The sequence below is a fragment of the Emcibacteraceae bacterium genome, from assembly GCA_041396985.1.
Taxonomy (GTDB): domain Bacteria; phylum Pseudomonadota; class Alphaproteobacteria; order Sphingomonadales; family Emcibacteraceae; genus Pseudemcibacter.
Genome location: JAWKXO010000002.1, coordinates 255172 through 312842 on the forward strand (window position 1 = coordinate 255172; position 57671 = coordinate 312842).

49 protein-coding genes (2 of these 49 only partly in view) are annotated in these 57671 nt (G+C 43.5%); 30 read left to right on the forward strand and 19 right to left on the reverse strand.

Going from position 1 to position 57671, the window contains the following annotated elements; genetic code table 11:
• A protein-coding gene (locus R3D86_05820; protein MEZ5757717.1) for a cysteine desulfurase crosses the window boundary here: on the forward strand, positions 1 to 136 show its final stretch. It extends 1100 nt beyond the left edge of the window; 136 of the gene's 1236 nt are visible here — the last part of the coding sequence; its start codon lies off the left edge, out of view; it ends in the stop codon at positions 134 to 136.
• A gap of 14 nt (positions 137 to 150) precedes the next feature.
• On the forward strand, positions 151 to 564 hold the full coding sequence (locus R3D86_05825) for an SUF system Fe-S cluster assembly protein (protein ID MEZ5757718.1): 414 nt from the start codon (positions 151 to 153) through the stop codon (positions 562 to 564).
• Here R3D86_05825 and R3D86_05830 read toward each other — a convergent pair whose 3' ends face one another.
• The 3 genes from R3D86_05830 to R3D86_05840 form a co-directional block, all read right to left on the reverse strand.
• Entirely contained in the window at positions 565 to 3066 is a 2502-nt protein-coding gene (locus R3D86_05830) for a patatin-like protein (GenBank protein ID MEZ5757719.1), read from the reverse strand.
• 103 nt (positions 3067 to 3169) lie between these two features.
• Positions 3170 to 3889, reverse strand: a complete 720-nt coding sequence (locus tag R3D86_05835) for a sterol desaturase family protein (protein ID MEZ5757720.1) — start codon at positions 3887 to 3889, stop codon at positions 3170 to 3172.
• Positions 3890 to 3904: 15 nt separating this feature from the next.
• A complete protein-coding gene (locus R3D86_05840; GenBank protein ID MEZ5757721.1) occupies positions 3905 to 4063 on the reverse strand; it encodes a DUF1674 domain-containing protein in 159 nt (52 codons plus the stop codon).
• A gap of 173 nt (positions 4064 to 4236) precedes the next feature.
• Between R3D86_05840 and rsmB the strand changes: the two genes are divergently transcribed.
• From rsmB to purH, 4 genes are all read left to right on the forward strand, one after another.
• Positions 4237 to 5529 (forward strand): 16S rRNA (cytosine(967)-C(5))-methyltransferase RsmB, encoded by a 1293-nt coding sequence (gene rsmB, locus R3D86_05845; protein MEZ5757722.1) that lies wholly within the window; start codon positions 4237 to 4239, stop codon positions 5527 to 5529.
• Positions 5530 to 5553: 24 nt separating this feature from the next.
• Positions 5554 to 6216 (forward strand): ribulose-phosphate 3-epimerase, encoded by a 663-nt coding sequence (gene rpe / locus R3D86_05850; GenBank protein MEZ5757723.1) that lies wholly within the window; start codon positions 5554 to 5556, stop codon positions 6214 to 6216.
• Positions 6217 to 6358: 142 nt separating this feature from the next.
• Complete coding sequence (locus R3D86_05855) at positions 6359 to 8032, forward strand: heparinase II/III family protein (GenBank protein MEZ5757724.1); 1674 nt, start codon at positions 6359 to 6361, stop codon at positions 8030 to 8032.
• A gap of 88 nt (positions 8033 to 8120) precedes the next feature.
• Positions 8121 to 9722, forward strand: a complete 1602-nt coding sequence (purH, locus tag R3D86_05860) for a bifunctional phosphoribosylaminoimidazolecarboxamide formyltransferase/IMP cyclohydrolase (protein ID MEZ5757725.1) — start codon at positions 8121 to 8123, stop codon at positions 9720 to 9722.
• 47 nt (positions 9723 to 9769) lie between these two features.
• Here the strand turns inward: purH and R3D86_05865 are convergent, their stop codons facing one another.
• The 3 genes from R3D86_05865 to R3D86_05875 all read right to left on the reverse strand — a co-directional run bounded on the left by R3D86_05865 (position 9770) and on the right by R3D86_05875 (position 19992).
• Entirely contained in the window at positions 9770 to 11212 is a 1443-nt protein-coding gene (locus R3D86_05865) for a YdiU family protein (protein MEZ5757726.1), read from the reverse strand.
• Between the two features lie 63 nt (positions 11213 to 11275).
• Positions 11276 to 16078: an NAD-glutamate dehydrogenase gene (locus tag R3D86_05870; GenBank protein MEZ5757727.1), complete on the reverse strand. Its 4803-nt coding sequence runs from the start codon at positions 16076 to 16078 to the stop codon at positions 11276 to 11278.
• Positions 16079 to 16152: 74 nt separating this feature from the next.
• Positions 16153 to 19992 (reverse strand): hypothetical protein, encoded by a 3840-nt coding sequence (locus tag R3D86_05875; GenBank protein ID MEZ5757728.1) that lies wholly within the window; start codon positions 19990 to 19992, stop codon positions 16153 to 16155.
• A 252-nt stretch (positions 19993 to 20244) separates the two neighbouring features.
• Between R3D86_05875 and R3D86_05880 the strand changes: the two genes are divergently transcribed.
• A complete protein-coding gene (locus R3D86_05880) occupies positions 20245 to 21237 on the forward strand; it encodes an asparaginase (GenBank protein ID MEZ5757729.1) in 993 nt (330 codons plus the stop codon).
• Here R3D86_05880 and R3D86_05885 read toward each other — a convergent pair.
• A complete protein-coding gene (locus R3D86_05885) occupies positions 21234 to 22610 on the reverse strand; it encodes a Na+/H+ antiporter NhaC family protein (protein ID MEZ5757730.1) in 1377 nt (458 codons plus the stop codon). The genes R3D86_05880 and R3D86_05885 overlap by 4 nt on opposite strands.
• Positions 22611 to 22704: 94 nt before the next feature.
• Between R3D86_05885 and R3D86_05890 the strand changes: the two genes are divergently transcribed.
• Both R3D86_05890 and R3D86_05895 read left to right on the forward strand, forming a co-directional pair.
• On the forward strand, positions 22705 to 23985 hold the full coding sequence (locus tag R3D86_05890; GenBank protein MEZ5757731.1) for an amidohydrolase family protein: 1281 nt from the start codon (positions 22705 to 22707) through the stop codon (positions 23983 to 23985).
• A 110-nt stretch (positions 23986 to 24095) separates the two neighbouring features.
• Complete coding sequence (locus R3D86_05895; GenBank protein ID MEZ5757732.1) at positions 24096 to 25412, forward strand: FAD-binding oxidoreductase; 1317 nt, start codon at positions 24096 to 24098, stop codon at positions 25410 to 25412.
• A 22-nt stretch (positions 25413 to 25434) separates the two neighbouring features.
• On the opposite strand, the gene R3D86_05900 is transcribed toward R3D86_05895, so the two are convergent.
• The gene (locus tag R3D86_05900; protein MEZ5757733.1) at positions 25435 to 26595 is read right to left on the reverse strand and encodes a serine hydrolase domain-containing protein; all 1161 of its coding nucleotides are present in this window, start codon (positions 26593 to 26595) and stop codon (positions 25435 to 25437) included.
• A 4-nt stretch (positions 26596 to 26599) separates the two neighbouring features.
• Positions 26600 to 28183, reverse strand: coding sequence for an amidohydrolase family protein (locus tag R3D86_05905; GenBank protein ID MEZ5757734.1), 1584 nt, complete (start codon positions 28181 to 28183; stop codon positions 26600 to 26602).
• Positions 28184 to 28288: 105 nt separating this feature from the next.
• Here R3D86_05905 and R3D86_05910 point away from each other — a divergent pair, with 105 nt between their 5' ends.
• Complete coding sequence (locus tag R3D86_05910) at positions 28289 to 29803, forward strand: Na+/H+ antiporter NhaC family protein (GenBank protein ID MEZ5757735.1); 1515 nt, start codon at positions 28289 to 28291, stop codon at positions 29801 to 29803.
• Between the two features lie 11 nt (positions 29804 to 29814).
• On the opposite strand, the gene R3D86_05915 is transcribed toward R3D86_05910, so the two are convergent.
• On the reverse strand, positions 29815 to 30867 hold the full coding sequence (locus R3D86_05915; GenBank protein MEZ5757736.1) for a fatty acid desaturase: 1053 nt from the start codon (positions 30865 to 30867) through the stop codon (positions 29815 to 29817).
• A gap of 132 nt (positions 30868 to 30999) precedes the next feature.
• Here R3D86_05915 and R3D86_05920 point away from each other — a divergent pair, with 132 nt between their 5' ends.
• Together R3D86_05920 and R3D86_05925 are read left to right on the forward strand one after the other, a co-directional pair.
• Positions 31000 to 31650 (forward strand): carbonic anhydrase, encoded by a 651-nt coding sequence (locus tag R3D86_05920; protein ID MEZ5757737.1) that lies wholly within the window; start codon positions 31000 to 31002, stop codon positions 31648 to 31650.
• A 37-nt stretch (positions 31651 to 31687) separates the two neighbouring features.
• The gene (locus tag R3D86_05925; GenBank protein MEZ5757738.1) at positions 31688 to 33247 is read left to right on the forward strand and encodes a cyclic nucleotide-binding domain-containing protein; all 1560 of its coding nucleotides are present in this window, start codon (positions 31688 to 31690) and stop codon (positions 33245 to 33247) included.
• 36 nt (positions 33248 to 33283) lie between these two features.
• On the opposite strand, the gene R3D86_05930 is transcribed toward R3D86_05925, so the two are convergent.
• Genes R3D86_05930 through hemC form a run of 4 tightly spaced genes read right to left on the reverse strand, consistent with a single transcriptional unit; the run spans position 33284 to position 37496 of the window.
• Positions 33284 to 34567, reverse strand: a complete 1284-nt coding sequence (locus tag R3D86_05930) for a heme biosynthesis HemY N-terminal domain-containing protein (GenBank protein ID MEZ5757739.1) — start codon at positions 34565 to 34567, stop codon at positions 33284 to 33286.
• On the reverse strand, positions 34564 to 35871 hold the full coding sequence (locus tag R3D86_05935; GenBank protein ID MEZ5757740.1) for a hypothetical protein: 1308 nt from the start codon (positions 35869 to 35871) through the stop codon (positions 34564 to 34566). The genes R3D86_05930 and R3D86_05935 overlap by 4 nt, the downstream gene beginning before the upstream one ends.
• Positions 35872 to 35883: 12 nt before the next feature.
• Positions 35884 to 36594, reverse strand: a complete 711-nt coding sequence (locus R3D86_05940) for a uroporphyrinogen-III synthase (GenBank protein ID MEZ5757741.1) — start codon at positions 36592 to 36594, stop codon at positions 35884 to 35886.
• The gene (gene hemC, locus R3D86_05945) at positions 36591 to 37496 is read right to left on the reverse strand and encodes a hydroxymethylbilane synthase (protein ID MEZ5757742.1); all 906 of its coding nucleotides are present in this window, start codon (positions 37494 to 37496) and stop codon (positions 36591 to 36593) included. The genes R3D86_05940 and hemC overlap by 4 nt, the downstream gene beginning before the upstream one ends.
• A gap of 105 nt (positions 37497 to 37601) precedes the next feature.
• Between hemC and tsaD the strand changes: the two genes are divergently transcribed.
• The 17 genes from tsaD to R3D86_06030 all read left to right on the forward strand — a co-directional run bounded on the left by tsaD (position 37602) and on the right by R3D86_06030 (position 54482).
• A complete protein-coding gene (gene tsaD, locus R3D86_05950) occupies positions 37602 to 38699 on the forward strand; it encodes a tRNA (adenosine(37)-N6)-threonylcarbamoyltransferase complex transferase subunit TsaD (protein MEZ5757743.1) in 1098 nt (365 codons plus the stop codon).
• A 33-nt stretch (positions 38700 to 38732) separates the two neighbouring features.
• Positions 38733 to 39746, forward strand: coding sequence for an NAD(P)H-dependent glycerol-3-phosphate dehydrogenase (locus R3D86_05955; GenBank protein MEZ5757744.1), 1014 nt, complete (start codon positions 38733 to 38735; stop codon positions 39744 to 39746).
• A 15-nt stretch (positions 39747 to 39761) separates the two neighbouring features.
• Positions 39762 to 40061: a YciI family protein gene (locus R3D86_05960; GenBank protein ID MEZ5757745.1), complete on the forward strand. Its 300-nt coding sequence runs from the start codon at positions 39762 to 39764 to the stop codon at positions 40059 to 40061.
• Positions 40054 to 40428 (forward strand): Rieske 2Fe-2S domain-containing protein, encoded by a 375-nt coding sequence (locus R3D86_05965; protein MEZ5757746.1) that lies wholly within the window; start codon positions 40054 to 40056, stop codon positions 40426 to 40428. The genes R3D86_05960 and R3D86_05965 overlap by 8 nt, the downstream gene beginning before the upstream one ends.
• Positions 40421 to 41062 carry an alpha/beta family hydrolase gene (locus tag R3D86_05970; GenBank protein MEZ5757747.1) on the forward strand — a complete coding sequence of 214 codons (642 nt, stop codon included), beginning with the start codon at positions 40421 to 40423 and terminating at the stop codon, positions 41060 to 41062. The genes R3D86_05965 and R3D86_05970 overlap by 8 nt, the downstream gene beginning before the upstream one ends.
• 112 nt (positions 41063 to 41174) lie before the next feature.
• Positions 41175 to 42341: a methionine adenosyltransferase gene (gene metK, locus R3D86_05975; GenBank protein ID MEZ5757748.1), complete on the forward strand. Its 1167-nt coding sequence runs from the start codon at positions 41175 to 41177 to the stop codon at positions 42339 to 42341.
• A gap of 35 nt (positions 42342 to 42376) precedes the next feature.
• On the forward strand, positions 42377 to 43075 hold the full coding sequence (gene trmB, locus R3D86_05980) for a tRNA (guanosine(46)-N7)-methyltransferase TrmB (GenBank protein ID MEZ5757749.1): 699 nt from the start codon (positions 42377 to 42379) through the stop codon (positions 43073 to 43075).
• Positions 43076 to 43235: 160 nt separating this feature from the next.
• Positions 43236 to 43736, forward strand: coding sequence for a ribosome maturation factor RimP (gene rimP / locus R3D86_05985; protein MEZ5757750.1), 501 nt, complete (start codon positions 43236 to 43238; stop codon positions 43734 to 43736).
• Positions 43737 to 43775: 39 nt separating this feature from the next.
• On the forward strand, positions 43776 to 45338 hold the full coding sequence (gene nusA / locus R3D86_05990; protein ID MEZ5757751.1) for a transcription termination factor NusA: 1563 nt from the start codon (positions 43776 to 43778) through the stop codon (positions 45336 to 45338).
• An 11-nt stretch (positions 45339 to 45349) separates the two neighbouring features.
• Positions 45350 to 45994, forward strand: a complete 645-nt coding sequence (locus R3D86_05995; GenBank protein MEZ5757752.1) for a DUF448 domain-containing protein — start codon at positions 45350 to 45352, stop codon at positions 45992 to 45994.
• Positions 45995 to 46056: 62 nt separating this feature from the next.
• Positions 46057 to 48600 carry a translation initiation factor IF-2 gene (infB, locus tag R3D86_06000; GenBank protein ID MEZ5757753.1) on the forward strand — a complete coding sequence of 848 codons (2544 nt, stop codon included), beginning with the start codon at positions 46057 to 46059 and terminating at the stop codon, positions 48598 to 48600.
• 51 nt (positions 48601 to 48651) lie between these two features.
• Complete coding sequence (gene rbfA / locus R3D86_06005; GenBank protein ID MEZ5757754.1) at positions 48652 to 49056, forward strand: 30S ribosome-binding factor RbfA; 405 nt, start codon at positions 48652 to 48654, stop codon at positions 49054 to 49056.
• A gap of 6 nt (positions 49057 to 49062) precedes the next feature.
• Positions 49063 to 49971 (forward strand): tRNA pseudouridine(55) synthase TruB, encoded by a 909-nt coding sequence (gene truB, locus R3D86_06010; protein ID MEZ5757755.1) that lies wholly within the window; start codon positions 49063 to 49065, stop codon positions 49969 to 49971.
• 21 nt (positions 49972 to 49992) lie between these two features.
• Entirely contained in the window at positions 49993 to 50262 is a 270-nt protein-coding gene (gene rpsO / locus R3D86_06015) for a 30S ribosomal protein S15 (protein ID MEZ5757756.1), read from the forward strand.
• A gap of 115 nt (positions 50263 to 50377) precedes the next feature.
• A complete protein-coding gene (pnp, locus tag R3D86_06020; protein ID MEZ5757757.1) occupies positions 50378 to 52498 on the forward strand; it encodes a polyribonucleotide nucleotidyltransferase in 2121 nt (706 codons plus the stop codon).
• 89 nt (positions 52499 to 52587) lie between these two features.
• Positions 52588 to 53991: a nitronate monooxygenase gene (locus tag R3D86_06025; GenBank protein ID MEZ5757758.1), complete on the forward strand. Its 1404-nt coding sequence runs from the start codon at positions 52588 to 52590 to the stop codon at positions 53989 to 53991.
• Between the two features lie 74 nt (positions 53992 to 54065).
• Complete coding sequence (locus tag R3D86_06030; protein MEZ5757759.1) at positions 54066 to 54482, forward strand: Fur family transcriptional regulator; 417 nt, start codon at positions 54066 to 54068, stop codon at positions 54480 to 54482.
• On the opposite strand, the gene R3D86_06035 is transcribed toward R3D86_06030, so the two are convergent.
• On the reverse strand, positions 54479 to 54988 hold the full coding sequence (locus R3D86_06035; GenBank protein ID MEZ5757760.1) for an SH3 domain-containing protein: 510 nt from the start codon (positions 54986 to 54988) through the stop codon (positions 54479 to 54481). The genes R3D86_06030 and R3D86_06035 overlap by 4 nt on opposite strands.
• A gap of 135 nt (positions 54989 to 55123) precedes the next feature.
• On the opposite strand from R3D86_06035, the gene R3D86_06040 reads away from it, so the two are divergent.
• Positions 55124 to 56101, forward strand: coding sequence for a D-glycerate dehydrogenase (locus tag R3D86_06040; GenBank protein ID MEZ5757761.1), 978 nt, complete (start codon positions 55124 to 55126; stop codon positions 56099 to 56101).
• Here R3D86_06040 and moeB read toward each other — a convergent pair.
• The 4 genes in view from moeB to coaBC are tightly spaced (each overlapping or abutting the next) and all read right to left on the reverse strand, a layout consistent with a single transcriptional unit that may run on beyond the window.
• Positions 56098 to 56847: a molybdopterin-synthase adenylyltransferase MoeB gene (moeB, locus tag R3D86_06045; GenBank protein ID MEZ5757762.1), complete on the reverse strand. Its 750-nt coding sequence runs from the start codon at positions 56845 to 56847 to the stop codon at positions 56098 to 56100. The genes R3D86_06040 and moeB overlap by 4 nt on opposite strands.
• Positions 56834 to 57097, reverse strand: a complete 264-nt coding sequence (locus R3D86_06050) for a hypothetical protein (protein ID MEZ5757763.1) — start codon at positions 57095 to 57097, stop codon at positions 56834 to 56836. The genes moeB and R3D86_06050 overlap by 14 nt, the downstream gene beginning before the upstream one ends.
• Entirely contained in the window at positions 57094 to 57549 is a 456-nt protein-coding gene (gene dut / locus R3D86_06055; GenBank protein MEZ5757764.1) for a dUTP diphosphatase, read from the reverse strand. Before dut ends, R3D86_06050 begins: the two co-directional genes overlap by 4 nt.
• A protein-coding gene (coaBC, locus tag R3D86_06060) for a bifunctional phosphopantothenoylcysteine decarboxylase/phosphopantothenate--cysteine ligase CoaBC (GenBank protein MEZ5757765.1) crosses the window boundary here: on the reverse strand, positions 57546 to 57671 show its end. It continues 1089 nt past the right edge of the window; only the last 126 of its 1215 coding nucleotides appear in the window; its start codon lies off the right edge, out of view; its stop codon occupies positions 57546 to 57548. Before coaBC ends, dut begins: the two co-directional genes overlap by 4 nt.

A 57671-nucleotide genomic window follows, 5' to 3' on the forward strand; every position in this document is an offset into this window, starting at 1 on the left:
TCACTGTGCGCAGCCGGTGATGGATTTTATGGATATTCCGGCAACGGCAAGGGCATCATTTGGACTTTATAATACTATTGAAGATGTTGACCGGTTTATTGACGGCCTTCATAAAGTAAACAGAATTTTTGCATAATCGAGGAAGACAACATGAGCTTTTTAGATGGATTTTTAAATCAGCAGCCCAAAGAAGAAGACGGGAAAAAGTCGTCTGAAACAAATTCCGGCAACCGGGGTGAGCCCATAAGTGCTGAGCAAAAAAGGAATTTACAGAATCTGGCGGCCGAAAAACTTCGTGAAATTTATGATCCTGAAATCCCGGTGAATATTTATGAATTGGGTCTAATTTACGATATCGATGTTGATGATTATGCCGATATCGTCATCACCATGACATTGACGTCTCCTCATTGTCCAGTTGCGGAATCCATGCCGGGGGAAGTGGAATATCGTGTTCGTGAAATTGAAGGTGTTGGTGATGTTAAAGTTGCTCTTGTCTGGGAGCCACCATGGGATATGTCAATGATGTCGGAAGCGGCCCGCCTTGAAATGGGCTTTATGTAATTATAGGGCAGAAATCCGCGCTTCAAGTCTTTCAAAAAGCTCCGGTACCGTATTCAGATGCTCTTTTTCGGCTTCTAGGATAGTTTTAAAGGCGCGCTTTTTAAGTTCAGTTAAATTAAACTTATTCGCAACGCCTTCAGCGGTTGCCTGCCTGTAAAGCAGATCAATCAGCCGCTCGGCACCATTCAGTCGGCCCCATAAATAATCATTTTCCCTGTCTTCTCTGCTGAAAAATGCACCAAAGCTTCTCATGGCAGTTCCTTTCAGGGGCATTTCAAGTGGATCAGATTTTAAAACAAGATCATCATTGGGACTGATACGGTTAACCAGAATCTCATCAAATTCCCCGATCGACTTTGATCCCATGATTGAAAAAGTAATAACGTCCCAGAACGCGAAACCAAGATAGCTGGTAATGAGATTATTTTTAAAATCATCGTCCCAGGCTTTATTCAGCTGACCGACAACAAGTTTATCTGTTTTCTTTCGTATATTATCAAGATTAATAGCCTGACATACGGTTTGAAGAATATTATCAACATCCTGATCATGTTTATCCAGATGCTCAAGATTCCGGCTACAGGTCATATCATCAGTGAATGGAAAATCCGTTATTCTCAAAATTGAGTTTCTTATCGTGGAAATTTGTTTTTCATTAAGTTTTTCCAGAGACCCCAAAAGTTTAAGTTCCTCAAGAATTTGATATAATGACATTTTAAAATCATCAAGCTCATTGACTTGGTCCCGATATTCAGAATACTGGCTGTTAAGGTCCTGAATAAGGAACTGGAGTCTTCGTCTTTGATAGTTTACATCGAAATTAATTATAAAGCTGACCCAGGTTGGTAATGTTTCCAGCCCTTTTGGTCTTTTTATAAATGAAGTCGTCCATTGAAACAGTCCGGTTTTCTGAACACTTCCATGTTCTCCAAAAAGTAGACTTTCACCCAAGTTGTCTTTTAATATCCAGCACTGAAACATTGAAAAAATTCGCCGTCTTTCTTTGCTACCTGGTGCAAAGTCACAAATATCACCCAGTCGTTCGGTAATATCGGCAACCGTGCTGCGGATTTTCAGCCTTGCATAAGCCTCATATGAATAACCTGCCTCGGTAACAGCACGGGCACTTGCAAGGTTTCTCCATTCAGCCAACTGTTTTGCAGTAGTTGTTTTTTTTAATTTCTTTGGCGAAACGTCATATACTAATTTCTGGATGCTTGGTTTTACGGACTCAACCACGGATTTAATGGTAATAACTTTCTGGTTATGATTATAGATTTCCTGCAAATCGTCATGCATTGGCTCGTTCATCGGAATATCCGACATGGCTCCTTTAAGGGTATTGAGCATTGCTGGTGGAGCACCGGTTGCCTTCGCTTTAAGTTTCTCGGGATTAGGATCAATATAGATAATCCGGCGACTGACTTCACGAAAGGCGGGCCGGTCATGTATGGCTGAGATTGCCTTATCGAAAGGTTTATTATTAAGAATGCTTCCATCAATAAAGGATGTCAGTTCAGGATTAACGCCAGCACGTGCATATTCTTTGAAATTATTTTTTATAAAGTCGTCCTTATTTTCCCAGGGTAGATCAAGTTTTTTAAAAAATCTTTCAGTTTCCCTCAATTGAGCTGGTGGAAAAGCCCCCGGAAAACAGGACGTTGCCCGTGCGGCAAAACTAAGGGACGGCAAATCATGATCATCAAAATCACTTTCAATGAAGGCATCCTGATCAGCCGTGGCTTTCTTGAAATAACTGAATTTCAACGTATGCCGATGTTCAAGTTCGGTAATAACAGGTGGATCATTTAGAAGGATTGGTCTTTTATAACCGTAAAAATCCGTCAGTGTGACAAAAAGCTCCAGTTTATGGCCGCGGGGAAGCAAGGAATGATAATTTACTCTACCCATTGCCTTAAGACCGTTATAAACAAGCTTTAGCAAATGTTCCCCGTCAAAAGGTGGTTTTAGATCCCAGATATTAAGGAGTGCGGGTAATTTTTCTTTTACTTTCGAACTTAAATTCCCTTTCCCCAGAAATTTACCGCTTAATATATTAATAAGCGGAATGGTGATGAGTTTATCTAGTTTGCTCGCCCGTTTCTTTTCACCTTTTAAGTTGTCAACATCTGCCTCAATAAGCCAGTGATACCGCAAATGATCAAAATTTAAATCATGGGCAATTGCTCGGCTAAGAAAAACACTGTTCATTCCTCCGGCGGAGGCGCCGGCAATAGTGTCGATAATAACCCTGAGATCAAGCTCAGGCGCAAAACTCTTCAATATATCAAAATAGACAAGTTCGGTATCAGGGATATCGGTTACATTCTTATTGGGGTAAATATATTTATTTCTTGTAATATCGTTCGGATCGGCACTGACATGTATTGCTTTTGAGGCGCGAGCGAGTTTTAGAATTTCCTTACTGACACCATGAATATAAATTGCCAGCGATACGCCGCCAAAACAAACCAGTGCCAGTCTAAGTTCCTTTTCTTTCATCTGATTTTCTTATCCACCTTAGGCGGATACTCTTTAAAGGGAGAAATTAATAATTCCATCACATTGAGTGGTTCATTAAAGCCAAATTCACGGAGCCCCTGCCTTAATTCTTTATAGTCCTGCGTTGGTTTATCAATATAAGTGGAAAGATCCTGTCCCAAAGGGATAAATTAAACCCATAATTGCTGTTGGTTTCAAATGACAGTTCGGAATGATGAATCCAGTGAACTTCCGGTGTGATGATAATTCGGCGAAGAGGTCTTTCAATAATTTCCGGAAGCTTGATATTGCTGTGGTTAAAGATGGCAAGGCCATTCAAAAGAATTTCAAATAGGATCACCGCCGCAACGGGTATTCCCATGATCAGAATGAATCCCATTTTAATCAGCATTGAAATGACAATCTCGATTGGGTGAAACCTTAAAGCGGAAGTGGCATCAAGCCCCAGTTCTGTATGATGCATGCGATGGAACCGCCATAACAGGGGAACCTTATGCATCATGACATGTTGAGTATAAATAAGCAGATCAAGAAATATTAAGGATATAATAAAGCTGATCCAGTAAGGAGCATATATTATATTAAAAAGCCCATAACCGTTTTCATCAGCAAATTTGGCAACACCGGCGGCAAGAAGAGGGAATAATATTTTGAGTGTCAGATTATCGAGCAGGACGATTGCAAGATTGGTAAACCATTGATTTGGGCGGCTTAATCGTCGCTTGGCCAGGGGGATTAATAATTCCAGACCACTTAATAAAACCAGGATGCCTAAAAATACACTGACTCTTATGACCTGTTCATGTTCAACCAGAAAATTCATAAATAATATATATCCTTAAAAATCCGAGGCGATGCCCTTATTTTCCCAGTCCCCATATCGGACAGGGTCCGGACCCTCACGTCCGCCCAGTTCTTTTGCAGGCGGGTCTGACTTTTCTTTGTTATGACTTTTATTTTCAGTTGTCTTTTTAGGCACAACTTTATTTTCCGTCATTCTAAACTCCAAAATAAATTACATTTAAATAGGCAAAAATAATTTGCTAAACATACACCAATGTTTGTTAAAATGAAATCAACTCCTTTATCAAAATGCATCACAATTAAAATCTATTTCTTGGCAAATGCTAAACACTATGATACTGCCCGGTTGAAAAGCGGAAAATATAAATGACCAGTGATATTAAAAGCAGGGTTGCGGCCTTAAATATAATCAAGAAAGTCCTTGATGAGGGGGCGACGCTTGAAGGTGCAATTGATAAATTCTCCAACACATTTTCTGCTCGCGACAGGGGATTTGTCCGCCATATTACCGCAATGACAATAAGACGTCTTGGACAACTTGATAAAATAATAAACCATTGTACTAAAAAGAAATTAGGCAATACACAAATGCAGGTACGCCATGTTCTCAGATTGGGAATAGCTCAACTTTTATATTCAGACGTTCCGGCATATGCGGCGGTCAACAGCTCTGTGCAGCTGGTTGAAAAATGCGTGTCCAGAAAACTTCATTATTTGAAAAACACAGTAAATGCAATTCTGCGCCGGGTAGAACAGGACCGTGAAGTGCTTTTGAAAAAATTTGGCAATACGCGACTTAATTTTCCAGCCTGGCTATTAAAAAGCTGGGATGAGCAATATGGATCGGCAGTAGTTAAAAATATCCTTAGCGCTGTGCTTTCTGAAGCTCCGCTTGATATTAGCCTGAAACCGAATTGCGACCAGAATTTCTGGGCTGCCCAACTTGGCGGCAAAGTTGTCCCGGGAGGCAGTATCAGAATATATAAAGCGGGTAAAATAACCGAACTGCCGGGTTATAATGAGGGACATTGGTGGGTACAGGATATGGCGGCCCGTATTCCGGCAACCCTGCTGGGGGCACATGCGGGCGATAAGGTGCTTGATCTTTGTGCCGCCCCTGGCGGCAAAACGGCCCAGTCGGCAGCAATGGGAGCAATTGTAACCGCGGTTGATTTTTCAGAAAGTCGTCTTGAGCGCTTAAAAGAAAATTTTGACCGGTTAACCCTTCAGGTTGACGTTGTGACGTCAGATGTGCTTACCTATAACCCATTGAAAAAATTTGACTTTATTTTGCTGGATGCTCCATGCTCCTCTACAGGAACCATTCGCCGCCATCCTGAAATACTGCATACTAGAAAACAGGATGATGTTTCAGAACTGGCAAATTTGCAGACAAAGATGCTTGATCATGCGGCTTCCTTACTCAATAAAGGTGGAATATTGATTTATTCAGTCTGTTCCATGGAAAAACAGGAAGGGCCAGATCAGATTAAAGCTTTACTGCAGCGGGACAGCTCGTTAAAACGAAAAGAGATTGTAGCAGACGAATTGCCAGGGCTTGAACAGGCAGTTCTTGAAAGCGGAGATGTCCAGACGCTTCCACATTATTATGAAGGTGGCATGGATGGCTTTTTTGTTTCCAGACTGATTAAGACGTGACTTTTAACAATATAAGGACCAAGTATGGCATCAAATATTAAAATAGCACCGTCCATATTATCGGCTGACTTTGCCAGACTTGGACAGGAAGTCGAGGTAATTACCGAAGCGGGAGCAGATTATATCCATGTTGATGTAATGGACGGGCATTTCGTGCCGAACATCACCATTGGCCCGGATGTGGTCAAGGCGATCCGTCCTCATAGCAATAAAATTTTTGATGTTCACCTGATGATTGAGCCAGTTGATCCCTATATTAATGCATTTTCGGATGCCGGGGCTGATATCATAACCATCCATGCCGAGGCAACGCCACATTTTCACCGTACTTTACAATTAATCAGGTCATTAGGAAAAAAAGCGGGGATATCCTTAAATCCGGGCACCCCTGTGGACATGATAGAAAATGTAATGGATTTGGTGGATCTTATATTGATAATGAGCGTTAATCCCGGATTTGGGGGACAGAAATTTATACCATCTTCCCTTCAGAAAATAAGTAAAGTTCGGGCAATGATCGAAAAAGAAGGTAGGCATATTGATCTTCAGGTTGATGGAGGAATTAATATCGAGACGGCACAGAAAGTAATAGATGCCGGCGCGGATGTTCTGGTGGCGGGAACTGCCACATTTACCGGCGGTCCTGAAAAATATGCTGAAAATATAAGAGCATTAAGAGGAAATTAGAACTATTAGGGACGAACAGGCTTATCACTAAACCTGAGTATGAATTTATGGTAAGGTTGGTCAACAGGCGCATATCCAGACGGAGATAAAAACTTAAATGGCCCAGCTTCGCCGAAAACCAGTCTCTTCTTCGGGTTCGAAGATGCAAAACCCTATTGCCAAAGCGCTTAGCAAGGCAAGACACAGCAGTTTTTATCATGATTTAAGTTTAAGAGGTGAAAATCCGCTTCGTCTTCTTGGTACGCCAAAAGATATCTGGTCTGGTTCCGTTACCGCTGGAACCCAGATTGTCAGCGGTAAAATTATTGCAGGCGGACATGTCCTTAAAAACCCTGATAATGCACAAAATTTGTGGTCCGGGGGAGAAATATGGAAAGCGTCAAACTTAAGTGAAAGTTGGCTTGAATATCTTCACTCTTTTTGCTGGCTAAAGGATTTAAATCAGGCGGTTGACCGTGATGGTGCCAAAAGAAGAGCGGAAAAGCTGATAGAAAGCTGGATAGATCAGAATACGCAGTGGGGGGAAATTTCATGGCGTGTTGATATTGTGGGGGAGCGAATTTCAAACTGGCTCATTTATACACCCCTAATTCTGGATACAGATGATGTTATCTACAGGGGCAGGGTATTGGATATTATGGCCCGAAGCGCCCGCCATCTTATGAAATTATCATCTGATCTTCCGGAAGGGCCGGATGCACTTAAAGCCCTGATCGGATTAATTCTAGCGGGATTATTTATACCAGGGGGTGATGAATGGTACCGGGAAGGGGTTACCCTATTAAAATTTACATTGGGTAAGGAAATTCTGGCTGATGGCGGAATTCGCAGCAGAAATCCCCAGGAACACCTTCATCTTTATATGAATCTGGTACTTCTTATACAATCGTTTCAGCAGGTTGGCAGATCTGTTCCCGAAGAATTAAAATCAGCCGTTTCAAGAATGGCCGCAAACCTGAAAGCAATTAGTCACGGTGATGGCAAATTACCATTATTTAACGGGACAACTATTCATAACCATGAAGATATTTATTCATGTCTCCTTAAATCCGGTCAGAATGATATAAATTTAAGCTCACTTGAGCAAAGTGGATTTGCCAGAATAGCGAAGGGAAAAACGATTATCCTGTTTGATGTTGGCCCTCCTGCCGAAATTGAAATGAGCCGCACCTGCCATAGTGGAACCCACTCATTTGAAATGAGCCGTGGTTCCCATCGGCTTATTGTCAATTGCGGGGACGCTTCCTTTATTGATGACACAGCGGGCTATGATCTAAGGAGCAGTTCAAGAGGATCTTCAGCACATTCAACACTGATACTCAATGATCAGGATAGCAGCACTATTCGTGAAGACGGCCTAATCGGCCGTGGTGTCTCCAGAATGGAAAGCAAAACCATTCAGGAAGATGGTCATATTCTGGTCGAGTCAGAACATGATGGCTATGTTGATCCATATGGATTTCTACATAAGCGGCTTATCTATATGAGTGAAACAGGGGAAGATATTCGCGGCGAGGATATTATTGAACAGGATACATCAAGTAAATCTATAGAAAATATACCCTATTCCGTAAGATTTCATCTTCATCCGGATATTTCTGTCACCTTAAGCAAAGCAGGCGAAATGGTTTACCTTGGCATGACGAATGGTGAAACTTGGCAGTTCAGACACCGTGGCGGGTTGCTTAAAGTAGAAGACAGCGTTTATTTTGGTGATGCCGGGAAAATTTCAGCCTGTAAACAGCTTGTTCTCTCTGGAGGAACGCAAGGGTCCGTGACGACTATTTTATGGTCCCTGAAATTAGAGGGAAATTAAGGTATTAAGCCTTGCGTGATCTTTAAAAATATACTACCACCCGCAGGGAAGAGTTTTTTTGCTGGCCTCATTCTTAAAGAGTAATTCTATGACAGATTTAACATCAAAACCAATTAAACGCGCCCTGCTTTCCGTTTCCGATAAAACGGGTCTTGTGAAACTGGGGCAATTTCTCAGTGATCAGGGAATAGAAATATTATCCACCGGCGGGTCTGCTAAAACACTTGCCGAAGCGGGGATTACCGTTAAGGAAGTGGCTTCGCACACCGGGTTTCCGGAAATGATGGATGGGCGTGTTAAAACACTTCACCCAAAAATACATGGCGGACTGTTGGCGCTTCGCACGAATGATGAACACCAGAAGTCAATGAAAGAGCATGATATCGGTGCCATAGATCTACTGGTTGTTAATCTTTATCCGTTTGAAGACACAGTAGAAAGGGGCGCGGACTTTGCAACATGCATCGAAAATATTGATATTGGCGGTCCGGCTATGATCAGAAGTGCCGCCAAAAACCATGCCTTTGTGACGGTGGTTGTTGAAATTGAAGATTTTGATGACGTCATGGCGTCCATTAAGGAAAATAATGGTGCGACATCCGCGTCACTGCGTAAAAAACTGGCAGCAAAAGCTTTTGCCAGAACCGGTTCTTATGACGCGGCTATTTCAACCTGGTTTGCCGAGCAGCTCGGTGAGACTTACCCGGAACGACTAAATATTACGGCCAAAAGAAAACAGACCCTTCGATATGGGGAAAATCCGCATCAGGACGCGGCTTTTTATGTGACCCGCAGTGCACATCCACGCAATGGAATTGCCACTGCAAGACAACTTCAGGGAAAAGAGCTTAGTTATAATAACCTGAATGATACCGATGCAGCATTTGAACTGGTTAGCGAGTTTGACCCGAAAGAAGGGCCGGCGGTCGCCATTATTAAACACGCAAATCCATGTGGTGTTGCCCGTGGCGATAATTATATTGATGCCTATAACAAAGCTCTCATTTGCGATCAAACCAGTGCCTTTGGCGGCATCATAGCACTGAACGGTAAACTGGATGCAGAAACGGCGCGTGAAATTTCAAAAATCTTCACGGAAGTGGTGATCGCCACGGATGCCGATGAAGATGCTGTTAAAATAATGGCGGAAAAGAAAAACCTGCGCCTTCTTTTAACGGGGGGTATTGCGGACCCGCGAAGCGCAGGACAAACGATCAAATCTGTTGCTGGCGGCTATCTGGTTCAAAGCCGGGATAGTGGGAAAGTTACATTAGACGACTTGAAGGTAGTCACAAAAAGAGCACCGAGCGAGCAGGAATTAAAAGACCTGCTGTTTGCCTTCACTGTCTGTAAGCATGTGAAATCAAACGCGATTATTTATGTTAAAAACGGGGCAACTGTTGGTATTGGTGCTGGTCAGATGAGCCGGGTTGACAGTGCGAAAACCGCAGTCAGAAAATCTATTGATGCCAGTGAAGCGGCCGGGCTACCATATACGATGTCCGAAGGGTCGGTTGTTGCTTCTGACGCATTCTTCCCATTTGCTGATGGCTTGCTGAGTGCGGCGGAAGCCGGGGTTACAGCGGTCATCCAGCCTGGTGGTTCAATCAGAGACGACGAAATAATCGCCGCGGCTGATGAAAAGGGACTTGCCATGGTCTTTACCGGAATGCGACATTTCCGCCATTAAGCTTGAACAATTGATCATTTTAAAAGGGCCCGTTTTACGGGCCTTTTTTATGACGAGCAGCTGATTTGCAGATGTTGGCCCCAAGGCGGCGTTTCGGCGGCATAGGAGTCAAACTCGGGCTGTTCAGAATAAGGGTTTTTGAGCACATTATAAAGCCGCGCAAGTTCGCTGTGATCACCATTTTCTGAATTTTGTATGGCTACCTGGGCAAGATAATTTCTCAATATATATTTGGGATTTATTTTTTTCATCAATTCATGACGGGCCTTGTCATTAAGGCTTTCAAGCGTTAGACGTTCGTTATAGCGTTTAAACCATGGCGCAAAATCATTGGCACAACTTTTTATTATGCATATTGTGCCGATATCTTCATGTAGGTGATACTGGCTTAACGATCTGAAAAATATAGTGTAATCAATGCCATATCCTTCCATTAGATCAAGAAGGTCTTCATAAAGTTCTTTATCGCCATTAATGTTTTCCATCAGGCCAAGCTTACGGCACATAAGAGTATGATAGGTTTTTATAAAGTTGTCCTGATAGGCCTTAAGCATATTTTTTGCAGCATCGGATGTTATTAGGGAGGAAAGGGCCTGCGCCAGAGCCTGACAGTTCCAGTGGCCGATAAGCGGTTGTCGGTTAAAGGCATATCGTCCCCGATCATCGGAATGATTACAAATATAATAGGGGTCAAATTTTTCCATAAAACCATATGGACCATAATCAAATGTCTGGCCGATGATAGACATATTGTCCGTATTCATGACGCCATGGGCAAAGCCGAAGGCCTGCCACTGCGCGATTAATGATCCTGTTTTTTCTGCAACAGTAATTACTAAATCATCATATTTGGTTTCATTCTGTGCGATCAGTGGAAAATGATTTTCAAGGGTATAATCGCAAAGTTGTCTTAGTTCATCAATTTGTTCGGTATAGGCAAAATATTCAAAGGAACCAAAGCGTATATGACTTTCACTAAAGCGCATCAGCATGGACGCATTTTCAATGGTTTCACGCTGAACAGGTTCATTACTGGTGGTCACAGCTAGAGCCCGGGTAGATGGGATGCCCAAATGATGCAGCGCTTCGCTGGCCAGAAATTCACGAATACAGGATCTGAGCACCGCACGACCATCACCCATTCTTGAAAAAGGGGTTTTTCCGGCTCCCTTTAAATGCAGATCAATAAGTGTGCCTTCTTTATTTCTGATTTGACCGATAAGGATACCCCGTCCGTCACCAAGCTGTGGGCTATAGCCGCCGAACTGATGTCCGGCATAAACCATCGCCAGAGGGGCCGCGCCTTCAGGCAAGGCATTTCCACTGAAGAATGACAATAGATCATCCAGACTATATTGGCTCAATCCCAGCGATTCTAGGGCATCGTCATTGAAAATAACAGCTTTTGGATCTGGAAGCGGATCAGGATAAAGTGACGCATAGAATCTTTCACCAAGAGCGTCATAACGATTATCGAAAATGAGGGTCATTAAGGCTCCTTATTACAGGGTGGAAATTTCCACCCTGTAATAAGAGTATAGTAAAGACATAAACTAATCCACTACAACATTACGGATTTGACGGGCAGCAAAGCCCATTTTTGTAACATTCAGTAGGCCGGAATTTTGGAAATCCTGAAGCAGTTTCTTAACCCGGATTGTAGATGATTGATTATCGCTCAGCCATTTTTTGGCAGCATTCATACAATCAACGTCACGGCAACCCTGCAGGGCATTTCGGGTTAGAATTTTCTGCTGATCCTGTAGATCACCAAGAATACTGTTAACAGCTAACCTATCCCAATGGTCCGAAGTCTCAACCATTTCCGCTTGGCTTCTGAGCCATTCAAAGCCAAGTTCTTCACCAAACATAAAGTAAACAGAAGCAATTTGTGTGACATCAACATCCAGCTCTTTTGCGACCTGAACCAGATCACAGGCAGCTGTTTTAATATCAAGGCTTGCAATATGTTGTGCAAGGGCAATATCAACATTCTGTTCCGTATACATATTACGCTTGCTGGCAAAGCTTTCATCAGAAACGGTTTCAGAAACAGTGTCCATCATAAAGAGTTCAGTAATACCAGGTTTATAATTATCAATAATTTTCTGGATTGGTTGTTTACTGTCCGTATTATTCAGGAACCAGATTGTTTGTCTGCGGGCGAATTCCTCCACATCCATCAGCATCAGGATCTGAATTGTCGCGGGCACAACATAGTCCAGCTTTTCTATCTGATCCCATAGGGTATCTAGCTCAAACACCTCACTGGTAATTATCGCGGCTCTGGCAATTTCCGCTCCGCTGGCACCGGTTTCTTCCTTAATCGCCTGAATGCCGCCACGGTTGACAATTTCATTGCAGATCACTTTAGCAATAATTTGCCGTCTGAGCTGATGATTGCCCATTTCTGATTTATATTTTTTGCTCAGCCTTTTCGGGAATGATTTGCACAGGAATTTTTCAAGATACGGATCATCAAGAAATTTACTTTCCATTAAGCTGTCATATAAGGACATTTTGGCATAAGCAATAAGGACTGAATTTTCAGGACGTGTAAGACCCAATGATTTTTCATTTCTTTCTGCCAGTTCTTCATCATTCGGAAGAAATTCCAGTTCACGGTCAAGATTTGCTGATTTTTCAAGCTCATCCAGATAACGTTCGAAACTATCGAGCTGGCGCACACTGCTATATTTGGCAAGACTGATGGCCTGTGTTTGAAGGTAATTGTCACGAAGCACCAATTCAGCGACATCGTCGGTCATTTCCTCAAGCAGCTCATCACGTTGCTTTTTGGTCATTTTCCCTTCAGCAACAATGCTGTTCAGCAGGATTTTTATATTGACCTCGTTGTCTGAGCAGTCAACACCTGCGGAATTGTCAACCGCATCGGTATTCATCATACCGCCGTTAAGACAGAACTCTATCCTGCCAAGCTGCGTACAACCAAGATTTCCGCCTTCACCAATTACTTTACAGTTCAGATCCTTGCCATTAATGCGAATAGCATCATTGGCACGGTCGCCCACGGCAGCGTTACTTTCATTGGTGGATTTTACATATGTACCGATGCCGCCGAACCATAATAAATCGACATGGGACTTTAATATTGCCCGGATCAGTTCATTCGGGGCAGCGGAATTGACATCTTCGGCAAATCCGAGCAATGATTTAATTTGCGGTGTAAGATCAATAGATTTCAGTTTACGGCTGAAGACACCACCGCCGGCAGAGATTAGTTTTTTATTATAATCTTCCCAGCTTGAACGAGGCAGATTGAACATCCGCTTTCTTTCAGCATATGATTTTGCAGGATCTGGATCTGGATCAATGAATATGTCTCTGTGATCAAATGCAGCAACCAGCTTTACCGCTTCTGAACAGAGAAGGCCATTACCGAACACATCTCCTGACATGTCGCCAATGCCGGCAACAGTAATATTGTCTTTTTGAACGTCAATGCCCTGTTCGCGGAAATGGCGCTGAACACTGACCCAGGCACCGCGCGCGGTAATACCCATTTTTTTGTGGTCGTAACCGACAGAACCGCCGGAAGCAAAAGCATCATCGAGCCAGAAACCGTAATCCTGGGCAATACCGTTGGCTATATCTGAAAATGTTGCAGTTCCCTTATCGGCCGCAACAACCAGATATGGATCATCCCCATCAGCGCGGACAACATCCCGTGGAGGAATGACATTTCCTTCTTTGAGGTTATCGGTAATATCAAGAAGGCCGGATATAAATGATTTATAGCAGGCGATGCCTTCTTCCAGAGTTTCTTCCCGAGTTGGGTTTATCGGCATCTGCTTTGGTACAAACCCGCCTTTAGCGCCAACAGGAACGATAACGGTATTTTTAACCTGCTGCGCTTTCACGAGGCCCAGAATTTCAGTACGGTAATCTTCCCGACGATCAGACCAGCGTAATCCACCCCTTGCGACAGGCCCGGATCTTAAATGAACACCTTCAAAGCGTGGGGAATATACAAAGATTTCTGCAAAAGGTCTCGGTTTAGGGGCTTCCTCTACATCACGGCTTTTAATTTTGATGGAAATATAGGGCTTCCCTTTTCCTTCATCATCGGCCTGGTAGAAGTTTGTTCTTAAAGAACAGGAAATAACATTCATATAATTTCTGAGCATCCGGTCCTGATCAAGGCTTTCCACATTCGTAAGCAGAGACTTGATTTTGGTAATTTGCTCTTTGGCTTCATTAAGCCTGTCATAATCGTCTGCAACATCAAGGCGGAATTTAATTTCGAAAAGCTCAGTTAATAATTTTGAAATATCCACATGCTGGGTCAAAGTATCCTGCATATAGGTTTCACTATAGGAACTGCCAAGCTGGCGCAGATATTTACTGTAAATTCTTAATATCAGCGCCTGCTTATATGTCATTCCGGCCCTGAAAACCAGTTTGTTAAAGCCATCATTATCGACTTTTCCTGTCCAGATGGCTATCAGAGCATCTTCCATTCGCGCTTTAAGCTCACCAAGATCAAAAGCTTTTCCGGCGGGGTCTTCCAGATAGAAATCATGAATGCTATGGACAATTTTATCTTCACCTTTACTGGTGACCACTTCGAAAGCATATTCTTCAATAACGCGAAGGCCTAAATTTTCAAGCATTGGAAGACAGTCGCTCAGGGCGATGGTATTCTGACTAGTATAAATTTTTAGCCGGATAACATTCTCGGCATCTTGAGGATCACGATAAAAGTTAAAAGCAATGTTGTTGCACAGCGGCAATTGCTCAAGCTTATCAACATCAATGACAGCGAAGCGTGGATCAAAATTTTCCTGATAGGCAGAATTAAATGACTTATTATACTTTCTGAAAAGCTGGGTGGCTTTTTCCTCGCCCCAGCGGTCAACCAAAACCTCATGAAAATAATCAGACCAGCTCTGCGCGACCTTAGAAATTCGTCTGTTTATATTATCAGTATCTGGATTTGGAACCTGTCCGGGTTTGGTTCTGATAATAAAATGCCAGCGGGCAATGCGGTCATTGCTGAGCTGGGCATAACGGGATGATAATTCACCGTTGAATGAATCACAGAGAATTTTTTCAATTTTTGTTCTTAAGATAGAATTGTAAAGATCACGTGGCACAAAAACGAGTGCTGATACAAAGCGTTCAAATTTATCTTTACGCAAAAAAGCACGACATTGCGGGCGTAAATTTAAATGAAGAATACCGATAGATGTCTGGAACAGTGTTTCTACATCAATCTGGAACAGTTCATCACGTGGTAGCGTTTCCAGAATATGAAAAAGGGCTTTTCCGTCATGGCTGTTGTAATCAAAGCCGGACCGCTCGACAACAGAACGGACTTTGCGCTCAAGATAGGGAATATATTGTGCCTGTTGATTATAACTGTCGGAAGTGAATAGCCCTACAAAGCGCGTTTCACGGATCACTTTGCCTTTCTTATCAAATTTCTTAAAGCCGATATAATCAAGATGGACAACCCTATGGACCATAGATTTTACATTGGCCTTGGTAATATACATAATTTGATCGCTGTCCATAAAATCAGTAATTTCAGGAGAAATTGCAACAAGTCCTTCAGGTCCGCGTAAAACATTTACTTTCGGATCTCTTAAGATTCCGAAGCCTTCTCCGGAAGTTGGGGTTTTTTTGTTATTATGATCATATTCCCTATAGCCGAGTAAGGTAAAATTATTTTCGGTCAGCCATTTTAGGAATGCTTGTGATTCCTTTATTTCTTCTTTTGAAACCGACTTTGGGGCTAGATTTAAATTTTCAGAAGTTTCTTCTACCTTTTTAAGGATCGGCTTCCAGTCTTCAACGGCGGCATGGATGAAATCGGTAACCTGTTTTAATTTTTCTTCAAGCTGTTTAAGCTCCTGTTGATTGCTCATGGCTGTAATTTCAATATGCATGACTGATTCAGCGCGCTTCTTGCCGCCTTTTTCAACCAGTTTACCATCTTTATCCCGACTGATTTCAAGCACGGGATGGATAAGCATATGCAATGTATTGCCGTCTTCAAGTAAGTTGGATGTAATACTGTCAATCAGGAATGGCATATCACGCGTCAGTATCTGGATAATTGTATGGGACGAAGTCCAGCCATGCTCTTCAAGGGTGGGATTGAAAATTCTGATTTTTGAGCCAACCTCGTTAAAGTCTGAAATAAATTTCCAGTTGCTTAGCGCAATTGCGTACAGTTCATTTAGTCTCAGGCTTAAATCTTCAGGGGAGGCGTTTTTGTAAAATTCGCTTACAAAATCAAGAAATTCTTTGCCCAGTGGCGATTTCATTGTTTCTTTTGTATAGTCAATGATGGTGTCGAGACGAACTTCTTTTTGGGACCAACTGCTCACAGCTTTTTCCTTTAAATAGAGAAATTATTTTTATATTGGATTTTATATTAAATGTAATTGACTTAAGAAATGGTTTATTTACGGTCATTTAGGTTGCCTTTAATAAAAGCGGCCCGCTTCAATATAGGTTCCAATTTCGTATATTTATCATCAAGTACCTTAAGAACATTAATATCGTGCCCATCTCGTTTGGCGAGAAGCAAACAAAATTCATCCACATTATTGCCAACAATAACCTTTTTCAGACGAAAACTGGCAATTGGTGCCATATCGCGAAGTATTTCACGGGCTTCTTCAACAGTTCGGGTTTTTCGCGCGGTAATATTTCCGGAAGCGCCGTGTTTGCGGATATTTCGCATTTCTTTGACGCAACCCTTTATACCACCAGGGAAATTCTTAATAAATGCATGAAATTCGCTGACATCCACATTCATATAATGTCCGATTCCCAGTGCAGCCGCATATTCGGTCAGGCGTGTTTTATCATAATCTTTGCCAAGGCAGATTTTTAACACAGGTGTGTATGGTGCGCGGTCTTGTATTTTTAAATCATTTTCTTTAACAATTGTTTCAAATGCATCGCTGGATTTTTCACAGATATCGTAAAACTCATAAATTGCCGTAAGAATGTTATATAGAGAATCACGGCTTCGATTGTGATTGGCATCTTCTTTCTTGATATACCCAACAACCTGTTTAAGGGTATCTCTTAATTGCGGCAAAGTCTGCCCCTGAGTTTCTTCCGTCTCGGACGACTCGATTTCAGGCTTTGCTGTCTCCATGCTGTCTATTTGATCTTCAATTACTGGCTTCGTCTCTAATTCGTCAGATTGCTCTGAAACGAAATCTTCTTTCTCCTGTTCCTGGGTTGGTTCGAATTCAGCTGACAGGGTTTCATATTCATCTGATGGAGGTTCAATAAAGTCCACCACAGGCTCATCAATTTGGTCTACCAAAGCGGAAAATTCATCGACTGTCTCGGTTTTGCCAATGTCATCTTCAGTTTCAGGGTATTCTTCGAATGCAATTTCATGAGAGCTTACAACAAAGTCGTCGAGTTTCGGCTCTGCTTCATGTTCTTGTGAAGCGTCTATTGGATCTTTAATTTCGATTGATGCAGGTTCAATATTTTCAAGTGCTTCAATTCTCCCCAGCACCTGTTCCGCGACATCGTTGTCACTTTTGTCTCTAATCGTTCTGGGTGACATCCTTTCCATCGCGCGCTCAATAACGCTTCCTCGCCTTTTAGGCTTTTCAGCTTTGGTATCGGCAATTTCCTCGGATGCAGTGGTGGAAGCCAAATTGGCGGAGCCTGTTTTGTACGGTTGGACTGTCGCGATTTCATTGACTTCAAACGAATTCAGATCAGAATCTGACGGCATACTATGTTTTAAAGCATCATCAAACTCGACATATATCTCCTGTTCGCCCGCATCAAGAATTTCGAGTGACTGGTCTGGGGTCACTTCTGCACTGAAAGTAATGTCCGTTTCTTCAATAGGCGCCGGAGTATCAATCTCATCATAGGAAGGTACTTCTTCAAGCATAGTTTCATTTGCAGTGGCAATATCAATATCTGCCACTTCTTCACATAAAACTTCATCTTCAGGATCAGTTGTGCTGATCAGTACATCTTCGTGACTATCGGCATCAAAGCTATCCTCGCTCACAATTTCCTCTGAAAGGCTCCCGGCTGAAGCGATGTTCTCTTCATTCTGAACGACATTTGCCAGATCTTCATTTTGCTTCTGCTCTTCGTGCAAAGCCTGTTCACGGATATAGGCCTGATCAAATTTGCGCTCGGCAATTATACTTTGCATTAATTCTTCAATGGAAAGATCATCATCGTCAGCACTTTCATAGTCAGCACGACTATCCGATTGTTCGACATCGACTGTCGTCTGGTGCTCTTCTTCGCTTGAAGGGACCAAATCTTCTACCGCTTGATCAGTTACGTCCTCGGTGATATTTTCTTCATTGATAAGTTCTTCAGGTTCAGAAACTTCGAAATCTGATCCAATATCAACAGCGGCCTCAATTTCATGATCTTCTGTATCTTCAATTTTATTAAGATCATTTGTGTTTTCTATTTTGAATTCTTCGACAGCAATGTCCTCAGCCAACAAACTCTCTAAAGTTTTTGGTTTTTCATCAATTTGTGGTTCTGATGTTAATTCATTTATAAAGTCGTCTTCAAATGAAGCAGAATCTTCTACATCAAGGAAATCCTTGATTTCCTTATTTTCATCGAAATCAGTTATAAATGAAGGTTCTCCGGAATCGTCTGATAGAACGTCTTCCTCTGCCATTTCGGTCAGTTCCAGAATATCATCTATTTCATCGTCAAAGTCGTCTTGCTGAAGATCACTTTCCTCAGTTGCCATTATCTCTTCATCACTTACAGTGGTTAGCACGTTTTCTTCTTCTGAAATCGCACTATCATTTGGCGAATGGTGTTCTTCGGACGCTGAATTGTCAGCATCCAAGGTTTCCGATTGATCCGGATTTTGCTGGTCTTCTATATCGCCAGCCCACCGTTCTATATCATTTTCACTAAATTCAGCTTCTATTAAATCGTTCTCTGCAGTCTCGGTGTCATCTTCTCTGTTTTGGATTGCATCAACCAATGCGCTGAATGAGGAAAGATTATCTTCATGATGGCCACTTTCCGTTACTTCTTCCAGTTCTTCCAAATTATCTGTCTCGGACAACATTATCTCATCTTCTTCATCCAAATCAGATTTACTTATTTCTGTTTGCTCTTCCATAGGAAGGAACACTTTACGGCGAAGGCCACCCGTTGATGCGGACTGATAGGCACTTTCCGTGTTGCCGGAAAGACCTTCGGTTTCGTCATAAGTTGGCTCAGCTTCCAATATATGGGAATTGTCTATTTCTGCTTCGGCGTCTGCTTCGGAGCTCAGGAAAGCTTCTTCATTTTCTTCGCGAATAAGAAGATCTTCATTTTCCGTTATGTGCTCATATTCTGGTGTCAGAAGAGCTGCCTTTTCAGGGCCTTCTTCATCAGCTATTTCAGAACTAAAATCATCATCACCCAGATCAAGTTCATCAGTGACAATCTCAGACTCAGTAGATGCAAAATTTTCGTCTTCATCCTCAGCTTCAATATCTAGGGCAAGGATATCATCATCATTTTCTGCTGTTTCTGTTTCGGCATTAATATCCACATCGAAATCAGATAATGCAACTTCGTCAGTGATTTCTTCTACTGTAAACATTTCATCTTCAGCAGTGATTTCCTGTTCTGAAACCTCATCAGTCACATCAGTTTCAAGGAATTCATCATTAAATTCTGCTTCTGCAAATTCAGCCGTTTCTTCATCAGCGGTGGCCGCAGTTTCATAATCCTGTTCGGATTCGGGTTCATAATCTTCCCGGCCTTGCGCAATCTGACGCATCAATTCTTCAATAGTTGGCTTGGTGTCATCAAGAGTAACGTCCTTTTCCAGAATCCAGCGAACACCACCAAGAATAAAATTAATATTTTTATTATCATCACTGAAGGGAAGAAGAATACCTCGATAAAGGGCTTTTTCGCCTTCCTTATTTACAAACTCAGCCTCAAAAGCGATCGGTACACGGTTCGCCAGAACTTCCATATAATGATCAGTTACGCGGCTGAGCATAGTACGGCGGGGAACGCTTTTGACCGGTTTGTTTGTAAGGTCCTCATCCAGGTCTTCCATCAGGTCCTGTCCGATTACCTGGAAAGTTGGATTATCCTGACCATTACGCAGATCAAGAAGAACCAGGTTTTTCTTAAAAGGCGCAATTTCATTTCGGTTCATATTCTTTAAGGCAGGCAGACCGGATTCACCAGCGAGTTTTTCCCAATATTCATACAAACAGAATGTAATGCGGCGTTCTTGACTTAAATCTTCTACTGCGCTCATTTTTTAACGTACCACTTAAACCTTATTCATTAACCGATTGAATTTGATCAAAAAGTAGCGATCAATATTCTCAGACAACTTTAACATTAACTATATTAATATAATATTTAAAAAAACAACATTTATTCTAAGTCATTGTTATAAAGGAAAATTATTTTTTCTGATTTCAGAAGTTAATAGACAACTTTAAAAAGACTCGAATAAGGTATAAATATATTCATATTAATTGGGCAAAAATTAGGAGAATTTATAATGGATGAAATGTTGTCTATTTCAGTCGTTTTGCTTGGGGGCACAATCTCCATGGCCCCTGCAAAAAATAAAAAGGGCAATTCTGATGAAGGTGTGGTTCCTACCATCTCGGCAGATGAGCTTTGTAGTGCCGTTCCGGGAATTGAGAATATTGCCACCATTAATCCCAAAAGCGTCAAACTGGTTGCGAGTGCCAATCTGGAGATGATGGATGTCCTTTTATTAAAAGATATAATTGAAGAGTTGGCTGAAAAAGACAACTCGGATGGGGTCGTCATCATTCAGGGAACGGATACATTGGAAGAAATGGCTTTCGCACTTGATCTTATTCTTGATGTTAACATTCCCGTGATTTTTACGGGAGCGATGAGAAGTGCGAATATGGTCAGCGCTGATGGTCCTGCAAATATTCTCGGGGCGGTGATTGCGGCAACCTGTAAACCGCTCGCCAAGTCAGGAGTGGTTGTTGTCATGAATGATGACATTCATGCAGCAAGGTTTGTTCAGAAATGCCACACCCGTGATGTGGGTGCTTTTAAATCTTTAAATGGTGGTAAAGTGGGTCAGATTTGCGAAGGAAATGTATTGTTATCGTCTCCTGTAGAGAAAAGACGGTCATTTCAGATTCTGGATAATCAATCTGTTCCTAAAGTTGGTCTGATAAAGGCAACTTTGGGAGATCCGGGAGATATACTTGAATATTATATGTCCGAGAACTATCAGGGCCTGGTCATAGAAGCGTTCGGTGCCGGACATCTTCCTGAGAAGTGGCTTCTCCTTCTTGACAGGATGATCGCCAAGATGCCAGTTATCCTCTGCAGCAGAACAGCGGAAGGACCAGTTTTTGAAAAAAGCTATGGCTATCCGGGGGCGGAAATTGATCTTATCGCCAGAGGACTTGTCCCGGCAGGTATTCTTGATGGCGCCAAAGCCCGCCTTTATATGATGATCAACATCATGGCAGGTCAGGAACTTAGAAAACCTGATTATTAAATGACAAAAACACCCACAATGATATAGACAAAAAAGGTCAGAACCCCGCCGAGCATGGCATAAGGCAACTGGGTCCTCACATGATCAAGCAATGTGCACCCGGCCGCTACAGACGAAATCATAGTCGTATCAGAAATTGGGGAACAATGATCGCCAAATACACCGCCGCCAAGGATTGCTGAAATCACAAAAGCGGGTGGCAGGCCCAGTGTATGGATCAGGGGAACCCCAAGCGGAATCATAAGGGCAAATGTACCCCAGGAAGTTCCGGTGGTAAAAGCCATAATCGAAGACGCCAGAAACAGCATCGGCACAATCATTATCAGAGGCAGATTTTCACCGGCAATTCCGGCAACAAAAGCCCCGGTGCCAAGCACTTTAAGGCTGGAGCCAAGTGCAAGTGATAACAATACGATCGTGACCAGCTGTAAAAGCTCATTCATTCCCTTAAAACCGATTTCAACAAGCCTTATATGGGTAAAACGGCCGCTGCTTAGCATCATCACATAGGCGACGAGGCAGGAGAGGATAGTGGCATAGAGGATAGATTGGGATCCGTCACCGTTACGGATAACGCCATCACCGCTCCAATACATAAAAGCAAAAATAAGTCCGATTAGGGTCAGGAGCGGGACAACCATAAAGCTGGCACGACTTGCCGGGAATTCAGGGGTTGGATCCTCTTCGATAGCATGCTGGGTTCTTTCTTCCGCTTCCTTCATTGGCCCGACAAGCTTATCACTAAGGATTGTATAAAGGACAATCAGTAACGCAATCCAGGCATAAAAATTATAAAATATTGTCCCGACCAAAGTTGTTTCCGGATTTTCAAGGCCGTTTGCATTAAGATTGGCCAGGACAACCGCCCCCCAGCCATTCATCAGGATCAGCATACAGACCGGAGCGCTGGTACTGTCAATAATATAGGCCAGCCTTTCCCGGCTCATACCAAATTTGTCAAACAGGCCGCGCGAGACGATTCCGGCCGTAATCACACTCAGGTTGCTTTCAACAAAAAGCACGATACCGATAATAAATGACATCATACCGGCCTGGCGTTTTGTTTTGGTTATGCCTTTATTGATTAACAAATCTACCATAGCGGTCACCCCACCCGAATGACGCAAATAGGCAATCAGGCAACCGATAATCAGCGAAAACATCAGGACACGGGTGCTGTCAGGGCTGGAAAACACATTAACAATACGCTCAATTGTGGCAATTGGTGCCATTGCTATATTGACATCGGAAGCATCAATAATCAGCAGAAGTTCGGACGTAAAAATGGCGGCAAGCAAGGCTATGATTACCTCTTTTCGCCATAATACTATACTGATCGCCACGACTTGAGGTAAAATTGTCAACCAACCCATATTCCGCCCTTCACATTTACTTTGTAGTTTTGAGTTTTTTTGAAGTATGGTGATGATTGATTATAAAAGCAAGAATTCTTATGGGAGAGAATGAGTGAAAACCCTGATTATGATATTTCTGAGCCTGCTAATGGCTCAGACAACTTTTGCGCAAAATTATATTTTACTGAAAAATGCGAAAATTCTTGATGTTGCAGCAGGCAGGCTGATTGAGGGAAAAGCTGTACTTATAGAAAATAATAAAATTGCGGCAATTGATACGGAAGAAAAAATTCAGAGTTCGTACCAAATTCCTATGGAAAAGCTTAAAACCCTGGATCTTGCCGGACTTACCTTAATGCCGGGACTGATCGATGCCCACAGCCATATCCTGCTGCATCCTTATAATGAAACCAGCTGGAATGATCAGGTTCTTTGGGAAAGTCGTGCCGAAAGGGTGGCGCGCGCGGTTGGTCATATGAAAGCAACACTTGATGCCGGATTCACGTCCCTTAGGGATCTTGGGACCGAAGGGGCGGGATATGCTGACGTCGGAATTAAAAAAGCACTGGAAAAAGGGGTGATCATAGGCCCGCGTCTTATTGTTGCCGGTCGGGCCATTGTCGCAACGGGAAGCTATGGGCCGAAGGGTCTGGATCTTGAGCACACAATAACGCTCGGTGCGGAAGCCGCTGACGGACAGGATTTGATCCGCGTTGTAAGGGATCAGATTGGAAAGGGCGCAGATGTTGTCAAAATCTATGCCGACTATCGATGGGGGCCAAATGGGGTAGCCCGGCCAACTTTCAGTCTCGATGAATTTAAAATGGTTGTTGAAACGGCCGCAAGCAGCGGTCGTCGGGTTGTTGCCCATTCCGCAACGGATGAGGGGATGAGAAGAGCCATTCTGGCCGGGGTTCAATCCATTGAACATGGTGACGCGGGGACCCTTGATACATTTAAACTTATGAAAAAAAATAATGTTATTTTTTGCCCGACACTTGCCGTTACCGAAGCCAATGCCCAATATTCCGGCTGGAAAAAAGGCATTGATGAAATGCCCGTTGGCGTAAAACGCAAACATGCCGCCATGACGTCAGCCATGGAAGCGGGTGTTACCATTTGTAACGGCAGTGATGTCGGCCCCTATACGCACGGAGACAACTTACGCGAACTTAAACTGATGCATGAATATGGGTTGAGTATTTTAAAAACATTACAGGCGGCGACCATTGTTGATGCAGAACTGATGAATATGAAGGATAGTTTGGGTCAGGTAAAGTCCGGGTTTCTGGCGGATCTTATCGCTGTGGATGGTAATCCGCTTGAGGATCTGAACGCCATCAGCCGTTTAAGAATGGTGATGAAGGACGGTGTTATCTATAAAGAGCTATAGTTGTCTTTTTAACAAAATATTGATTGTAAGTAACGAAATTATACCTTATTTCCCTGAGTTCATTTAGGGTTACTAAGATCTATATGAATTGTTCAGAGAGAAGCAGATAAATGTCAGCACCATATGACCGGGCAGGGGAAAAAGGCGAATATATAGACAGTTATTATTCACGGACCCTTAATGTCAAAAAGGCATTCCCCGAACTGACCGATGAAATATCAACACCGGTTTGTATTCTTGGTGGCGGGATGGCCGGGGTGGCGACAGCACATGGGCTTGTGGACCGCGGTATCAAACCGGTGCTGATTGAAGCAAACAGGATTGCATGGGGTGCGTCTGGACGAAACGGTAGCTTTTGCAGCTCTGGATATGCACTGGATATTAAAAAACTAGTGGATAAAGTCGGGAAAAGTCATGCCAGAGAACTTTACAAGCTTACCAATAACGGCCTTACCCTTCTTAAAAAACGTATTGGTGATCGGCATGATTTAATGGGTGAAACAGAAGGTCTTCTTGAGGTTTCATGGTTTGATGAGAGGCAGGCGGTTGAGGATAGAATAGATCTTATCAAGGACGTAATGGATCTCGATTATCCATTCTGGTCCCGGGAAAAGATAAGATCCCTTTATCATTCAAAAAGATATTATGACGGGCTCATGAAGATGAGCGGCATACAGGTTCATTCCTTAAATTATACCTGCCATTCTGCGGCACAGGCCGAAGAGGGAGGCGCCCGCATTTATGAAAAATCCCCGGCAATAAAAATTACGCGTCTGGGAAGCGGCTGGAAAGTAATAACCGAGAAAGGATCAGTGGTTGCTGATCAGATTGTTCTGTGCTGCAGCGCTTATATTGGCAATTTGAACAGAAAACTATTCCGGGCAACTCTGCCGGTGGCAACATATGTATTGTTGACCGAACCTCTAGGGGACCGTCTTAATTCTGCGGTGGAAGGGTTATATGGATTAAGCGATAACCGTTTTTCATCCAATTATTACCGAAGGCTCCCCAATGGAAGTCTGTTCTGGGGAGGACGGGTTTCCATGTTTAACCCGGTGGGTGAAAAACTGAAGCAAATCATGATGAAAGATTTATTAGTGGTTTACCCGCAGCTCAAAGGAATAAAAGCAGATGTGGCCTGGGGTGGCCTTATGGGGTACCCGGTTCATAAAATGCCGCAGATCGGCCAACTTGAACCCGGTTTTTGGTATGTTCAGGGATTTGGCGGCTCGGGTATGACCTCTACAATTGCGGGTGGCGAAGTTGTCTCGGACGCCATTGCCAATGGTGATGAGCGCTATAAACTGTTTGAACCATTCGGGCTTGATTATGCGGGTAAGCCGTTTGGACCGATTGTGGCACAAACAGCTTACTGGCTATTTCAATTACAGGATGCCTATAAAGACTGGCGGCTGAATAAAAACTGAAGCCATGACGTCAAATTTTTAATTATTTATAGAGAAGATTATCGAAAATAAATTTTCTCATGGAATAAATATATTTTCGCTCACTGTCCCTTGGACGACTGTTGGTCACCATGATAACCGCTGAATTGGTTTTTGGGTTTAAATAGAAAAACGAATAATAGGCGGCCTGACTTCCGGTATGTCCAATATAATGGGCACCACTATCCTTATGATCATAAAGGAAAAATCCATGGCTTATCTGCTCAAGCCAACTTTCATTATCCTCTATCGGTGCGACCGGCTGCCACAGACTTTCCAGTGTTTTTCGTTTTAATATCCCTTCATAAAGCTGCATGTCACCGGTGCCGAGCAGAAAGTTCAGATATTTTACCATATCCTTCATTGGCGCATTAAGGCCACCATTGGCAGCGGTAATGCCGGTATCAAAATCAAGGCCCTGTTCATCAACCACCCCATCAACCACAAAATAATTGTTGGAACGATATTTCAGCAGGTGTCTGGGGGTTATATCAAAATAACTGCTGCGCATTTCTAGCGGCATCAGGATATTTTTATTGATATATATTTCTATATCTTCGCCGGTGATCTGTTCAATCACTTTACCAATAAATATAAGGGCAGGGTTTGAATATTGAAATTTTGACCCCGGTTTAAAATTAATTTTCATATAGGGCAGCATGGCAACAATCTGTTCCCAGTCGGTTGGCTCAAACGGCATCCATTTCTCGCCACCGGCCCAGGGCCAGGACCCGTCCCTGAAGCCGGAAGTATGACTGACCAGCATATCCAGGGTAATATCATCCATCGATCCGTATGGATTATGAACTTTTTTAAGCTCAGGCAGATATTTGGTAATCGGGTCAGAAAGCTTAACCTTACCTTCTTCCACCAATTGCATCAGGGCAATATCCGTGAATGTCTTGGTGATGGAGGCCCAGTGAAAGATGGTATTTTCGTCAACGGCTCTCTTGGTTGCCAGATCGGCATAGCCAAGATTTAGCGCGCCATAAGTTTTACCGTCCCGTACATAATATAAGCTGCCACCTATGGTTTGAGAGCTTACAAAGTCCTTTTTCATGATGTCACTGACATTGGACCATGCCTCAGACACTGATTTATTATCAGCGGCTGAAGCATTTAATGAGAAACTGACGGCAATAGTGACAAGAAGCTTTTTTATCATCGCACTAGTCACCTTTTGTTTTCAGCAGCACGCGACCGAAAGTTGGCTTATCTGCTTTAACTGATGGATCCGTAACCTTGCCATTGACAATAATATAATCAAACCCGGTTGGTTCGGCATAAATATCGGTCCAGGTGGTGTTGGCCCTTAAATTATCAAGATCCATAACAAGAATGTCAGCGCCATAGCCCTCTTTTAAAAGTCCTCTTGTCTGGATATCAAAAATATTGGCAGTCTGACCGGTCATTTTATTGACAGCTAGCTCAATCGGCATCATTTTATCGCGCACCACATATTCCTCAATCACTTTCGGGAAAGAGCCGAATGAACGCGGATGGCGCATGGTTGGGCTGCCATCGGTCGAAATGGATACATCAGGGGCTGTGATAAAGGCATCCTGGGTTTCTTTGCTCATAATGAAGTGGGCGGTGGCGGGTCCGTTATGGCCAAAATCTATAATCTGATCTTCCGGTGATTTTCCGGTAATGGCACAAATTTCTTCAAGTGTTTTACCGGCATACTCACCATTTGAAATCAGAATGGCACCCGGACCGTTACGGCGTTTGATTTTTGCCCTTAAAAATTCTCTGAATTCTTCACGGCGGTTTATTGCGGCATCATTAAATTCGCTTTCCCGCTTTGCCCATTCCGGATAAAGGTAGCTCATATCGCCAAAGCTGGCGAGATAAGGATAGACATCAGCAGTCACATGAATGCCGGCGGCCCGTGCATCACGGATTTGTTTTAAGACAGCATCGCCCTGTTCGCGGGTTTTGCCGTAAACAACTTTAATATGTGTGGCATTGACGCGGGCATATCTGCCCTGCGCAAGAAGCTCGTCAATTGAGGCGGCGACAAGATCGTCATCTTCACTGCGCATATGACTTGAAATTAAGCCGTCATGTGCGCCGACCGCTTTTGCCAATCCCGCCATTTCTTCGGTGTCAGCATATCGTCCTGGTACATATTCAAGTCCGGTGCTCATGCCGTAAGCGCCTTCTGCCATGCCGTCTATCAGCAGTTGTTCCATTTTTTGCTGCTCTTCCGGCGTCACTTTATCTTTCTCACCACCACCGGAAAGTGTTCTAATGGACCCATGTCCAATAAGTGTTGCGATATTAGGGGCGGTGCCATGAGCGTCAACCTCGCTGATCCACTGGCTTATGGACATACCGTTGCTGCCACCGGGATTGCTGCCGTCCTGTCCAAGGATAACAGTGGTAATACCCTGACGTAGGAAACTGCGAAGATAATCATTGTCTTCACTCAGCGGGTTTCCGTGTGAATGGGCGTCTATAAAACCAGGCGAGACAACTTTTCCTGCGGCATTAATTGTATCAACGGCCTTTACTTTTGAAGCATCAACCGTACCGACATAAGCAATTTTATCACCTTTTACCAACAGATCCCCTGCATAGGACGGCTCGCCGGAGCCGTCAACAATTGAGCCGCCGCTAATATATAAATCGTACGTTAAATTATAATCCGGTCCTGAAGCCTGATTATTTTCGGTGTTCTGCTCACTTTGTGAACAGGCCGCAATGATAAGCAGCCCGAAAAGAGCGGCCAGTCTGGTTAATCTGATCATGAAAAATACTCCCGTGTCGAATTGTAATGCATTTATTGCATAACTTTATTGTTTCCTAAAAATTCTATTGCGTTACTATAAGCAAAAAAACGCAGGAGGGAAGGGTTGGAAGGGACTGAATACGGATTTATTTCCATTATTCCGATAATTTTAACACTTGGCATAGCCGTTAGGACACAAAATGTCATCATCGGCCTGTTTTGCGGTGTATTTTCGGGCGTTGTTATCATTTACGGGTTTAACCCGATCATGACAATCAGTCTGATGGTATCGGATTATTTTGTGCCGCAAATGATTTCACCGGCGCAGGCGGGCATTCTGGTTTTGATGTGCTTTATCGGTGGCCTTGTCTCGCTGATGGAAAAATCTGGCGGAGCCGTAGCCTTTGCGACCAAAATGACTCATATTATCACCAGTCGGTTTAAAGCACAGATTGCCGCCTGGCTGACCGGGATTATGATTTTTTTCTCTGATCTTGGAACGCCACTGATTGTTGGGCCAATTTTCCGGCCCATCACGGACAAACTGAAAATTTCAAGGGTAAAGCTGGCGTGGATCGTTGATACAACAGCATCTCCGGTGGCGGTTCTTGTGCCATTTATCGGCTGGGGGGTATATTCAATGGGGCTAATTGAAACCCAGTTTCTCGAAATCGGACGGACGGAATCAAGTTATGATGCATTTGTTGCCGCCATTCCGTTTCAGTTTTATTCAATATTTGCCATTACAATGGTACCGCTTGTTGCTTTTTCCGGATATGAATTTGGGCCAATGGCTCGTGCAGAACAAAAAGCACAGGAAAGTGTGGTTCTGGAAGATGATAGTGGTTTGGAAATATCGGACAATATGAACCATCCAAATGCCAAGGCTATTTTTGTCTGGCTACCGTTGTTTGTTATGCTGGGGGTTTTATTTTTCCTACTTGCTCCGCTTGGATTTCCGCTAAATCCTGTGCCGTCGCTTGCTTTCAGGGGGGCTCTTTCCAGTGCTTATTTTTTCGCATCTGTTACTTTAATCGCACTGCTCATGATCTATGGCGTCAATAGCTTTAAAGAAAGCATGGTGATTTATTTCAGTGGAATTAACAGAATGACCAGCGTGCTTATCATTCTGGTTCTGGCATGGTCATTGAGTTCAGTCGGTAAGAATCTGGGGACGGCACAATTTATTATCTCGCTTGCTCAGGGTAATTTTGCGCCATTTTTGGTGCCTGTTATTGCTTTTTTATTTGGAGCTGCCATGTCGTTTGCCACCGGTTCATCCTGGGGAACATTTGCCATTATGATGCCGCTCATCATTGCCGTTGCCGATGCGCTTGGTGCGCCAATGCATGTTTCAATCGGGGCGGTGCTTTCCGGCGGTATGTTTGGTGATCATTGCTCCCCCATTTCTGACACGACCATTTTATCAGCGTCCGGGGCCGGGTGCAGCCAGTTCGATCATGTTAGAACGCAACTGCCATACGAGCTTTTTAACGGCTCAGTCTGTGTCATCTGTTTCATTACAGCCGGGTTCACCGAAAATAATCTGGTCTTTATTCCTGGACTAATACTGCTTGCTGTCGGGCTTTATTTCCTTAACAAAGTAGCCGGCGTAAAAATCCATAATACGTCACATTAATATTAGTGTGATTATATTTTCTTTCCTTGCTGGCTTATCTTGGAATCCTGCCAGAGAGTTTTAAGCGCATGCCACAGCGATCTTCTGGTCGAACAGAGATAAAGTTTGTTATCAGAGAGCTTCTCAACCAGAAGATAATGTGCTTCTCCAAGCGCGTGATAGGGCATTTGTGGGAAAAGATGATGGGTCGCATGAAAGCGCAGTCCCACCGGCGCCCATAAAGGTGAAAGAAGTCCGCCAGTGACATCAACGCTGTCCAGAAACTGGTCAGCCACGGTCATTTTTACGTCACCCGGGTTGCGATAGGCATGGGCCCCCAGTGTCCGAAGGCTGTTCATTGTAAAAATAACCAGCGTAACCAGATACCATACAATGGCAAATTTTAAGGGAAGAACACCCAGATATATCAGGATTACGGCTGTCCATGCATAAAGGCAGGCGCCAATTTCCTGAAACCGCCAGTATTTTCCGTCAAGCCGTGTTGGCAGCGGACGGCGGTAACTTAAATCAATGGTAAGTGAAGAAGCCCGCTCCCATGCATATTTGCCCAGTGATGGAATAATCCATGAAAGTGGGGTCAGGATCAGAAAGCGTATCAGAAATAAAAGCGGCAATATCAAGGAAAGAAAAACATAAGCAATGATTTTCCAGCTTTCTTCAGCACCGAAAGGTAAATATTCACCATCTTCAGTCGTGCCATATGTATCTCGCCGATGGTGATCATTATGAACGCCATAATATGTGAAGGACGGAATGAGCAGAGGAAGTCCCGCTACCAAATTCCAGAAGAATATAAAGCTGCGGAAGGTGCCCTTTTTCATATGAACAATTTCATGAATAAAAATAGCAACCCGGTACAAAGAAAACGATGATACGATGAAGGCTACTATGTTCATGACTGTAAATGCGGGTGTAACAACCACCAGATAGAACCCGCCCCAGCCAAGCACCAGATTAAGAAGCAAATCCGCCCAATAGATATAAGGATTACGGACCATTAAATGAGCGACCAGTTCGCGGGCTTCCTTAAGGGGGAAGTCTTCACTATTTTCTGGTGCCGGCATTTAATTCTCCAATTCAGTTTTTTATGTCTGCTTATATACCATATTCTCTAGGTTTGTTTTTGACACAAATCAATATTCAATTATAACAATATGGTTTAATGTAAACGAATTAAAAGGGTAAAAGAAAAAAATATGGAAGCATATGACAGGTTAATTTCTGGATACCGGGAATTTAAAGCCAACTATCTAGGTGAAGAAAACAGAGAATGGCTAAAGGTCGCAGGGGTAAGACAGGACCCAAAAGTCATGATGATTGCCTGCAGTGACAGCAGGGTTCATCCGGCGATCCTGACAAGAAGCGAACTGGGTGAACTTTTCATGGTTCGTAACGTTGCCAATGTTGTCCCGCCATTTGAAGGCGATGGCGATGACAGCACGTATCACGGCACCAGTGCGGCAATTGAGTTTGCTGTAAATCATCTTAAAGTTAAACATATTATCGTCATGGGACACAGTGGATGTGGTGGTATTGGCGCCCTGATGGATAAGGCAATTTCAGACAGCACTGAAGGATATAGCTTCATCCGCCCTTGGATGAAAATTGTAAAAAATGCCAGTGAATTTACGGAACAGGAAGAAAAGACTTTGAGCAAAGAGGAAAAGGTCTCCTGCTGTGAAAAGAAGGCTATATTAATATCACTTAAAAATCTGGCAGAATTTCCATGGGTCAAAGATGCGGTCGGAAAAGGAAACCTGCATCTGCATGGCTGGTATTTCAATATTAAAAGCGGAAGTTTAAGTGAGTTTAATAAAGTTGCAGAGAAATTTGAGGAAATCAAATAGTTAAAAGCTACGGCATTTGCCGCAAAAAGGTACTTAAATGAAACAAATATTGTTGCCATTATGTCGACTATTGCTCGAAATGCAGAAAGAACGCAGTTTCGTCGTTTTTTATTTATGCAGCAGCTTGAAAGACAACGATAGAGATATCAGGCAACAATTTATCGAAAGTAATCATATTACCGATGAATTGGCAGCAAAAATCCAAAATTTGAGTGAAAAGGGAAAATTGAATAATCGTACGCAGCAAAAACTTTCTTCAATAATGCCGGAAGTGAAAAACCTGACTTCCAGGAGAGATCTTGTTTTAACAAAAAAAATAAGTGTTTCAGATAACTTATCAAATTATGGTCATAAAATAATTGAGCCTATAATCGACCTTATTATTGAAGTTGCGCTAAATGATCCACAAAATGATTCCGATCGTGTGAGTGCATTCTCCAGTTTTATTAATTTTAGCGAAAAAATGTGTCGTGGATTTGATCATGGTGTAATGGGTCTGTCTTCCAAAAAGGTTGGCAAAGCAGATATAAATGAGAAATACGAAGAATTGTTAACTCAGCAGAAAGCGTATAGAGAAAATTTTGTTGCTTTAGCAAGAGAAGATCAGAAACTTATTTTTGATCAATATATGACCGTTAATTTTGAGGGTAATTTTGATGACATTTCTGCAGGAAATTGGTTTGAAATATCTTTAAAAAATACTGATCGGATGGGAAAGCTGTCATTACAGCTGATTGAAACTCTGGAAGGTAAAGATAAATCCCTGCATAGAGCATCATTAACGGCTAATGATAAAGAAGACACCAGACAGTCGGCAGGCCTGAATGGCTTTACAAAGAAGCAGCAGGAGTTCATCAATACATTACCCTTGTTTAAAGGGCTTTCTGAAAAAATTAAAGCCGACATTTTCAGAAACGCATCTCTAGGTATTTATAAAAAAGGAAAGCTTCTCTTCCTTGAAGGGGATGTGTCTGACAAACTTTATATAATTCTCGAAGGCTGGGTAAAACTTTATAAAGGAAACTCAAGCGGCGAGGAAACCATCGTTCAAATGCTGACCAGTGGTGATATGGTTGCGGAAAGTGCTGTGTTTTTAAATGCGCCTTTCCCGGTCAACGCTCAGGTGGCCAAAGAAGCGCGTATCCTGATGCTTTCTGCTGTAAACATACGCGATATTATTAATTCAAATAATGATTTTGCAGTCAATGTTTTAACGGCAATGTCGGTTCATTCGCAGATGTTGATGCAGGGACTTGAAAGTATTCGGTTAAAATCAGCCACGGAGCGCGTTGGATGGTTTCTTTTAAAACTGCTCCTTGAGCAGGGTCGCGTGCCGGATATGGTTGAACTGCCCTATGACAAATCCCTGATTGCTTCCTATCTTGATATGAAACCTGAAACATTTTCCAGAACCTTGAAGAAATTTAAGCAAAAAGGGTTTGAAATTAGAAAAGATGCTGTAATCCTGCCACAGGTGAAAGCCCTTTGTGGTTTTTGCGATTCCAGTTTATCATCGGTCTGTTCTCGACATGGAACACCGGAATGTCCTAATCCTGACTGTATTTCCAGCAAGGATGAAATTATTTTCTATGACTGAGACGATATATTCTGGCCACTTCTTCTGCCAGAAAAACTAATTTCGTTGCCATTTGATAGTATCAAATTCATTGCAAGATGGACAAACCGGCAGATAATGGGCTGTTTTCTTCTGGCAGGACGTGCAGCTCCAATGATTATCCTGATTGGCACGGTCTGATTTTTCTTTCCAGACATCAGCAGCTTTTTGGTCATTTTTTTGTTTTTGTTCCAGCTGCGCCATAAGCATAAAGGTTTTCTGGCTCGCTTTACTTGAATTTATCACTTTCTCAAGAGCCTTTCGGGCATCCGGCCATTGTTTTGCAGATATAGCGACTTGCGCCAATAAATGCTGGCTTTCAACAAATTCTGGGGCACCGTCCGTCAATTTTTTTACTCTGCGAAATGCTTCATTGCTTGACTCCGCCGGGTAAAGATCAGCGATCAATTCTGCTATTTCCCAGGTCGGCGCAACTTTCCAGATGGTATTGAGGACTTTCTCCGCGGATCTTTTATCGTCTCGTTCTATAAATGATCTGGCTGCCGATGTGGCTGCCGGGGAAAATGCGGGATCATATTTTAAGGATGCTTTTAATAAATTGATACTTTCCACTTTGTTTCCGGCTGCCTTTTCTTCAAGTGACAGGCAGTAATCAATGACGGCCTGATAATGTTTTTGCTCTTCCTGATTAAAAACATTTTTTTGTTCTATCGCTGAATTGAGGGCAACTTTAGCGGATTGCCAGTTTCCCAGTCGGGCTGTCACCAGAAAATTTAGCTTTAGAAGATTTTTATTTTTAGGATAATGTGTCAGTAAATCCTTGATCAGGGGTCCTAATTTGTCCCACGCTTTTTGTTCGATCAGGCTGTCAAGTTCCTGTTTCTCAACCCAGGCAACGCTGGACGGAATCTTTCTGAGCGCTTCTAGATAGGGGTTTTCACCGCTATTTAATTTTATCGTCGTACTGGCAAGCAGCCTTAAGACGCCCCCTGTTTCGCCAAGTTTTGATTTCGCACGAAGCCCCAATTTTAAGGCTTCTTTATAATCCTCAAGGGCAAAAGCTGACCAGGCCTGATCAAGATCATTGTCTCCTTTTTTTCTTTTTGCGTGCAGTCTTCTGGGGTCAGTAAAATAGGCGACAATGTTAAGTTTCTTAATGAACCAGACAAGAAACCAAAAGAAAATTGTATATAAAACCAGTAAAAAAACCATAACAGCGACGGAAAAACGAATTTCCCATCCTTGCCAGGTAATAAGTACTTGACCCGGACTTGCTGAAATCCAGGCAGCTGCCAAAGCGATGATCACGGCAAGAATGCTATAAAATGTTAGCCGGATCATAGGATGCTCCCGGAATTAGCAGACGGATTTGACACGGATTCATTTTTCAGATAGGCGTCTTCCGCTTTTGTCGCCAGCATATCTACGGCCTCAACAGCGGCAATCCAGTTTTGGGCATCCTGCTTCCAGAGCTCGAGAATGATCTGGCTTTCGGAAGGCAATTTGTCCACTGCTTCCAGTGCTTTTCTAACGCTGGAACCGGCCAGCCAGTTTTCGGCTTCGTTAATCGTCACATCCAATCCTTTTTCATCATAGGATGTGCCGTCTGTTTTCCTTACTGTGATCAGGTTTTTAATGCGACCAAGGGTATTTTGCCACCATGATGCCTGTTCATCGATCCCGCCAGTGTTTAAAATTTCAGGAATTAGATTATTAAATGACAGTCTTAACTGTTCAGGCGTTTTAATGCCTTCAGGGGCATTTTTTACCAGAATATCAAAAGACTGTTTAAATGACGAATCTGACATCAGATTGTTTTTGGCGGCAAGTTCGCGAAGTGCATCAAGTTCTGTGACAAAAGCTTCCCCGGTAATAATCCGGCGTTTTAAGTCGGCAATTTTCAGATTAAGCAATAAACCGGAATTATCTTTGGCGGCAATCTGTTCAACTGCCAGAAGGCGTTTCTCAAGATCGGTAATTTTCTCTTCCATGCTTTTATTTTGCTGTAATAGTGACTGACGTTCTTTTTCGGCGCGGGCCGCATCAACCATATTCTGACTTAAAGGCACAAATGACGCTTCAAGTTGGCTCATCCTACTTAATAACATATCAATCCGTGCTGATTGCGACGTATCCTGTACCGGAACAGCCATATTTTCTGATAGTGTCGGCAGAGAATTAATTTTTTGCTCTAGTGTGGATATTCTCGCCTCCAGATCGGCGGTCAGCCCTTCTGTTGATACGACATCAGATTTCGGAAGTTGGCTTAAATTGGTCTCAAGTTCATTGGCTCTTGTTTTAAGAGCTTCAATTTCGATCTGTTGTTCATTCAGACGCTGCTGAATTAAAGAGAGATCACCATTTCCATTTTCTCCAACCCAGCGGGCAATAAACGGCAGTCTTTGTTTTAAGGCGGGCATATAATAAATGCTCGTTATAGCGCCAAATATAAAAATAAGAACCACCCCAAGAATGCGTAATGACCAATTCGTCTGTTTTGACTTGGTTTTGGCAGGATCAGGTTTGGCCGCGGTGGGCTTACTTACAGTCGAAGTAGTTTTAAATCCTGCCTCTTTTTTTTGATCATTTTTAGGATCATTTAAAGTATCAGGTTTGTCCGGGGCGACTTTTTTTTCGTCTGACATTTGCACATTTCCTTAAAGGTCTATTTTTATAAGCTTGAACAAATCACTCTGAGTTGGCTTTTTGGCAGTCATAATTTCCTTCCAGCTTAAAGACTCCAGCTCTTTTCTTATAGCCGGGCTTAGGCATAGAGCAGTAATTGATGCAAGTGTATTACCCAGACCGGCGTTGCGGATCAGTCTTTTAAATATAATGGCGCTTCTTGCCGAATAAAAGGGGATAAAATCTATGGAACCAGAATTAAGCAGATTTTTGCTATTATCGCTCAGGTCTGATGCCGCATCCATTCTGTATACTTCCAGGGAAGTTACCTGAAACCCCTTATTTATAAGAGTCTCAGACAACTTTCCTGTTCTGTGAACGCCGCAAAGATATAATAAAGGACCGTTTTCAGGATCCAGATTATTAATTATCAGGTCAGATAATGTTTTTTCGTCCCCATCTGCGCTTATAACATTTGATTGACCAGTCATTTTGACAAGATTTGCTGTCTTATTGCCTACAGTATATATGGGAAAGTTTTTTTCTATATTGATATAGTCGATTGTCTTTACAGCATTTCCACTGGTTAAAATAATGGCCTGATACTTGAAAAAGTTGTCCGGTTCGACAGGAAGATATTTAACAGTCATCAAAGGATCAATATAAACAGTGATATTTTGTCTGCGAAGTTGCTCAGCAAGCTCATTACTTTCATTAATTGGTCTTGTCAGCAACAGGTTCATTTAAGCCGCAGTCCCAATGTCTCACCAAGTTTTTCCGGATCATTCTTATCACCGCTGATCTTGTCACTGCGATCCGTTCTGCCATCTTCTGAAAGAACACGACCCTTAAGGGTCATGATCTCACCGTCAATGGTGGCGAGCCCGGCAATGGGTGTACGACATGATCCGTCCAATATATATAGCATAGCGCGTTCTGCTCTGACACAAAGTTCGGTTTCTTTATGATTAAGCGGTTTAAGCAGCTCTCTCATTTTGTCATTTTGGCTGGCAATTTCAATGGCGATGGCCCCTTGAGCAACGGCAGGCAGAATAACCGATGGGTCGATGGCATTAACGCGTGAATCGTTTATGCCAAGACGGTTTAATCCTGCCATAGCAAGAAATGTCGCATCAGCGACATTCTGATCCAGCTTTTCAAGCCTTGTCTGGACATTGCCCCTGAAATTGATAATTTTAAGATCAGGCCTTAAAACCAAGGCTTGCGCTTTACGCCTTAAGGATGAAGTCCCGACCACAGCGCCAGGCGCAAGTTCCATTAAAGAATGTGCTTTTGACGAAATAAAGGCATCTCTCACATCTTCCCGCTCAAGATAACAGACAAGTTCAAGGCCTTCAGGCAATATGGTTGGCATATCCTTTAGAGAATGAACAGCAACATCAATTTCACCTTTATATAAAGCCTGTTCAATTTCTTCAGTGAATAAACCTTTGCCGCCAATTTCACTTAAATTGCGGTCCTGAACACGGTCACCGCGGGTGGACATTACAATAATTTCGATATCGGTATCATTCAGTTGATTATGTGCGTTAATCAGAAGCGATTTTACTTCATGCGCCTGTGCAAGTGCCAGTTGACTGCCGCGGGTCCCTATTTTGAGTGTTTTTTTAACTGTTTCTTGCACTGTCAACGTCCGGATGTTAGAGCCTGTATTATTCACTTCGCTATGTGGTATAAGGTTTAATGGAAATTATCAAGCGTTGCCAGTAAAGATAGTAAAAAAGGTAAGATGACAAAGCCAAATAAAAAAGATCAGATACTCATCATTGGCATAGAAAGCAGTTGCGATGAAACGGCTGTTTCCATCGTCTCTTCAAATAAAGAAATATTGTCAAATATAGTTCTGACGCAGCTTGAAGAACATAAGCCTTACGGCGGTGTCGTGCCTGAAATAGCGGCCCGATCCCATATTGATCATCTTAACCGATTGATCAGGGAGGCCCTCCGTGAAGCCGATATCGGCTTCGAGGATCTTTCGGCCATTGCAGTAACAGCAGGACCAGGCCTTATCGGCGGGGTGATGGTAGGTTTAATGACCGCAAAGGCAATTGCCTATGCGCGCGGGCTTCCCTTGATCAGCGTCAACCATCTTGAAGGGCATGCATTATCTGTTCGTTTGACCGAGGAAGTTGTCTTTCCTTATTTATTGCTTCTGATCTCAGGGGGACACTGTCAGATTCTTATTGTTAAAGATGTTGGCAGCTACCAGCGCCTTGGCACAACTATTGATGATGCGGCTGGGGAAGCTTTTGATAAAACAGCAAAAATTCTGGGTCTTGGATATCCGGGCGGCCCGGCCATTGAAAAAGCAGCAAAGCAAGGAAATCCGAAAAGATTTAAATTTCCACGACCATTAAAAGGTAAGCCGGGAAGTAATTTTTCATTCTCCGGGCTAAAAACCGCAGTGCTTAGAGCGAAAGACAACTTATGTGCCGAGAAAAATGGCATTTTGCAAAAGCAGGATATTTATGACCTTGCCGCCAGTTTTCAGGCAGCGCTGTCTGATTCAATTATCGACCGACTTGATCAAGCTATGGATAATTATCTTGAATATTTTCCAACAGGTGATCATATACTAGTCGTTGCCGGTGGCGTTGCAGCCAATAGCACGATTAAAGATAGACTGAAAAATCTTTGTGATCGACGTGGGTTCGAGCTAAAAGCACCACCAATGCATTTATGTACGGATAATGGGGCGATGATAGCCTGGGCAGGGGTTGAGAAATACAAAAGAAAGGAATTTTCCGATTTAAATGCGGGTGCGGTGGCGAGATGGCCACTTGACCCTGATGCGCCGGCCGCAATAGGGGCTGGCATTAAAGCTTGAATAGTAAGGTTTGAGAATTAAATGGAAGACCAATTGTCAGATGATAAAAATATAAAACCCCCAAGTATAGGGGTTGTCGGAGCCGGTGCCTGGGGGACGGCTTTGGCACAACTTTCAGCAAAGGCGGGGTGTAGCGTCACACTTTGGGCGCGGGAAGATGACGTCGTGACGTCAATTAATCAGCATCATGAAAATAAAACCTTTTTAAAGGGGATCAAACTTTCTGAAAAACTGAAGGCCACCTCAAATATGGCTGATATAGCCGGTCATGATTATATTTTTATGGTGGTACCTGCCCAGTTTTTAAGATCCGTACTTGGCGATCTTAAACACCATATTCAGGAAAGTGCGACAATTGTGCTTTGCGCAAAAGGGATTGAGCAATCATCAGGAAAGCTTATGTCGGAAGTTGTTTCTGAAATACTGCCAAAATCTCCACTTGTTGTTTTATCTGGGCCAACTTTTGCCCGGGAAGTTGCCGAAGGGTTGCCGTCTGCGGTGACGATAGCGTCAAAATACCAACGGGTGACAAAAAGACTATCCGATGCCATTGGTCAGCCAACTTTTCGGCCTTATGCCTCGCGCGATGTAGTGGGCGCCGAAATTGGCGGCGCTCTTAAAAATGTGTTTGCCATTGCCTGTGGTATAACCACAGGTCGGAAAATGGGAGATAATGCCAGGGCGGCCTTAATAACCAGAAGCCTTTCGGAAATGGTAAAATTCGGAGAACGATACGGTGCTGAAAGATCAACAATGATGGGGCTTTGCGGTCTTGGTGATTTAATTCTTACCTGCTCATCGCCGCAATCAAGGAATATGTCTCTGGGCATTGCGATCGGAGAAGGGAAATCCATAGACGAGTTTCTCTCAGTAAGAAATACAGTTGCCGAAGGGTATCATACGTCTTCTGTTCTGGCGAGAATATGCCGGGAAGAAAAGCTTGATTTACCGATTGTCATGGCCGTTAATGATATTCTGCATGAAGGCAAGGATGTCGATACGGTCATAATGGATTTGCTCAACAGGCCATTTGTTTCAGAATATTAAAATAAAGGAAAACCAATGCACTACATAATAACTGCCTTTGATAAGGAAAACAGCCTGGATCTGCGTATGAAGGTACGCCCTGATCATCTTGCCTATGCCAAAGAACAGGGACTTACAGTTCTTGGCGGCCCGCTTCTTACAGAAGGCGATGAACCAAAACCCTGCGGCAGCATGATTATCGTTGACGTTGACAGCCGTGAACAGGCAGAGGACTTTGCCAAAAACGATCCTTACAACAAAGCGGGCCTTTTTGATAAGGTAACGGTCCGTCGCTGGATGGGGGCTATTGGCCCATGGCTGCCGGCTGGTGACTAACTCTATAAAATTAAGTGCTCTTGATATAGGGCTTAATGCCGGGGATATTTTATGTCCGATCAGTGATATTGAAGAGGGGGGTGCGAAAGAATTTTCCTTTCGCAGCGGCAACGATATTCAAGATATATTTGTGCATAGAATAGAGGATAATATATATGCCTATGTAAATGTCTGTCCCCATGCGGGTACGCCTCTTAATATGGAAGAAGGAAAGTTTACTGAAAAAAGCGGAAAATATTTCATGTGTCATACCCATGGGGCTCTTTTCCAAATCTCGGATGGACTATGTGTTGCGGGGCCATGCAATGGTGATAAGCTTCAAGCTATTGATATAATTGTTAGAAATGGAAATATCATAGTTGTCTAAGATAAAAAATCATCCGGTTATCTGGACAGGACCTGACAATGCGGAAAATTTATTAATTCTTGCTCATGGAGCGGGTGCCCCGATGGATACGGATTTTATGAATTATTTTGCTGAAACGCTTGTCCAAAACAATATAAAAATTCTGCGATTTGAATTTCCCTATATGGCCATCCGTCGCGATGGTGGGGGAAAACGGCCCCCAAACCCGCTAAATACGCTCTTGACGTCATGGCATCAAATCATTGAGGAAAGTCAAAAAAATCATAAAGGTCCAATCTTCATTGGTGGAAAATCAATGGGTGGACGGATCGCTTCAATGGTTGCAGATGAGTGCGGAGTACAGGGGCTCATTCTTCTTGGTTATCCATTTTACGCGCCGGGAAAATTGGATAAGCCACGCATCGACCATTTGATGAGCCTTAAAACACCCACCCTTATTTTACAGGGGGAAAGGGACCCAATGGGGTCAAAAGATATAGTCAGCCAATATAAACTTTCCGATAAAATTAAAATAGTATGGCTAACGGATGGAAACCATGATTTAAAACCGAGATTAAAATCAGGACGTTCCCATCATGATAATTTAGAGCAGTCAGCAATTGAAATTGCAGATTTTATTGAAGCTCTAAAATAAAAGGTTGATTTTAGGTTTTTTGCACGATATCACTGTCAATTAACATTATATAAAGATTTCTTTATATACTATTGACATCATGTTTATTAATTTCTCTTTCAGGAGCAGAAAATTGAGTCGAGAAAACTATTTATTTACCAGTGAATCCGTTTCAGAAGGACATCCGGATAAAGTATCTGATCAAATTTCAGACGCAATTGTTGATAAATTTTTGGCAGCTGAGCCTGAATCACGTGTTGCCGTTGAAACACTGACGACCACAAACCGAGTAGTTCTGGCTGGTGAAGTTCGCGGTCCGGAATCCATAACGAATGAAGTTATGGAGCAAACAGCCCGTGATGTTGTAAAAGCGATTGGTTATGAGCAGGAAGGGTTTCACTGGAAAAATATGCAGGTTGAAGTGCTTGTGCATGGTCAGTCATCGGATATTGCAATGGGTGTTGATGCTGCCGGCAACAAAGATGAAGGTGCTGGCGACCAGGGAATAATGTTTGGTTATGCCACCAATGAAACAGAATCTTTAATGCCCGCAACACTTGAATTCTCCCATAATATTCTAAAATCCATGGCTGATGAGCGCCATAGCAGTAGTGCGCCGGAACTTGGCCCGGATTCTAAAAGTCAGGTGACCTTAAGGTACGAAGGCGGAAAACCGGTGGCCGCTACATCTGTTGTGGTTTCAACTCAGCATAATGCAAGTGTTAGTCAGCAACGTGTCAGGGAGATCGTTCTGCCACACATTCAGAAAATTTTACCTGATGGCTGGATGCCGCCGGAAGAAGAGCTTTACATCAATCCGACCGGCCAGTTCATTATTGGTGGCCCTGACGGTGATGCGGGTCTTACCGGCCGTAAAATCATTGTGGATACCTACGGCGGGGCCGCACAGCATGGCGGCGGTGCATTTTCAGGAAAAGATCCGACCAAAGTGGACCGTTCTGCTGCTTATGTTACCCGTTATCTTGCAAAAAATGTTGTTGCAGCCGGGCTGGCTGACAGATGTACAATCCAGCTGGCTTATGCTATTGGAATTTCAAAACCCCTTTCGCTATATGTTGATTTTCATCAGACCGGTCACGTGGACCCGGCAAAACTTGAAAGAGTGCTAACCGAAGTGATGGATTTAAGTCCCAGAGGAATTCGCCAGCATCTAGGCCTTAACAAGCCTATCTATAGACGGACAGCAGCCTATGGCCATTTTGGCAGAAATCCGGAAGCGGATGGTGGTTTTTCATGGGAAAAAACAGATTTGGTTGACGCTTTAAAGGCTGAATTCTAATAATTATTGCAATGCAATGATTGTGTGAAAGCTGTATGAAAGATCTGGAAACTATTCAGGGCAGTCGCATTTATGGGCGACGTCAGGCAAAGCCATTAAAAGAAAACAGTGCCGCCAGACTTAATGAATATCTGCCTAAATATTCAATTAAGTCTTTTGAAAATGGTAAAGTTGAACTTTCAAAACTGTTTGATCATAATCCGGCCGAATATTGGCTGGAAATTGGGTTTGGCAAGGGTGAGCATTTAGTAGAACAGGCTAAGGCAAATCCGAATATTGGATTTATTGGCTGTGAGCCCTTTATTAATGGGGTTTCCGGTCTTATTGATCATATGGTCCGTGATAATGTGACCAATATCAGGATTTTTAAGGATGATGCACGGCTGTTAATGGATGCACTGCCGGATCAGTCTATTTCCCGTGCCTTTATTTTGTTCCCCGATCCTTGGCCTAAAAAAAGACATCATAAGCGCCGTGTCGTTAATCCTGGAAACTTGGCAGTATTGTCCCGAATTCTTAAAATGAATGCTGAACTCCGAATTGGCACCGATCATCATGATTATTGTCGGTGGATCCTTGCCCGTTTATTGGAAAATGAGGATTTTGACTGGAAATCGGATCATCCCGATAACTGGCATGTCAGACCCGATGACTGGCCGCCAACCCGTTATGAGCAGAAGGCCCTCAAAGCTGGCCGGAAAAGTGCTTATATGACATTTATCAAAAAAGCATAAAAGCGGCATATGATCAGTACTGAATAAAGAGCTTGAAGTTCCTCAAAATTACTCTATATATATAGATATCCGAATCACTTGAAATTTTAAAAATTTAGGTGCGGGCAAGTGTTTCACTGGCCTGCTTTTTTGTTTGTACCTGATAAATTCTGGAATATTGATGTCAACGATCCTGACGGATAAAATTGCTGATCTAATTGAGCCCGCTATTGAAAGCCTGGGCTATGAGCTGGTGCGCGTGCAGATGTTCAGCTCACCAAAAGGCGGACCGTCAACTTTGCAGATCATGGCTGAAGCAGAAGATGGTACCATGACAGTCGAGGGCTGTGCCAAAATCAGCAGGGAAATTTCAGTTCTTCTTGATGTGGAAGACCCGATCGATAGTGAATATGTTTTAGAGGTAAGTTCACCTGGTCTTGACCGGCCGTTGACCCGCATGAAGGATTTTATCAATTATGCAGGACATGAAACAAAAATAGAAATGAAAAAATCCGTCGATGGACGCAAAAGATACCGTGGTAAATTACTGGGGACGGAAGACAACTTAATTTTAATGAATGTTGAGGGTGAAGTTTATAAACTTGATTTTGATGACATTCAAAAAGCAAAACTGGTACTGACGGATGAATTGATGAAGCTTGCCACTTCGAAGCCATCTTAATTCCGATCATATTATGAAAATATACTGGAGCATAAAAGTATGACAGCAGTAAGCGCAAACAGATTAGAGCTTTTACAAATTTCTGATGCCGTGGCACGTGAAAAAAGCATCGATAAGGAAATTGTTCTGGCCGCAATGGAAGAAGCTATTCAGAAAGCCGCACGTTCACGTTATGGTATGGAGAACGAGATTAAGGCACACATTGATCGCAAGACGGGCGATATTAAATTATACCGTGTTCTTGAAGTGGTGGAAAATGTTGAAAATCATTCAACAGAAATCAATGTTGCAGACGCCAGTCATTATAAAGAGAATGCCGCTATTGGTGACATTCTTGCTGATGAGCTTCCAGCAATTGATTTTGGCCGTGTTGCGGCGCAAACAGCCAAACAGGTAATTGTTCAGAAAGTCAGGGAAGCGGAACGTGCCCGTCAATTTGCTGAATATAAAGATAAAATCGGCGATATGATCAATGGTGTCGTAAAGCGGGTTGAATATGGAAATGTGATTGTTGATTTGGGATCTGCAGAAGCGATTATTCGCCGTGATCAGCTGATCCCGAGAGAGCATATCCGAAATGGTGAACGTGTTCGTGCCATCATTCTTGATGTTCGTGAAGAGCAACGGGGCCCGCAGATTTTTCTATCCCGTACGCATCCAGATTTCATGGCAAAACTTTTTGCTGGCGAAGTCCCGGAAATTTATGATGGTGTAATTGCGATCGTCGGGGTTAGCCGTGACCCGGGTAGCCGCGCCAAAATTGCTGTGACCAGCAATGACCCCAGTATCGATCCGGTTGGGGCCTGTGTAGGTATGCGTGGTAGCCGTGTTCAGGCGGTTGTCGAGGAGCTGCAGGGTGAAAAGATTGATATTATTCAATGGTCACCGGATCCAGCAACATATATCATTCGTGCTCTTGCACCAGCCAATGTAACAAAAGTGGTTATTGATGAAGATGCCGGCAGGATGGATGTTGTTGTCGGCGAAGATCAGCTTAGTCTTGCCATCGGCCGTCGTGGTCAGAATGTGCGCCTTGCCTCCCAGTTAACCGGGTGGCAGGTTGATATTATGACGGAAGCGGACGAGTCCGAACGCCGTCAGGCTGAATATAAAGAGCGCAGTGAATTATTTATGAATGCTCTTGATGTTGATGAAACACTTGCCCTTCTTCTTGTAGGAGAAGGGTTCCGAAATCTTGAAGAAGTGGCCTACGTAGCACCTGATGAATTTGCAGGAATTGAAGGGTTTGATATGGCTCTGGTGGAAGAGCTGCAATCTCGGGCAAGAGAAGCCTTAAGTGTCATCGCGATTGAAGCCGAAGATAAACGTAAAGAGCTGGGCGTTGATGATGATCTTGCCTCCATTGAGGGACTTACACCGCCAATGCTGGTTACTCTCGGTGAAGCGGGCATTAAAACTCTGGATGATCTGGGGGATCTTGCCGGGGATGAACTGACCAGCCCTGAAGATGGTATTCTTCGTGATTATGATCTTAACCTTGATCAGGCCAATGAAATTGTCATGGCGGCGCGGGCGCACTGGTTTGAGGATGAGGACGGTGACGAAGCGACGGATGAAGCTGATCCGGAAACCGCGGAATAGGAAAATGAACTTTGACCAAATCACCAAGAACAAGGAAATGTTTGGTCACAGCGGAATATCATCCGTCTTATGATCTCATCCGGTTTGTTTGTGGCCCTGATGGTCAGATCATACCGGATGTGGCGGCAAAACTGCCGGGAAGAGGATGCTGGGTTCTGGCGAAAAGACAGGTTCTGGAAGACGCAATAAAAAGAAAATTATTTTTGCGGTTTGGTTATCAAGCGCTCGGCAGTAAGAAAAAAAATGATGTTGAAGAGCTTGAAGAGGATATAAAAGAAGACAAAAAAACATCCATTACGGTCAGAAATGATTTAGTGGATCAGGTTGAAGGGCTCCTTCATAAACGTTGTTTGGATTATCTGGGACTAGCCAATCGGGCCGGAAATGTCTTAACAGGGTTTGAAAAGGTTAGAGCAGCACTGAAATCATTTAAAACGGATGTTTTGTTTGTAGCCAGTGATTGTGCCGATAACGGTCGCAATAAAATAACTCAGGGGCTTGATAAATTACAGGTATTCGATATGTTTGCCCGTAATGAATTAAGTCAGGCTGTCGGGATGGACAATGCAGTACATCTGGCGATACTGCCGGGTGGAATAAGAACCAGTTTGTTGCGGGAATTGTCCCGTTACGAGAACTGTAGAAAAAGGTTATAAAATAAAGCCATTATTTATTTTTTGTGTTAAAAGGATAAATTGGTTTTCAAGGCGAAAAAAGAATGAGTGACGATAAAAATAAAAATACACCTTTATCCACAACTGGACGCAAGACGCTCCAGATGAAACCTGCCGGCACAGTTGGGTCAGGAAGTGGTACAAATGGTGTTGTGGTTCAACGTAAGAAAAAGCTAATAATGCCTGGTCAGAAACCAGTTGCTGATAAGCAAACGCTTAAGCCAAAATCAATAATCAGTACGCCGTTCAATGCTGCAAAAAAAGCTGAAAAACAACCCGCTCCTGTTGATGACAAATCTATGGGCGGCCTTTCTGATAGTGAAAGGGAAATGCGTGCAAAAGTTCTTGAAAAAGCACAAAAAGACAGTGAAGAAAGAGCGAAGCGTGCTGCAGAGGAAGCAAAAAGGAAAGCTGTAGAAGAGGCAGCAAAAGCAGAGCGTCTGGCGAAAGAGGCGGAAGAAATCAAAGCAAAGCCAAAAAAAGAAGCGCCGCCTAAAAAAGATGTGGATGAAGAAAAACGCCAGGTCGATCTTGAAATTAAAAGAAAGCGCGAGGAAGAGGCGGCAAGAATAGCAGAGGCGGAAGCTGCGGCCGTAAGGGTGGAAACCGGGCATTCTTCAAAATCCAAGGAAATAAACAAACTGGAAAAAGATAGCCTTACAAAGCATTTGGAGGTTAAGAAGAGCCGGTTTGACGATACGCGTCGCCGTAGTGGCAGACTGACAGTTGCACAGGCACTTTCCGGAAATACGGAGCGCCAGAGAAGTCTTGCGTCACTTAAACGAAAAAGAGCAAAAGAAAAAAGACAAAGTGGGCTTGTTGAGCCGGCCAAGAAAATTTACCGGGAAGTTATTGTGCCTGACAGCATTACCGTTGCAGAACTGGCAAACAGGATGACAGAAAAAACCAATGATGTTATCCGATCTCTGATGAAAATGGGTGTAATGTCAGGGGCCAGCGATGAAGTCGATCATGATGTCGCCGAGCTGATTGTTGAGGAATTTGGACATAAGCTGAAACGTATCAGCGCTTCTGATGTCGAGCTTGACCTGACAGGCCCAGAAGATACGGAAGCCGATCTTGTGTCCAGGCCACCTGTGGTTACGGTCATGGGGCATGTTGATCACGGAAAAACATCAATTCTTGATGCTTTTAGAAAAACAAGTGTCACAGCAGATGAAGCGGGTGGAATTACCCAGCATATCGGAGCCTATCAGATTAAACTGGCAAGCGGTGATAAAATCACGTTCCTTGATACACCTGGTCATGCCGCATTTACGGCCATGCGTGCCCGTGGTGCTCAGGTCACGGATATAGTAGTCCTTGTTGTCGCGGCGGATGATGGCATTATGCCACAAACCATCGAAGCAATAAGCCATGCGAAATCAGCCGAAGTTCCGATTGTCGTCGCAATCAACAAAATGGATGTTCCGGGTGCAAACCCAACAAAAATACGTCAGGACCTGCTACAGCATGAAGTCTTTGTTGAAAGCATGGGTGGGGAAGTTCTTGATATTGAGGTTTCTGCGAAAACCGGAGAAGGTCTGGATAAGCTGGAAGAGGCTATTCTTTTGCAGGCTGAGCTCAGTGATCTTAAAGCAAATCCCAACAGGACGGCGGGTGGTGTCGTTGTGGAAGCAAAACTGGATAAGGGCCGTGGGCCTGTTGCAACAGTAATCGTACAGCGCGGTACATTAAAAGTCGGTGATGTGATTGTTGCCGGTACAGCATGGGGCCGTGCCAGGGCTCTTGTTGATGATCGAGGCTCGCAAATTAAAGAAGCGGGCCCGTCTACCCCTGTAGAAGTGCTCGGACTTGATAGTGCTCCCGGTGCAGGAGATGAATTTGTCGTTGTTGATGACGAAGCAAAAGCAAGAAGTGTTATCAGCTTCCGTCTAAACCAGATCAAAGACGATAAAAACAAAGCACCAGCCGCCAGCCTTGAGACTATGTTCGATAAGCTTAAGGAAGCTGAAATCTCAACAGTTCCAATATTGCTTAAAGCTGATGTGCAGGGCTCAGTGGGGGCCATTGTTTCATCGCTAGAACAATTAAATACTGACGAAGTTAAATGTAAAATAGTTCATAGCGGTGTCGGCGGCATTAGCGAAACCGATGTTGGTTTGGCTGTGGCAACTGGGGCACCGATCATTGGCTTTAATGTTAGAGCAAGCCGTAATGCGGCTGACCTGGCCAACAAAGAAGGCGTGGAAATTCGTTATTATTCAATCATCTATGATCTGATTGATGATATTAAAGCGGTAATGTCCGGACTTCTGGCCCCTGAAATTAGGGAAACAATTATTGGAACAGCAGAAATTCTTGAAATTTTCAATGCAGGAAAAGGCAAAGCTGCAGGATGTCTGGTAACCAGTGGTGTTGTCAGACAGGGGGCAAAAGCCAGACTGCTCCGCGATGATACAGTCGTTTATGAAGGCGATCTTGGTTCACTGCGTCGCTTTAAGGATTCCGTTAAGGAAGTTGAGAGTGGTGTTGAATGTGGAATGAATTTCGCCAATTATAATGACATGAAAAAAGGTGATATCATCGAATGCTATGAAGTCGAGGAAATTGAGCGTAATCTTTAATCAGAATGAATGCGCGAAATTATTTTCTGTTGCAATAGCAAGGATTAAATTATGTCCAAGTCAAGATTTGTGAATGATGCCCGCCCGAGCCACAGAGTATTAAGGGTAGGCGAAAATATTCGTCATGCCCTTTCAGAACTTCTTTCACGGGGCGAAATTCGTGATGAGGCGCTTAGCGATAAATCCATTACGGTTACAGAAGTCAGGTGTAGTCCGGACTTAAGAAATGCGACCATTTTTGTCATGCCTCTCGGCGGAAAAGATATTCAGGAAGTGGTTGATGGACTTAACCGCAACAGTAAATTTATTCGCGGACAGCTTGCCAGAATGGTCAGAATGAAATTTTTTCCCAACCTGAAATTTACCTCTGATTACAGTTTTGGTGAAGCAGATCATATAGAAGCACTTTTAAACAGTGCGCATGTTGCCCAGGACCTTAAAAAGGATAAGCAATAATTCGCAATGGCCAGAAAGCGTAAGGGCAATAAAATTGACGGCTGGCTGGTAATTGATAAGCCTTATGGTATGACCTCCACAGCGGTGGTGGGTAAATGCCGTTATCTGACAAAAGCACAAAAAGTGGGTCATGCCGGAACATTGGATCCTCTTGCAACAGGGGTCCTGCCTATTGCTTTTGGTGAAGCAACTAAGACTATTCCCTATATATTGGATGCCAGAAAAACATATGAATTTACGGTCATCTGGGGAGAGGCGCGAAGCACAGACGATGCAGAAGGTGACGTCATTATGACCAGTGATATAATTCCGTCACAAAATGAAATTCTCAAGGCTTTACCTGAATTTTCAGGAAAAATAATGCAGGTTCCCCCAGCATTCAGCGCAATAAAACTCGACGGCAAAAGGGCTTATGATCTGGCACGGGCAGGAGAGAAAGTGGATATTAAAGCCCGGGAGGTTGAAATATTTAATCTTGATCTTATTTGTTATGAAAAGGACCGGGCAACATTTAAAATGGACTGCTCAAAAGGGACATATGTTCGGTCAATCGGGCGTGATCTGGCAAATAGTTTGGGAACATGTGGATATATATCTATGTTAAGAAGAACGAATGTCGGCCCATTTGAAGAGCACGGTACGATTTCACTGGTAAAGCTGGAAGAATTAGTACATAGTGCGCCGCTTGAAGAGTGGATTCTTAACGTTGTGACCGTGCTAGACGACATCTTGGCACTGGCCGTAACAAAAGAACAGGCGGATTTTCTTAAAAACGGAGGATTCCTTTCAAGGGAAAATCTACCAGCTTCAAACCTGACTGGTGTGACTTATAAGGCCATGTATGGTGATAAACTGATCGCCCTTTGTGAGCTGGATGAAAGACACTTAAAACCGGTCCGTGTTTTTAATTTATAAATTTTACATAAGGAGTTATTGATGTCGATTACTGCAGAAAAAAAGCAGGAACTGATTAAAGAGTATGCCATTAAAGATGGTGATACAGGTTCCCCGGAAGTTCAGGTTGCTATTCTGACACATAGAATTGCTCAGCTAACAGAACATTTTAAGACACATAATAAAGATAACCATTCGCGCCGCGGGCTTTTGATGCTAGTCAATAAAAGACGCAAGCTTCTTGATTATCTTAACTCAAAAGACGCAGGTCGTTATCAGGCTTTGATAAAAAGTCTGGGTCTTCGTAAATAAGAAAATATGAATGCATGGCCATAGGGGTCATGTACAAGGCTTTTTGACGCGTGGGTTTAAGGATGGGCCTTGGCCCACAAGTCAAAAAACAAGCCGAAAAAAGTTGGAAATATATATGTTTGATATACAAAAGAAAGAAATCACTTGGGGCGGACGTCCGCTCATAATCGAAACAGGGCATATAGCCCGCCAGGCGGCAGGGGCCGTTATGGTAACATACGGGGAAACATCAGTTTTTACAGCTGTGACCGCCGCAAAAAAAGCAAAAGCCGGCGTTGATTTTTTCCCACTAACAGTTAACTATCAGGAAAAAGCATACGCCGCCGGTAAAATACCAGGCGGTTTTTTTAAACGTGAAGGGCGTCCGGCGGAATCTGAAATTCTAATCTCCCGTCTCATCGACAGACCCATTCGCCCACTTTTCGTACCAAGTTTCAAAAATGAAACGCAGGTTTCCTGTACGACAATGAGCCATGATCTCGAAAATCAGGCTGATATACCTTCAATCATAGGGACCAGTGCGGCATTAACATTGTCCGGTCTTCCATTCATGGGCCCAATAGCAGGTGCCCGTGTCGGTTACATTGATGGTGAATATGTTTTAAACCCGACAGAAGAAGAGCTTAAAAATTCGAAGCTTGATCTTGTTGTTGCCGGAACGCGTGATGCGGTTCTAATGGTTGAGTCCGAAGCAAATGAGCTTTCCGAGGAAATCATGCTTGGTGCCGTGATGTTTGGTCATGAACAGATGCAGGTTGTCATTGAAGCGATTATTGAGCTTGCAGAAATTGCAGCAAAAGACCCTATGGAACTTACGGAAGAGGAAGACCATAGTGCCCTTATTGCTGATATTGCCAAAATGGCGGAAAAAGGCCTAAGGGCAGCATATGCTGAAACTGACAAACAAACCCGTGTCGGTAAAATCAGCGACATTAAAGATGCTGTTAAAGAAAAATATGCCCCTGAGGATGATGATGTAAAGTCGATCCTGGTTGACGGGATATTGAAAGATCTTGAAAAAGACATTGTGCGTGGTGATATCATTAAAACAGGCAAAAGAATTGACGGCCGTTCACTTGATGAAGTTCGTCAGGTCATTGGCGAGGTAAATATTCTGCCCCGCACCCACGGATCGGCGCTTTTTACGCGCGGTGAAACCCAGGCGCTTTGCATTACAACACTTGGCACAGGCGATGATGAGCAGCTTATTGATGCCTTGACCGGCAGCTATAAGGAACATTTCATGCTTCACTATAACTTCCCGCCTTATTCGGTCGGTGAAGTTGGCAGAACCGGGTTTACCGGTCGACGTGAAGTTGGCCACGGAAAACTGGCGTGGCGTGCTGTAAGAGCGGTGCTTCCAAATAAGGAAGAATTCCCATATACAATCCGGATTGTTTCCGAAATCACTGAATCAAACGGATCATCCTCAATGGCCACCGTTTGCGGATCATCCCTATCCATGATGGATGCGGGTGTACCAATTTCCCGTCCGGTTTCCGGTATTGCCATGGGCCTTATCAAAGAAGGGGATGATTATGCCGTTCTTTCTGATATTCTTGGTGATGAAGATCATTTGGGGGATATGGACTTTAAGGTGGCGGGTACTTCAGAAGGTATTACTTCACTTCAAATGGATATAAAAATCACCGGTATCACACAGGAAATCATGAAAGTAGCACTTGAACAGGCCAAAGGCGGTCGTGCAACTATTCTTGAATCCATGAATAAAGCTCTTGATACAGCCCGTGAAGAAATGAATGAATATGCTCCGCGTATTGAAACATTTCAGGTTAAAAAAGACAAAATTCGTGAAATTATTGGTACTGGTGGTAAAGTAATTCGTGAAATTTGTGAGGTAACAGGCGCAAAGGTCGATATTGATGACGAAGGTATTGTAAAAGTATCTTCCCCTGACGGGAAAGCCATTAAAGCGGCACTGGACTGGATTAAAGGTATTGTAGAAGAGCCGGAAGTCGGTAAAATTTACGAAGGTAAAGTTGTCAAAACTGTTGACTTTGGAGCCTTTGTCAATTTCCTGGGAAGCAGGGACGGCCTGGTACATATCAGTGAATTGGCCAATGAACGTGTGAAACAGGTCACGGATGTTGTCAATGAAGGCGATGTGGTTAAAGTAAAAGTACTTGGCATTGATGATCGTGGTAAAGTACGTTTAAGCATGAAGGCCTTGCTCAATGATGATGCCGAAAAGGATGGTGAGGACGACAAGGAATAAGGTTGTTCTAAAAGTATTTGTAAAAACCGGATGAGTATTATTAAATGTTCATCCGGTCCACAGACAAAAGTTTGTGGTTAAGGGATATTATGAGAGCTTTAAATTCATTAAATATATCTGGCAGTGATGTCCTTCCTCTCGTTGAGGGTGGGAAAGGAATATCGGCCACCAACGGCGCCAGCGCAGGGGCTTGGGCTGCTGCGGGTGGTGTTGGGACTGTTTCCTGTGTTAATGCTGATAATTACGATGAAAATGGTGATGTTATCCCACAAATCTATCATGGCAAAACCCGTATAGAACGGCATGCCGAACTTATCCAGTATGGCATTGATGGCGGCGTTCGCCAGGTGAAAGATGCCCATGATATTGCGGGCGGCAAAGGCCGAATTCATATTAATGTTCTTTGGGAAATGGGCGGGGCAGAACCTGTACTTGAAGGGGTGCTTAATGAAACCAAAGGACTGGTTCACGGTATTACCTGTGGTGCCGGAATGCCTTACCGGCTTTCCGAAATAGCGGCTAACCATAAAGTATTTTTCCATCCTATTATTTCATCTGCCCGGGCTTTTGGTATTTTGTGGAAGCGTGCTTATCAGAATTATGGCGAATGGCTGGGCGGGGTTGTTTATGAAGATCCATGGCTTGCGGGCGGACACAACGGTCTTTCCAATGCGGAGGACCCCCGTGAACCACAGGAACCCTATCCACGTGTGGTTGCCCTTAGAGCCATGATGAATAAATTTGGATTGGAAAATGTTCCGATCATCATGGCTGGCGGTGTCTGGTATCTTCGTGACTGGGAACATTGGTTTGATAATCCTGAAATAGGACTTATTGCCTTCCAGTATGGCACAAGGCCACTGCTGACAAAAGAAAGTCCTATCCCTCAGCCCTGGAAAGAAAGGCTGCTGACCATTAAAGAAGGGGATGTGCTTCTTCATCGTTTCAGCCCGACCGGTTTTTACTCATCAGCGGTTCGAAATAATCTTCTGATAAAATTGGAAGAGCGGTCTGAGCGTCAGGTTCCATTCCGCAATAAAGCAGGAATTGATGAAGCCTTTAATACAGAAGTGACCGTTGGCAAGAAGCGTTATTTTGTAAAAGAGGATGACAAGGAAAAAGTTCTGAAGTGGGTGTCTCAGGGCTTCAACACTTCAATGCGAACGCCGGATGATACGCTTATTTTTGTAAGTGAGGATGATGCCGAGAATATTAGGCTGGATCAGAAAAACTGCATGGGCTGTTTAAGCCAGTGTAAATTCTCAAACTGGTCTCAGAATCCGGACACCAATTATTCAACGGGCCGTGGCGCTGACCCACGCAGTTTCTGTATCCAGAAATCATTGATGGATATAGCACATGGCGCATCTCTTGATGATAACCTGATGTTTGCTGGCCATTCCGCTTTTAATTTTGCCAAAGACCCCTTTTACAGCAATGGTTTTATACCAACTGTAAAAGAACTTGTGGACCGCATTCAAACGGGTGACTAACGGGCGTCGGCTTGATTAAAGAAATTTTAAAGTGTAGCATATAAACTGTAGTTAAAGACAGTGAGAGTGGACAAATGACCCGACCTTATTCAAATGCGCTGAGATGTTTACAGGATGTTGGATTAAGACCGACTAGACAAAGACTTGCGCTTGCCAAGCTGTTATTTGATGGCGAAGATCGCCATGTCACAGCAGAAATGCTTCAAAAAGAAGTGGGTCGGATAGAAGCAAAAGTCTCATTGGCAACCATCTATAATACACTGCATCAGTTCACCGAAGCGGGACTTCTGAAGGAAGTTGTTGTTAATCCGGGCAAAACTTATTTTGATACCAACGTTGCGGACCATCATCATCTTTACTTTAAGGAAGAGGAAAAGTTGATTGATTTAAAATCTGATGAACTGGTTATTGCTACCCTTCCAAATGTTCCTGAGGGCAAAAAAATTAGTGGTGTTAGTGTTGTTGTTCATATGGAGAACTGCCGGAATTAATCAAAAGTTTCCTGTTCCAGAACACCCCAGACATTCTCACTCCTGATCCAGCCTTTAAAGCCGCCGATTTCCATTTCGCACCAGGCATTATTGCATTGCAGTACGGTTCCAAGAACATCCTGTTCTGCCGTAAGAGTAATGATATTACTTTCTTCAGGTGATTTGACAAGGCTCTGGGTTCCATTAATAATTATCCCATACCGATTAAGGGACAGCAGTGCCCTTAAAATCCATCCGGTTGAGCCATCAATATCCATAACCTTAAACCAGTTTCCATACTCAGCGATGACTTTTAGCGGATAATCCTGTTTCTGATAAATCCAGTCAATCGGATAATCCAGACCCGGTCCGGTGCGCATATTGGTGATTTTATCATCAAGCGACATAAACCGCGGCAGCGGATATCCCGATGCGCCGGTTGTGCGTTCTTCCTGTTGGGCATAGGCGCCAGAAAAACATAAATTAAAAAGAAAAACGATAAAAACGATTTTAAATGCTGGCTTCATTGATAAATTCAGTTGGTTTTAAGTATGGTCCATATATGTAAGTTTATCACGGTACCGTCAAGGATGCTTTTTGATTGTAACAGATTTTTATGCCCAATATACTCGGATTAATCAAAATTTACAGAGACTATCAATATGAAACCAGTCGTCATAGTGACCCGAAAACTGCCACATGAAATTGAAACACGAATGAGAGAGTTATTTGATGCACAGCTTAATCATGATGATCATATTTTCAGCCGTGAAGACTTAATAAGTGCCGTAAAAGAGGCAGATATTCTGGTACCGACAGTGACGGATAAAATTGATCGTGAAATATTGGCAAACGCCGGACCCAATCTGAGACTGATTGCAAATTTCGGGGTTGGCGTTGATCATATTGATATAAATGCTGCCAGAAATAAAATGATTACCGTGACCAATACGCCGGGGGTGCTTACTGAAGATACGGCAGATTTGGCCATGGCGTTAATGCTTGATATTACAAGGAGGCTTTCTGAAGGGGAAAGACTGCTCAGAGCCGGAAAATGGAGAATTTGGTCGCCGACCGGTATGCTTGGTATGCGGCTCAGTGGTAAAAAGCTTGGTATTATCGGTATGGGCCGAATTGGTGAGGCTCTTGCCCTACGCGCACGTGCCTTCGGCCTTGAAATTCATTACCACAACAGGCATCAGGTCCATCAGGAAATAGAAAGGAAGCTGGAAGCGAAATACTGGAATAGCCTAGATCAAATGATAACCCAGATGGATATTCTTTCCCTCAATTGCCCGGCGACCACGGATACCCACCATATTATGTCAGCAAGACGGCTTGGTCTGATGCCAAAACATGCCTATCTGATTAATACGGCCCGTGGCAATGTGGTTGATGAAGACGCCTTGATTGAAGCACTTGAGCAGAATAAAATCGCCGGTGCCGGTCTTGATGTTTATGAAAATGAACCCAACGTAAATCCGCGTCTCTTTGGATTGGAAAATGTGGTGACTGCCCCACATATGGGCTCAGCCACAGTAGAGGCCCGCCTGGCAATGGGACAAAAAGTTCTGATCAACATTAAAACTTTTGTTGATGGCCACAGCCCCAGGGACAGGGTTTTGCCCGAAGGGTTCTAGCCGCCACAATATTTGCAACCTGGATCCTTCGGCAGCCGAATGGTTCGGCTCGTGGCGCTTAAGGCATCATATATTAAAAGTCTTCCGGCAAGACTTTCACCAAGCGATAAAATTTCCTTAAGCACTTCAACGGCTTGCATTGTCCCGACTACGCCGGACACGGCGCCAAGAATACCCGCTTCTGCGCAACTCAATATTCCGCGAGGATGATCAGGGACCAGACAGCGGTAGCAGGGTTTATCCTTTTCATATCCCTTAAACGTCGCCAGCTGGCCATCAAACTGACTTAGGGCACCTGAAATCAGGGGCTTTTTCAGTCGCAGACAAATATCATTGACCAGAAAACGGGTTGAAAAATTATCGCATCCATCGGCAATAATGTCATATCCGCTGATAATGTCTTCGGCGTTTTTGGCATCAAGGCGCTGTTGATGGGTAATGACGGATACTTCCGGATTAATTTCTTCCAGCGCTTCTTTTGCGCTCAATGTTTTTTCAAGACCAAGGTTTCCGGTTTTATGAATGATCTGGCGCTGAAGATTGCTTAAGTCGACGACATCGTCATCAATCACACCGAGTGTGCCTACCCCTGCTGCTGCCAGATACATAAGGACGGGACTACCCAATCCGCCAGCCCCGATCACAAGGACTTTAGCCTTCATCAGTTTCTGCTGACCCGGTCCGCCGACTTCCTTCAAAATGACATGGCGGGCATAGCGTTCAATCTGTTCATCAGTAAGGGACATTTTCTTCCTCAATCTCCTGATAAATAATGTCTTTCGGATTAAGGGTGTCATCAGGTGAAGCAATGATGTAGGTTGCGCCAGGAACGACTTTGAAATTCGCCGGGTTTTTTATTTCCTTATCATTACAGAAAACACTGAACTGCTGATAGCCCAGGGAATGTGCTTCGGCAATTATCCGTTCAATCGTCAGCTCTTCAGCAGGTAAAGTACATTCTGTGCCGGCAATAATCAGGGTGATCGTACCGCTCATGATGTCATTCCGGTTGAGCCAAACCCGCCCGCGCCACGTGCCGTTTCATCAAGACTGTCGCACTTAACCCATGAAATTTGGGTGACAGGCGCAATGATCATCTGTGCAATGCGCATATTGCGTTTGATAATAAAATCCTCCTGCCCCAGATTGATAAGGATGACTTTTACTTCCCCGCGATAATCAGCATCTATAGTTCCCGGTGTATTAAGTACGGTAACACCATTTTTCCAGGCCAGACCTGAACGTGGGCGGACCTGTGCTTCATAGCCATCGGCCAGGGCCATGGCAAACCCGGTTGGAACCAGAAGTCTCTCGCCAACCTTAAGAATGAGCTCTTCCCCGTCAGGAATAGCGGCCATAAGATCCATGCCGGCGCTGTTTTTTGTTTCATATTCCGGTAATTTCAACCCCTCACCATGGGGTAAAATCTGAATATTCACCTGTGTCATTTAAATTCCTTAAAATAGTCTTCAATTTCTAAAGCCAGTTTCTGGGCAACATCATCCTTACTCATTTTCGGCCAGCTTTCCATGCCCGCCGCACGGATCAAATGGACCTGATTATTATCGCC

Bases quoted from the DNA above. Each gene is read 5' to 3' on its own strand.
- R3D86_05825 (MEZ5757718.1), top strand. From the start codon at position 151: ATGAGCTTTTTAGATGGATTTTTAAATCAGCAGCCCAAAGAAGAAGAC.
- R3D86_05830 (MEZ5757719.1), bottom strand. From the start codon at position 3,066: ATGAAAGAAAAGGAACTTAGACTGGCACTGGTTTGTTTTGGCGGCGTA.
- R3D86_05835 (MEZ5757720.1), bottom strand. From the start codon at position 3,889: ATGAATTTTCTGGTTGAACATGAACAGGTCATAAGAGTCAGTGTATTT.
- R3D86_05840 (MEZ5757721.1), bottom strand. From the start codon at position 4,063: ATGACGGAAAATAAAGTTGTGCCTAAAAAGACAACTGAAAATAAAAGT.
- rsmB (MEZ5757722.1), top strand. From the start codon at position 4,237: ATGACCAGTGATATTAAAAGCAGGGTTGCGGCCTTAAATATAATCAAG.
- rpe (MEZ5757723.1), top strand. From the start codon at position 5,554: ATGGCATCAAATATTAAAATAGCACCGTCCATATTATCGGCTGACTTT.
- R3D86_05855 (MEZ5757724.1), top strand. From the start codon at position 6,359: ATGCAAAACCCTATTGCCAAAGCGCTTAGCAAGGCAAGACACAGCAGT.
- purH (MEZ5757725.1), top strand. From the start codon at position 8,121: ATGACAGATTTAACATCAAAACCAATTAAACGCGCCCTGCTTTCCGTT.
- R3D86_05865 (MEZ5757726.1), bottom strand. From the start codon at position 11,212: ATGACCCTCATTTTCGATAATCGTTATGACGCTCTTGGTGAAAGATTC.
- R3D86_05875 (MEZ5757728.1), bottom strand. From the start codon at position 19,992: ATGAGCGCAGTAGAAGATTTAAGTCAAGAACGCCGCATTACATTCTGT.
- R3D86_05880 (MEZ5757729.1), top strand. From the start codon at position 20,245: ATGGATGAAATGTTGTCTATTTCAGTCGTTTTGCTTGGGGGCACAATC.
- R3D86_05885 (MEZ5757730.1), bottom strand. From the start codon at position 22,610: ATGGGTTGGTTGACAATTTTACCTCAAGTCGTGGCGATCAGTATAGTA.
- R3D86_05895 (MEZ5757732.1), top strand. From the start codon at position 24,096: ATGTCAGCACCATATGACCGGGCAGGGGAAAAAGGCGAATATATAGAC.
- R3D86_05900 (MEZ5757733.1), bottom strand. From the start codon at position 26,595: ATGATAAAAAAGCTTCTTGTCACTATTGCCGTCAGTTTCTCATTAAAT.
- R3D86_05905 (MEZ5757734.1), bottom strand. From the start codon at position 28,183: ATGATCAGATTAACCAGACTGGCCGCTCTTTTCGGGCTGCTTATCATT.
- R3D86_05915 (MEZ5757736.1), bottom strand. From the start codon at position 30,867: ATGCCGGCACCAGAAAATAGTGAAGACTTCCCCCTTAAGGAAGCCCGC.
- R3D86_05920 (MEZ5757737.1), top strand. From the start codon at position 31,000: ATGGAAGCATATGACAGGTTAATTTCTGGATACCGGGAATTTAAAGCC.
- R3D86_05925 (MEZ5757738.1), top strand. From the start codon at position 31,688: ATGAAACAAATATTGTTGCCATTATGTCGACTATTGCTCGAAATGCAG.
- R3D86_05930 (MEZ5757739.1), bottom strand. From the start codon at position 34,567: ATGATCCGGCTAACATTTTATAGCATTCTTGCCGTGATCATCGCTTTG.
- R3D86_05935 (MEZ5757740.1), bottom strand. From the start codon at position 35,871: ATGTCAGACGAAAAAAAAGTCGCCCCGGACAAACCTGATACTTTAAAT.
- R3D86_05940 (MEZ5757741.1), bottom strand. From the start codon at position 36,594: ATGAACCTGTTGCTGACAAGACCAATTAATGAAAGTAATGAGCTTGCT.
- tsaD (MEZ5757743.1), top strand. From the start codon at position 37,602: ATGACAAAGCCAAATAAAAAAGATCAGATACTCATCATTGGCATAGAA.
- R3D86_05960 (MEZ5757745.1), top strand. From the start codon at position 39,762: ATGCACTACATAATAACTGCCTTTGATAAGGAAAACAGCCTGGATCTG.
- trmB (MEZ5757749.1), top strand. From the start codon at position 42,377: ATGAAAGATCTGGAAACTATTCAGGGCAGTCGCATTTATGGGCGACGT.
- rimP (MEZ5757750.1), top strand. From the start codon at position 43,236: ATGTCAACGATCCTGACGGATAAAATTGCTGATCTAATTGAGCCCGCT.
- nusA (MEZ5757751.1), top strand. From the start codon at position 43,776: ATGACAGCAGTAAGCGCAAACAGATTAGAGCTTTTACAAATTTCTGAT.
- infB (MEZ5757753.1), top strand. From the start codon at position 46,057: ATGAGTGACGATAAAAATAAAAATACACCTTTATCCACAACTGGACGC.
- rbfA (MEZ5757754.1), top strand. From the start codon at position 48,652: ATGTCCAAGTCAAGATTTGTGAATGATGCCCGCCCGAGCCACAGAGTA.
- truB (MEZ5757755.1), top strand. From the start codon at position 49,063: ATGGCCAGAAAGCGTAAGGGCAATAAAATTGACGGCTGGCTGGTAATT.
- rpsO (MEZ5757756.1), top strand. From the start codon at position 49,993: ATGTCGATTACTGCAGAAAAAAAGCAGGAACTGATTAAAGAGTATGCC.
- pnp (MEZ5757757.1), top strand. From the start codon at position 50,378: ATGTTTGATATACAAAAGAAAGAAATCACTTGGGGCGGACGTCCGCTC.
- R3D86_06025 (MEZ5757758.1), top strand. From the start codon at position 52,588: ATGAGAGCTTTAAATTCATTAAATATATCTGGCAGTGATGTCCTTCCT.
- R3D86_06030 (MEZ5757759.1), top strand. From the start codon at position 54,066: ATGACCCGACCTTATTCAAATGCGCTGAGATGTTTACAGGATGTTGGA.
- R3D86_06035 (MEZ5757760.1), bottom strand. From the start codon at position 54,988: ATGAAGCCAGCATTTAAAATCGTTTTTATCGTTTTTCTTTTTAATTTA.
- R3D86_06040 (MEZ5757761.1), top strand. From the start codon at position 55,124: ATGAAACCAGTCGTCATAGTGACCCGAAAACTGCCACATGAAATTGAA.
- moeB (MEZ5757762.1), bottom strand. From the start codon at position 56,847: ATGTCCCTTACTGATGAACAGATTGAACGCTATGCCCGCCATGTCATT.
- R3D86_06050 (MEZ5757763.1), bottom strand. From the start codon at position 57,097: ATGAGCGGTACGATCACCCTGATTATTGCCGGCACAGAATGTACTTTA.
- dut (MEZ5757764.1), bottom strand. From the start codon at position 57,549: ATGACACAGGTGAATATTCAGATTTTACCCCATGGTGAGGGGTTGAAA.